This window comes from Streptomyces roseolus (genome assembly GCF_014649855.1).
GTDB lineage: Bacteria > Actinomycetota > Actinomycetes > Streptomycetales > Streptomycetaceae > Streptomyces > Streptomyces roseolus.
In genome coordinates this window covers 1-41,604 of sequence record NZ_BMTV01000048.1, presented here as the reverse complement: position 1 = coordinate 41,604, position 41,604 = coordinate 1, and the positions used below count along the sequence as shown (strand labels likewise).

General features: G+C 72.0%; 37 protein-coding genes. 12 read left to right on the top strand and 25 right to left on the bottom strand.

Annotation, left to right across the window (positions count from 1 at the left end; genetic code table 11):
* Window positions 1–134: 134 nt before the first annotated feature.
* The 13 genes from IE245_RS34795 to IE245_RS34740 all read right to left on the bottom strand — a co-directional run bounded on the left by IE245_RS34795 (window position 135) and on the right by IE245_RS34740 (window position 15,341).
* Entirely contained in the window at window positions 135–731 is a 597-nt protein-coding gene (locus tag IE245_RS34795) for a hypothetical protein (RefSeq protein ID WP_189955125.1), read from the bottom strand.
* 66 nt (window positions 732–797) lie between these two features.
* Complete coding sequence (locus IE245_RS34790) at window positions 798–1,400, bottom strand: hypothetical protein (protein WP_189955122.1); 603 nt, start codon at window positions 1,398–1,400, stop codon at window positions 798–800.
* Between the two features lie 317 nt (window positions 1,401–1,717).
* Entirely contained in the window at window positions 1,718–2,668 is a 951-nt protein-coding gene (locus IE245_RS34785) for a replication-relaxation family protein (protein ID WP_189955121.1), read from the bottom strand.
* On the bottom strand, window positions 2,668–4,935 hold the full coding sequence (locus IE245_RS34780; RefSeq protein WP_229851992.1) for a type IV secretory system conjugative DNA transfer family protein: 2,268 nt from the start codon (window positions 4,933–4,935) through the stop codon (window positions 2,668–2,670). Before IE245_RS34780 ends, IE245_RS34785 begins: the two co-directional genes overlap by 1 nt.
* A complete protein-coding gene (locus IE245_RS37540; protein ID WP_229851989.1) occupies window positions 4,935–5,423 on the bottom strand; it encodes a hypothetical protein in 489 nt (162 codons plus the stop codon). Before IE245_RS37540 ends, IE245_RS34780 begins: the two co-directional genes overlap by 1 nt.
* Before the next feature lie 240 nt (window positions 5,424–5,663).
* Complete coding sequence (locus IE245_RS34775; protein ID WP_189955119.1) at window positions 5,664–6,857, bottom strand: C40 family peptidase; 1,194 nt, start codon at window positions 6,855–6,857, stop codon at window positions 5,664–5,666.
* Entirely contained in the window at window positions 6,854–9,508 is a 2,655-nt protein-coding gene (locus IE245_RS34770; RefSeq protein WP_189955117.1) for a hypothetical protein, read from the bottom strand. Before IE245_RS34770 ends, IE245_RS34775 begins: the two co-directional genes overlap by 4 nt.
* A 74-nt stretch (window positions 9,509–9,582) precedes the next feature.
* On the bottom strand, window positions 9,583–12,150 hold the full coding sequence (locus tag IE245_RS34765) for an ATP-binding protein (protein WP_189955115.1): 2,568 nt from the start codon (window positions 12,148–12,150) through the stop codon (window positions 9,583–9,585).
* A 3-nt stretch (window positions 12,151–12,153) separates the two neighbouring features.
* Window positions 12,154–12,783 (bottom strand): hypothetical protein, encoded by a 630-nt coding sequence (locus IE245_RS34760; RefSeq protein ID WP_189955112.1) that lies wholly within the window; start codon window positions 12,781–12,783, stop codon window positions 12,154–12,156.
* Window positions 12,780–13,124 (bottom strand): hypothetical protein, encoded by a 345-nt coding sequence (locus IE245_RS34755; protein WP_189955110.1) that lies wholly within the window; start codon window positions 13,122–13,124, stop codon window positions 12,780–12,782. Before IE245_RS34755 ends, IE245_RS34760 begins: the two co-directional genes overlap by 4 nt.
* Window positions 13,124–14,176: a conjugal transfer protein gene (locus IE245_RS34750; RefSeq protein ID WP_189955107.1), complete on the bottom strand. Its 1,053-nt coding sequence runs from the start codon at window positions 14,174–14,176 to the stop codon at window positions 13,124–13,126. Before IE245_RS34750 ends, IE245_RS34755 begins: the two co-directional genes overlap by 1 nt.
* 11 nt (window positions 14,177–14,187) lie before the next feature.
* On the bottom strand, window positions 14,188–14,418 hold the full coding sequence (locus tag IE245_RS34745; RefSeq protein WP_189955105.1) for a hypothetical protein: 231 nt from the start codon (window positions 14,416–14,418) through the stop codon (window positions 14,188–14,190).
* Between the two features lie 110 nt (window positions 14,419–14,528).
* Window positions 14,529–15,341, bottom strand: a complete 813-nt coding sequence (locus IE245_RS34740) for a hypothetical protein (RefSeq protein WP_229851987.1) — start codon at window positions 15,339–15,341, stop codon at window positions 14,529–14,531.
* Between the two features lie 495 nt (window positions 15,342–15,836).
* Between IE245_RS34740 and IE245_RS37875 the strand changes: the two genes are divergently transcribed.
* From IE245_RS37875 to IE245_RS34700, 9 genes are all read left to right on the top strand, one after another.
* Entirely contained in the window at window positions 15,837–15,962 is a 126-nt protein-coding gene (locus IE245_RS37875; RefSeq protein ID WP_268256629.1) for a hypothetical protein, read from the top strand.
* Window positions 15,963–16,692: 730 nt separating this feature from the next.
* Window positions 16,693–16,977, top strand: a complete 285-nt coding sequence (locus tag IE245_RS34735) for a DUF6211 family protein (RefSeq protein WP_189955102.1) — start codon at window positions 16,693–16,695, stop codon at window positions 16,975–16,977.
* Window positions 16,974–17,870 carry a hypothetical protein gene (locus tag IE245_RS34730; protein WP_189955100.1) on the top strand — a complete coding sequence of 299 codons (897 nt, stop codon included), beginning with the start codon at window positions 16,974–16,976 and terminating at the stop codon, window positions 17,868–17,870. Before IE245_RS34735 ends, IE245_RS34730 begins: the two co-directional genes overlap by 4 nt.
* A 10-nt stretch (window positions 17,871–17,880) precedes the next feature.
* Window positions 17,881–18,435: a telomere-protecting terminal protein Tpg gene (gene tpg / locus IE245_RS34725; RefSeq protein ID WP_189955133.1), complete on the top strand. Its 555-nt coding sequence runs from the start codon at window positions 17,881–17,883 to the stop codon at window positions 18,433–18,435.
* A 215-nt stretch (window positions 18,436–18,650) separates the two neighbouring features.
* A complete protein-coding gene (locus IE245_RS34720) occupies window positions 18,651–19,718 on the top strand; it encodes a hypothetical protein (RefSeq protein WP_189955098.1) in 1,068 nt (355 codons plus the stop codon).
* A 125-nt stretch (window positions 19,719–19,843) separates the two neighbouring features.
* Complete coding sequence (locus IE245_RS34715) at window positions 19,844–20,227, top strand: hypothetical protein (RefSeq protein WP_189955096.1); 384 nt, start codon at window positions 19,844–19,846, stop codon at window positions 20,225–20,227.
* 5 nt (window positions 20,228–20,232) lie between these two features.
* Window positions 20,233–22,884 (top strand): DEAD/DEAH box helicase, encoded by a 2,652-nt coding sequence (locus IE245_RS34710; protein ID WP_189955131.1) that lies wholly within the window; start codon window positions 20,233–20,235, stop codon window positions 22,882–22,884.
* 370 nt (window positions 22,885–23,254) lie between these two features.
* The gene (locus IE245_RS37870; protein WP_189955137.1) at window positions 23,255–24,634 is read left to right on the top strand and encodes a hypothetical protein; all 1,380 of its coding nucleotides are present in this window, start codon (window positions 23,255–23,257) and stop codon (window positions 24,632–24,634) included.
* A 133-nt stretch (window positions 24,635–24,767) separates the two neighbouring features.
* A complete protein-coding gene (locus tag IE245_RS34700; RefSeq protein ID WP_189955094.1) occupies window positions 24,768–25,223 on the top strand; it encodes a hypothetical protein in 456 nt (151 codons plus the stop codon).
* Between the two features lie 742 nt (window positions 25,224–25,965).
* Here IE245_RS34700 and IE245_RS34695 read toward each other — a convergent pair.
* Both IE245_RS34695 and IE245_RS34690 read right to left on the bottom strand, forming a co-directional pair.
* Entirely contained in the window at window positions 25,966–26,166 is a 201-nt protein-coding gene (locus IE245_RS34695; RefSeq protein WP_189955092.1) for a hypothetical protein, read from the bottom strand.
* A 336-nt stretch (window positions 26,167–26,502) separates the two neighbouring features.
* Window positions 26,503–27,180: a phosphoadenosine phosphosulfate reductase domain-containing protein gene (locus IE245_RS34690; RefSeq protein ID WP_189955091.1), complete on the bottom strand. Its 678-nt coding sequence runs from the start codon at window positions 27,178–27,180 to the stop codon at window positions 26,503–26,505.
* On the opposite strand from IE245_RS34690, the gene IE245_RS34685 reads away from it, so the two are divergent.
* Window positions 27,179–27,556 carry a hypothetical protein gene (locus IE245_RS34685; protein ID WP_189955089.1) on the top strand — a complete coding sequence of 126 codons (378 nt, stop codon included), beginning with the start codon at window positions 27,179–27,181 and terminating at the stop codon, window positions 27,554–27,556. The two genes, IE245_RS34690 and IE245_RS34685, sit on opposite strands and share 2 nt — an antisense overlap.
* A 61-nt stretch (window positions 27,557–27,617) precedes the next feature.
* Here the strand turns inward: IE245_RS34685 and IE245_RS34680 are convergent, their stop codons facing one another.
* The 10 genes from IE245_RS34680 to IE245_RS34635 all read right to left on the bottom strand — a co-directional run bounded on the left by IE245_RS34680 (window position 27,618) and on the right by IE245_RS34635 (window position 38,414).
* On the bottom strand, window positions 27,618–30,059 hold the full coding sequence (locus tag IE245_RS34680) for a tyrosine-type recombinase/integrase (protein ID WP_308436654.1): 2,442 nt from the start codon (window positions 30,057–30,059) through the stop codon (window positions 27,618–27,620).
* Window positions 30,052–31,248 carry a tyrosine-type recombinase/integrase gene (locus IE245_RS34675; protein WP_189955127.1) on the bottom strand — a complete coding sequence of 399 codons (1,197 nt, stop codon included), beginning with the start codon at window positions 31,246–31,248 and terminating at the stop codon, window positions 30,052–30,054. Before IE245_RS34675 ends, IE245_RS34680 begins: the two co-directional genes overlap by 8 nt.
* 35 nt (window positions 31,249–31,283) lie before the next feature.
* Entirely contained in the window at window positions 31,284–31,796 is a 513-nt protein-coding gene (locus IE245_RS34670; RefSeq protein WP_189955087.1) for an adenine nucleotide alpha hydrolase family protein, read from the bottom strand.
* A gap of 221 nt (window positions 31,797–32,017) precedes the next feature.
* Complete coding sequence (locus tag IE245_RS34665; RefSeq protein ID WP_189955085.1) at window positions 32,018–32,782, bottom strand: PP2C family protein-serine/threonine phosphatase; 765 nt, start codon at window positions 32,780–32,782, stop codon at window positions 32,018–32,020.
* A 213-nt stretch (window positions 32,783–32,995) separates the two neighbouring features.
* Window positions 32,996–34,873 (bottom strand): DUF3560 domain-containing protein, encoded by a 1,878-nt coding sequence (locus tag IE245_RS37865; protein ID WP_189955083.1) that lies wholly within the window; start codon window positions 34,871–34,873, stop codon window positions 32,996–32,998.
* A 171-nt stretch (window positions 34,874–35,044) separates the two neighbouring features.
* Entirely contained in the window at window positions 35,045–35,728 is a 684-nt protein-coding gene (locus IE245_RS34655; protein WP_189955081.1) for a hypothetical protein, read from the bottom strand.
* Between the two features lie 163 nt (window positions 35,729–35,891).
* On the bottom strand, window positions 35,892–36,050 hold the full coding sequence (locus IE245_RS34650; RefSeq protein ID WP_189955079.1) for a hypothetical protein: 159 nt from the start codon (window positions 36,048–36,050) through the stop codon (window positions 35,892–35,894).
* A gap of 96 nt (window positions 36,051–36,146) precedes the next feature.
* Complete coding sequence (locus IE245_RS34645) at window positions 36,147–36,590, bottom strand: hypothetical protein (protein WP_189955077.1); 444 nt, start codon at window positions 36,588–36,590, stop codon at window positions 36,147–36,149.
* Window positions 36,591–36,816: 226 nt separating this feature from the next.
* Window positions 36,817–37,644 carry a hypothetical protein gene (locus IE245_RS34640; protein ID WP_189955075.1) on the bottom strand — a complete coding sequence of 276 codons (828 nt, stop codon included), beginning with the start codon at window positions 37,642–37,644 and terminating at the stop codon, window positions 36,817–36,819.
* Between the two features lie 293 nt (window positions 37,645–37,937).
* Complete coding sequence (locus tag IE245_RS34635; RefSeq protein ID WP_189955073.1) at window positions 37,938–38,414, bottom strand: hypothetical protein; 477 nt, start codon at window positions 38,412–38,414, stop codon at window positions 37,938–37,940.
* Between the two features lie 956 nt (window positions 38,415–39,370).
* On the opposite strand from IE245_RS34635, the gene IE245_RS34630 reads away from it, so the two are divergent.
* Together IE245_RS34630 and IE245_RS34625 are read left to right on the top strand one after the other, a co-directional pair.
* Window positions 39,371–40,621 (top strand): DNA polymerase III subunit beta, encoded by a 1,251-nt coding sequence (locus tag IE245_RS34630; RefSeq protein WP_189955071.1) that lies wholly within the window; start codon window positions 39,371–39,373, stop codon window positions 40,619–40,621.
* Window positions 40,622–40,687: 66 nt separating this feature from the next.
* Window positions 40,688–41,227 (top strand): hypothetical protein, encoded by a 540-nt coding sequence (locus IE245_RS34625; RefSeq protein WP_189955069.1) that lies wholly within the window; start codon window positions 40,688–40,690, stop codon window positions 41,225–41,227.
* Window positions 41,228–41,604 lie beyond the last annotated feature (377 nt).

Sequence of the window (41,604 nt, the reverse complement as noted above, 5' to 3'; positions counted from 1 at the left end):
GCCGTTCGTCAGATCCCCACGTCCCACAGGACGTGATCATCAACGAACAAGATCCACTTTCGCAACAGACCCTAGGGCAACTCCCGCAGCGGCTGCAGCAGCGACCGCAGCTGTCCTGGCGGACCGTGTCGAGTTCAACACGTCTGCTCCTGCGGCTCGTCGAGGACGATGCGCCAGCCCTGCGGCCACTTCTCCAGCGTCGTCACGATGACGTACCTGGTCAGACGTTCGCTGGGAAGGTCGATCTTCTTCTTCGTGGCTTTGTTGATCAGGTTCCACCTGGAGATGTCGAGACAGGTCGAAAGAGTGGCGCTGGCCATCTTCTGGTTGAGGTCGAGCTTGGTCACGGTCGTGTCGTTGACTCCCACGGAACCGCTCGTCGTACGACCGGCGGTGCTGTGGGTGGTCACGTTCTTTTCGGCTTCCGCCAGTGCGACAGCCGCCGCGTAGTCCGACAGCCTGGTTTCCTTCGTGCTGCCGAGTTGGTACGCCTTTTCCATCTCGGCCCAGTAGCTGCGGTACAGCCCGGTCAGCTCGGTCTTGGTCTGCTCGGTGGGATCCGGTGCAGGCGTGCTGGGAGCCGCCGTCGTTGGCGAGGAAGCGGGGGACGAGGATGCAGGCGCCTTCGACTCCGGCGTCTCCTCCGTGCTGCATGCGGTGAGCAGGAAGGAGCCGGTGAGGGCGACCGCCACCGCCGAACGAGACAGCGTTGTGGAGGTGAGCTTTTCCATGGGTGAGCGCCTCTCAGAAAGCAGTTAGTTGAGAGCCTGGGGAGCGTCAGGAAGCCTGTGCAGTGGCTAGCACGGCTGGTCCGGGTGCAGCTCGTCCTTGAGAACCTTCCAGGAGCCGTTCCAGCGCTCCAGCAAGCTGGTAATGACGTACTTGCGGGCGGCATTCGTGGGCATAGGGGCCGGCTTCCCGGTCTTCTTGTCGACGATCTTCCACGCGGAGACGTCCAGACAGGACGATACGGAGACGTTGGGGGTCTTCTTCTCCAGCTCGCCCCCGGTCACCGTGGTGTTGCTGACCAGTGGTTTCCCGGCCATGGTCCGCTTGCTGTTGTTCAGGTTGGTGATCGTCTCCTGTGCGTTGGCCAGAGCATCTGCAACGGCGTAACGCTTCAGGTCCGTGCCCTCGAACGCCGGCACCGCGAACGCCTTGGTCATCTCGGCCCAATACGCCTGGTAGGCCGCGACGGCCTGCTTCTTCGCGGCCTCCTCAGGGGAGTCCGGCGACAGGGTCGCCCGGGTCGGGGCCGAGGACGCCGGGGAGGGGGGCGTGGTCGGCTTCGGTGATGCCGGCTCGCCGGACGTACAGCCGCTGACCGATGCGAGGCCGGCGAGGAGGAGCGCAAGAGCGCGTCCCCGGTGTGGAGCGGTACCGGAGCGCACGCGTCGCATGTGCGTATGGGTCGTCACGATGTCTCCCGATGCATATGCGGTCGCCCGGCGCCACCTGCGCTTGTTATCCCGCGAGGGGCCTGCCGCGTACCGCAGGCCCACTTCCGTTGCGCGAAGGTCAAGATTACGCAAGTCCACATCAACCGCACTGGGAGTAACTGTTGTTGAGGCTCCAGGATGCGATGTAATCAGCCATTTTGGGGCCGGGAAAAGACCAGAGTGTGTCAGGTTCTGGGGCGGTTCCTGTGTCAGGTCGCCGGGACGGTCCCCGTATGTCCTGTCCGCCATCGAAGGCCCCTTGCTCGGGGCGTGGATGCTCACGGGGCGGCCGGCGCGGTGAACAGGATGTCGGTGGGGGTGGGGTCGCCGAGCAGCGGGGTGACGATCGGCGCGAACGGGCCGCGGTCGCGGAGGTCGTCGAGGGTGGTGACCCCGGCGGCGAGCTGGGGGGTGCGCCGGATGCGGGGGTCGGCCTCGGCCAAGGCCCGCAGGTCCTCCGTCCGGCGTCGCAGGATCGCGTCGCCGGCGCCGGTCAGGACGATGAGGAGCCGGGGGACGGCCGGGTAGCGGTCGCGCCACGCCTCACGGCCGGTGACCGTCGTGGTGGGCCGGAAGCCGGGCGAGGGTGTGGGCACGTAGGTGGCGTAGCGGGCGTAGGAGGTGAGTTTCCGCCCGAGGCGGCCGACCTGCATGGTGGCCCGGTCGATCTCCAGGAAGTACGTCAGCAGCCGGCGCCCGGTGGGCGTGGTGCGGGTGTAGCGCAGGACGGCGTCAGGGATCAGCAGCGCGTCGTCCCCGATCCGGTTCTCTCCGTCACGGACGCGGTGGACCAGCTCCGGCTCCCAGTCCAGGGGCCCGCACTCGTCACCGAGCGCCTGGGCCCAGGTGGAGAGGGCGAGGCCGGACTCCACGACGGCCAGGGTGTGCTCCTGGAGCTGGGAGGCGGCCGTCTCGGGGTTGATGCGGTACGCCCGGGAGGTGACCTCGCGGCTGGCCTCGACGATCTTCGCGCCCCGCGGGGTGACGTACCAGAGCATCTCCGGTCCGCCGAGCGTGCCCGCGCGCCGGACGGTGCGCTCCACCAGGCCCAGGGCGCGCAGTTGTTGCAGGATGCGCCGCAGGTAGACGGACTGGCGGGTGTGCGGGGTCAGCATCCGGCGGAGTTGCTCGGTGGCGACCAGGCGGTGCTGGTAGAGCACGGGCAGCAGCCGCTGCCCGAGACGGGGCAGACCGGCCGTGGTGAGGGACGGGATAGGGACGGTGGTCATCAGCCGATCTCGCTTCCGCTGGTCGAGGTCAAAACGGTGGGCTGCGGAACCGGTGCCGGTGCCGCGGAGGCGGGGCGCAGGGCGGAGAGTTCGGCGAGGATCCGGTCGTCCAGGCCCAGCAGACGGCCGGTGTCATCGCCGTCGAGGTCGCGCAGGACCGAGCGGACGGTGCGCCGCCGCAGGCTTACGTCCACGGCTTTCTCCAGCTCGGGCAGCAGCTCGGGGTGGTGGTAGTCGGCGAAGACCTGGTGCAGCGGCACACCGGAGACCCGGAAAGGAGTGGTCCGCTCGCCGCGGAGCATCGTGGACATCACGTAGGTCCACTTCGGCAGCGACATCAGCGTCTGCGGGGCCACCGGCTCCATCCGCTTGGTGACGAACGCGGCTTCGTCGCTGTCGGCCGCCGACGCCGACAGCAGCGACTGGTTCTGCATGAGCGCCATCCGCGTCTCGGCGCTCAGCCGCATCGCCATCTGCGTCATGCCCATCAGCCGCAGCTCGTACTTGCGCAGCTGCTCCAGGATCGCGGCGACGTAGCCGCGCGAGGAGCCGTCGATCGCGGTCAGCTCGTCGCAGAACGCGAACATCGCCGCGAGCAGGTCCTGGTCGATCCCTTCGCGTGAGCAGCCGGCCCGGAACAGGTCGAACAGCAGCAGCGAGGTGATGATCTGATCCGCCGAGCCGGTGCCCGAGCACCGCAGCAGCACGATCCGCGAGGTGTCCATCGCGGCCCGCACGTCGTACGTCGACCGCGACTGCCCCAGGAACGCCTTCAACGAGTCCGACGTCTCCAGCTGCTCCAGGGTCTGGGTCACGACCGGCACCGCGCCGCCCTCATAGCGGGGAAACGTCGTCTGCCAGAACCGCCGCAGCCGGGCGGGCAGGTACTCCAAGACCTCCGCGCGCCACTCCTCGTCCGTGAGCAGCCGGGTGATCGAGAACAGGGTGGGCTGGAGGTCGGGGCGGCCGCGCCGGCACATCTCCAGCGCCACATGGGCCAGCACCTGCACAGCGTGCGACAGGATCGCACGCGCACGCGGCGCCCCGTCCCCCCATCCCTGCGCGGACGCCAGCCCGCCGACCACCGCCCCGATCACGTCCTGGACCTCGGCCGCGGTACGCCCCTCCATCGACAACGGGTTCCACGACCCGACCCGCGAATCCGGGTCCTTCGCGCTCAGGTCGATCAGCCACACCCGATCGCGCAACGCCGGGTGCGTCAGGTAGGGCAGTGCCCGCTTCACCGCCGCGCCGTGCGGGTCGAGGAACCAGATCCCGGTCCCGCCGTACGCGAGCGTCACGGCCTGCACCAGCGCCAGCTCGGACTTGCCGAACCCGGACTTTCCGAACGAGGCGCCGAACAGCACATCCTTCTGCGGGACGGCGGCCAGCCGGACACGGCCGTCGGTGCCCAGGACCCGGCCCAGCGGCACGACGCCCGGCTGCCCGGTCCACTCCGGCAGCTGCGACGGCGCCGGCGGCACCACCCCTCCGGTCCGCACCACGTTCGCCGCCACACAGTGCACGGACGCCGGCTTCAGCAGCGCGGCGACCTCCCGCGCCGTCACCCACTGCCGTTTCACCGGGGCGAACTCACCCGTCCGATACCGCCGGTCGAACGAGGCCCGGCGCCACCACACACTGCTGTACGGGCGCCACCCCGTCCGCCGCGGTCCCACCGGCCGCCACCAGTTCTCCCCGCGCCAGGCGTCCATCACGGCCATCACCTGGTGCAGCAGCGTCCGGGCCCGCGCCGGGTGCCGCGCCTCGACCCGGACCAGGACCTGCACCGCGAACACCTGCGTGTCCGCCGACGGCAGGAACTTGCCCACCCCGTCCGCCAGATCCGTCTGCCGTGGCGAGGAAGCCCTCCGCGCCCCGGACGCCTTCGCACCGCCCGCGCCCCCGGTCAGCCCCGCCGCCACCTGCCCGAACCACGCCCCACCCCCACCGCCACTGCCGCCCCCGCCGCCGGCGGGGGCGATCTGCTCCCCGTACGCCGACGGGCCGCGCCGCGCCGCACGCCGCATCAGCCGGCGCCGCCACCTCGCCACCCTCCGTCCCGACACCGGCACCAGATCCACGACCAGGTCGGCCCGCTCCCCCCGCTCGCTGTCCACGTGGGCGCAGGCCGCCGCCATCATCTGCAACGGGTCGGGGGTGAGGCTCGCGGCGGCGAGACGGCGGTGATCCGCCCGCGCCAGCACCAGCTCCGCCCGCGCCACATACGTCCTGCCCGGGGCGTCCTTCGGTTGCTTCTTCGGCATCAGGGCTTCTCCTTGCGGTCCTTCGGGAGCGGGGCGACGCCCGCGAACCGGACCGGCCGCACGGCGCCGCCCGCCCGGCCGGTCTCCAGCACCTCGACGTCGGGGAACGACGGCAGCCGCAGCAGACCCGCCGACTGCGCCGGGCCCTCCAACCGGGTCGCCAGCCGCCCGCCGTCGCTCCAGTGCCGCATTCGCACCCCCGATGCCCGGCGCGGCAGCCACCCGGCCGCCGCCGGCACCCGCGCCAGCCGCGCCGCGTGCCGCCCGATCTCCTCGGCCGACGGATCGAAGTCCCGTGACGGCACCAGGTCGACGACCGTCCGGGACCCGAGCGCGGTCCGAGCCCGGCGCAGCCACCACACCCACCCGGCCACCCACCCCACACCGCCGACCGCCCCCAGCAGGACGAGCCACCCCACATACGGCCGCACGCCCTCCACCACCCCCGCCACCAGGGACGGGAGCGTGCCGTTCAGAGCATCCGCCATCACGCCATCGCCGCCGGCCCGCCGCCCGGCGCTCCCACCGTGGCCTTCCGGCACCCGGCCAGGTTCTCCTCTGTCACAAGCCCCTCCCCGAAGGTCCGAGACGGCCCTTGCGCCGCCGTTCACCCCCGCAAGGAGCGCCAGGAGCCGGAACGTGACAGGTCCGCCCGAAAATTCTTCGGGCGGACCGGATACCTTCGGGTGGACCGCGGCGGAGGTGTCTGCCGCGGGCTTCCACGCCGATCAGGGGCGGGTGGCGCCGTAGTAGTCGCGTTCGGGCATCGCGGTGGCGAGCGGGACGACCTCGACCGTCTTTCCGGTGCGGGGGGCGTGCAGGACGTTGCCGTCGCCAGCATAGAGAGCGACGTGATAGATGCCGCCGGTCCCGCCATGCGACCAGAAGAGCAGGTCTCCGGGCTGGAGGCTGTCGCGTGGGACGGAGCGCTGTGAGGTGGCGCTGTACTGGGCGGACGCGACGCGGGGGAGTTGCAGCGAGGGCCAATAGGCGTTTTGGACAAGGCTGGAGCAGTCGAAACCGACGGTGACCGACGCGGAACAGCGGCCGTTGAGGTAGCCGTTCGTGCCGTCGCAGAACCCGGTCGAGGGCCCGCTGGGGGTGCCGCCGCCCCATGAGTAGGGGACGCCGAGATGCACGGCCGCACGGCGCAGGGCGTCGGGCCCACGACCCGTGCCGGAGATCTGGACGGTGCCGACGCCGGAGCCTGCGGTGCCGAGCCTGTCGTAGGCGTGGACGTGCCCGAGGACCTCGTCGGCGTACGCCCCGGACTGGTTGTAGCGCAGCACGGCCTTGCGTAGCTGAGCGTCGTCGCCGAGGTCGCTGGGGCCGGTGCCGCACAGGTAGACGGCGGTGGCCTGCGCGGCGTCGTAGATGTTGTGGGGGTCCTTGGCGCCGTCGCCGTTGCCGTCCTGCCCGGAGGGCCCCCTCCAGGTGGAGGGGATGAACTGCATGGGTCCGACCGCTCGGTCATAGACGGTGTCGCCGTCCAGGGCGCCGTGGTCGGTGTCGCTGTGGACGCTCGTGTTCCCGCCGGCGCCCGAGCCGTTGAGCCGCACGCCGTAGATCCGGGGGGTCACCGCGCCGTTCGCGGCGACGTCGCGCCCGGCGGCGTGGTTCGATTCGACCCGGCCGATGCCGGCGACGACCGACCAGCGCATCCCCTTGCACTTCGGGCGCAGCGTGGTCATCGCGGCCGCGGCCCGCACGTAGGCGTCGAGGACGACCGGCCCGATCCCGGAGACGCCGGCCGGTGCCGCGGCCGACGGCCCCGGTTCGCCGGCCGCGGCGCGGGTCTCTTCTTCGTGGCCGGCGGCGCCGTTGGCGACGGCCGCGACGAACAGGACCACCAGCCCCAGGACGAGCGCCAGCGGCGAGAGCAGCACCGCACCGGCCAGCGCCGCCTTCGTAGGGGTCTTCACGGCCGCCTCGGGCGCCGCGGCGGCGCCGGGTTGAGCGGCGGCGCCGGGCGGGGGGCGCGCCGCGCCCGCGGCGGAGCGGGCGAGGGCTGCGCGGCGGGAGTCGGCTGCACAGCTGCCGGGGCCGCCTGCGGGGGCTGGGGCGCCGGGGACGGCGGAGCAGCGGCGGCCGGCGTCTGCTGGGCCTGGATGCGGTGCAGCCGCTGCCGGAGACGGGCCTGGTTCGGTCCGGCCGGTGGCTGCGCGATCGGCGGCGCGGGACGCCCTCGCCGAACCGGCGCCGGGACAGGAGCCGGAGCAGGGGCGGCGGCCGGCGGGTGGGCCGGGCGGGGCGGCGGAGCGAAACGGGGCCGCGGCCGGCGCGGCGGGGGCGGCGGGAACGGCCCGGGTCGGTTCGGGGCCTGGTAGACGCCGAGTCCGCCGCGGCCGGTCACGATCCGGCCGAGCGAGCGCATGTTGTGGACGCCCTCGCCGACGAAGTTCGCCGCCGGCGCCACCGTGCTCTGGTGGACCGCCTGGACCGCTCGTCGTGCTCGTGCGCCCGCGGCCGCGCGGGCGGAAGCGAGCCGGCCGGGCAGAGCCGTGGCCGCGGCGCCGACACGACGCGCCGCTCTCGGCCCGTACACCGGCAGTCCGATGGTCGCCTGGAGGCCGAACCGTGTGGTCTTCGCCGCGATCCGGGCACTGCCCACGGCGGTGCGGCCGGCGAGCCGGGCGGTACCGGCGACGGCCCGGCCGGTGCCACGCAGCGCCATCCCGCCGAGGCTGGTGGCGGTACGGGCGGCGCCGGCCCGGCCGAGACCGACGGCCGCACTGCCGCCGCCGGTCAGGGCCATCGCGCCGAGCGCGAGGCCGCCCAGTGCCAGCTTGCGGGCCGCCCCGCCCTGTTTGGGGGACGAGAGCGGGGGCGCGGCGGTGCCGCCCATCACGCTGGAGCCGACCCGGGCACGGGCGCGGACCGCGAGGCCGCGGGTCGCCCGCGCCAGACGCTTGCGGTAGACGAAGGCGCCCAGGACGACGAAGTCGAGCATGACGAACCGGATGGTGATCCCACCGGGCAGATCGCTGTCGGGGGCGTTGAGGACGGCGTTGACCACGACGATGAACACGGCGACCGACGCGACGGAGACGAGCATGAGTGCCAGGGCGCGGGCGATGGCGGTGGCCCGGTCCCACAGCCAGCCGCGTCCGGGGCCGGGCAGGACTCCGGCGGCGAGCGCGACCTTGGCGATCATCGCCTCGATGGCGATCTGGAGCTGGGCGAAGAGGAACCCGGCCGTCAGTGTGATCATGAAGATGCAGGTCAGGAAAGCGGCGATGACCATGAAGAACGCGCCGCCGACCTTTTCCATGCTGGCCTTCTTCGCCGACGCCGCGCCGTCCTTGACGCACGCCTCCTCGAACTTCTTCAAAGGCCCTTCGGCGGCGAGCTTCTCGCGGATGACCCCATCGGTGGGGCCCGTGATGCCCTCCACGAGGTCGCCGACGACGCCGCCGATATACGGGATCTCCGCGGCCAGCTTCTTGTCGGAGGCCAGGATCTCGTCGATCTCCTTGTCGAAGACCGCCTGGGAGATGCGGGACTGGCGGAACAGCGTGCCGCACTTCGGGCCGCTGCCCTGGGCGTCGGAGAAGGTCCGGCCGTAGGAGAGCATCATCGCCGGCCGGGCCACGAAGGCGTCCACCAGGGCGTCGGTGATGGGCCGGGAGATCGAAGAGGGTGAGTTGCGCACCCGCTTTCCTGCGGTGTCTCCTTCTCCCGCCTTCTCCCACGTCCCGCTCGCCGTCGTCCGGTCGGGGCTGTCGGCGTCGATGGCCTCCTTGTCCAGGACGAGCGCCGCGGTCTCCACCGCGAGATCACGCACGGTGGCGACGACGCCCTGGTCCTTGGACAGCAGCATCTGCGGCGGTGAGGCGAGCGCGCCGAGCGCGAGTGCGGAGATGACCAGTGCCGCCGCCATTTCGCCCCACCCGCGCGCCCGGTTGCCGAACAGCAGGTGCCAGGACGCCACCACCATCGCGAACGTGAGGAACAGAGCGGGCAGCCCCAGCTGCACGATCACCCCGCCGTACAGCGACGTCGACACCGTCAGCGCGGGCTTGAGGAGCAGCCCGGCCAGGGAGAACGACAGCGCCCAGGAGATCAGGAAGCACGCGAAGGAGACCAGCCACTTGTTCCCGAGGAACATCATCTCGACGAGGAAGTGCTCGATCTTCAGGTCCCAGTCGTTCCAGTCGCCGGTGTCGGCGTAGACCCGGTAGGCGGAGACGGGGATGCCGTTGCGGTCGGTCACCTCGAACGCGGACAGCACCCCGCCCCGGGACGCCTCGTTGTCGAGGTACTCCTCCACCTTCTTGTCCCATGCCTCCTTCGCCCGGCGCTCCTGCTCCTTCCTCTGCGCGGCCGCCTTGCGTTCGGCCTCCTGCCCGATTTCGTCGAGCGTGGTGCCGTCCGCGGGCGGGTCGAGGGCCGGCGCGGGGGCGAGCGGGTTATCCGGGTCGACCGGCGGGACCAGGAGGTTCGGCACGGTCGGCGACGGGGTCGGGTCGGGGGCGGCGGTCGCGGCCGCGGCCAGCAGCAGCGAGGAGAGGCCGGCGAGCATCAGCAGCACCACCGCGAGCAGCAGCGCCCGGCCGGGCCGCGCCCACCGCACCAGCGCAGTGGCCCGGCCCCTGAATCCGGCCGCCGCGGGGGGCGGAGTGCTGCGCGAGAGGCGCCGGCGGGCCATCAGACGGCCTGCCGGACGGGCTGGGAGTGGATGGCGGCCGCGATCTCCTCGTCGGCGGGGATGATGATCTGCATGGCGCCGATCCGGCCGGTCAGATCACGGTGCAGGCACTCACCGGCCCGCGCGGCCCGCTCCTCGTCGTTCATGTCCGGCCGGTTGGGCGACAGGCCGGTGGTGACCAGCGACAGGAGGTCCTCGTCCTGGTCGCTGCACCCCAGGAACGCCAGGCCGCGGGCGGCGAGGTTGCGGTTCGTGTGCCGGAACAGGCACTTGCGCGGGATGAGACCGCGCAGGATCTGCCCCTTCTCGCTGTCGGCGGGACCGATGTCGTCCTCGTCGTGCCCGCCGAACCACGCCCCGGCGTTGTGCTTGCGGCCGTCCTTGACCAGCTCGATCGCCAGCTCCAGCCCCTCGGGCGAGGACGTCAGCCACCAGCACTCGTCCCAGATCGCCACCGCGAACTCGTCCGGAGCGGCGTAGGCGATCTTCCGGCACAGGGCGGCGATCAGATACATCACCGCCCGCCCGAACGTCTTCTCGAACTGCAGCTTCTCCAGCCGCCCCGCCTCCAGCTCACCCTTCGTCGGCAGCGCCAGAGAATGGACCGCGAAGACGACACTGTCCGCCGTCGAGTTCCGCACGACCGGCAGCGTCTCGTCGAACACCGCGCGCGCGAGGTCCTTGCGGCGGGCGGCGGCCAGTCGGCGCGCGGCCAGCGCCGCGAACTCGTCGCCGCCCGCGCCCCGGTTGGTCAGCTCCTCGACCAGCACCCGCATCGAGGGGTGCGGCTCTTTGAGGACGGCCTCGATCGCCTCCGACAGAGCGATGCCCTCCTCGCTCATCGGCGACAGCCCCAGCAGCAGCGTCAGGTACGACTCGGTGAACCGCTGCGCCTCCGCCGGCTCGGTGAAGATCCGCAGCGGGTCCAGGGAGATCCGTGCCTGGTCGTCGATCGTGATGATCTCCGTCTCGCCGGGGCAGGCCTCGGCGAAGCGGACCCATTCCTGCTGCTCGGTCCGGTCCACCACCACCACCCGGCCCCGGCGGACCCCGTGCCGACGCCGCCCGGCCGCGAGGACCGAGTACATGGCCGACTTCATCCCCACGCTCTTGCCGCTGCCCAGCTCACCGACCCACGCCGCCGCGGCCGAGGTGTTCTCCCGCGGCCCGCGCGACCAGTCGCACAGCACCGGCCGCACCCCGCCATTGGCCAACTGGAGCCCGTACAGCGGGCCCGTCTCGTCTCCCAGCGCGCTGCCGGTGAACGGCGCGGCCATCGCGAAGTCGCGGGCCAGCAGGTACTGGGAGTACTGCGCCATCACCGACGGCGTCCGCGTCCCGGGCAGCATCCCGTACCAGAGCGACTCCTGCTCACCGCGCGGCCGGACGAACGTGTACTCTCCGGCCGCGAAGTGCCCGGCCAGCTCGCCCGCCCGCCGCTCCGCCTCCTCCGGGGTGCCGCCCCACACGCACAGCGCGGTCATCGCCCGCACCTCGACCTCCGTCTTCGACGACGTCAGCCGGTCGCGGAACTCGTCCAGGCCGGACGCCGCCTTGTCGACGCTGGCCGGGACCCCGGCCGTCTCCCCGTCGTACTGCTCGTACTGGTGGGCCAGCTCACGCGCCTGACGCCGGGACTTCGCCTCCGCCGCGGCGCCGCTCTCCACGTGCAGCCGCACCACCCAGTCCACCGGGAACGAGAAGTCGTCCAGCTGCCCCAGGTACTCCGACCCGGGGAACGTGAATGCCTCGGGCATCTCCGCCAGCGCGAGCATCGCCTGGTACGACGAGCCCCATTCGGTCGTCGCCTCGACCCACCGCCGCGCGAACGGATTGCCCCGAACCTGCCGCCTGCGGCCGGCTGCTTCCTGCCCCTCCTGCTCCAGGCCCGTACCGAGGAGCCCGCCCTCGGCGAGCACCACCTGGCCCAGCGAGGCCGCCCCCCGGCCCCGCCCCCGCAGCCGCTGCCCACCCTCAGAGGCGGGCAGTACCGGCTCGGCCAGACCGCGCCGGGCGCTGTGCCCGTAGATCCACAGCACTTCGGCCGTGGACGCCGGCCGCAGCCCGATCCCGGACGGCCACGTCGACGCCAGCCGCTGCGCCTGCACCAGGCGCAGCTCCTCCTCCCGGGCGGAGACCGGGCGGGGCAGCAGGCCCAGCGCCAGGGACACCTCGGCCCGCGCGGCCGCGACGACCTCGCGCACCGCCTCCTTGCGCGGCATCGGCAGCGGGAGCGCGAGCCAGTCCGAGCGGCCGGTCAGCTCCAGCTGCTCCAGCTGGCCGTGCAGCATCTCCACGCTCGCCGCGTACCGGGGCGAGGCGGTCATGTCGATGTCCGCGCACATCCGGGCCACCACGGTCTCCGGGTCGACCGCCGGGCACAGGCTCAGCAGCATCGACTCCCCCCGCAGCTGCTTGACCAGCGCCTCCAGATGCCCCAGCCGCTGCTGCCGGGCTCGCCGCGAGGCGTGCGCGGTCTGCGCGCCCTGCACCCGGAAGACGGCCCACACCGTTCCCTGCGTCGTCCACACCACGTTCCCGGCCACGTGCCGGATCGGAATCCTCACCGCTCACACCCCCCGCTCGTCATCCACGTCCCGCGCCCGCGCCCGCATCTGCTCCTGACGCAGCGCCAACAGCGCCGCGGCCGCCGTCACCCGAGCCCCCGCAGCCGCCGGCCGTCCTGTCGCCGCTACACCCGGCGCGCTCCTTGCTGCCGCGGGAGCCACCTCAGCCACGGCCGGTTCCTCGGCCGCGCCGGCGAAGTTCGGGGCCTCGTCCGCCCACGTCACGCTGCACACCCCCACCAGCGGCCGGTACCGGCCCACCGGCCTCACCGGCCGGCCTCCCAGACGCCCCGCAGAAGGCGCCGCCACCGCTCCGCCCGCGCTCACCGCGACCAGAAGCGGGTTCCGGCCGTCCACGTGGACGTGCCGCACCACCAGCGACAGCCCGTACGGCACCCCGAGAGCGATCACGAAATTCACCAGCCCGAAGTGCGCCCACACCGCCCGGGTCAGCATCAGCACCGCGAAGGTCACCGCGATCACGGCTACCTGCGGCACCGTGTACGGCCCGCCCGGGATCGCCATCTGCCCGCCGGGCCACTTCCCGATCATCAGCGGGTGCCGCCGCGCCTTCGTGTAGCACCGGCCCACCAGCACCCCGTCGTCGGACGACGCCTCCGCGGGCGTGCTCACAGCACCTCACCGCCAAGCCCCGGCCAAGTCCCGGCGACCGGATCCACGACGCGCACAACTGCAGGCCCGCGCCCCTCGGTCACCGGCGGCGCACCGCCCGGCTTGATCGTCTCCCCGACGGAGTCACGGAACGCGGGAGCGTTGACCACCGCGTACCACAGGGCCACCCCGCCCAGCAGCGCTCCGCCCGCGGCCAGGATCGACTTCGACTTCTGCCAGGTGACGATCGTCGCCACAGTCACCATGAGCAGCATCACCGTGGTGGTCAGCAGGTCATTGACCCGGTCACCCAGCACGTTGGCGTCGTTGATGGCGTCCGCCAGCAGCACCATGTCCTGCATCACTTGCTCCTCTTGTCCGTTTCGCCAGAACCGTCGGCCAGGAGCGGGGCCGCCTCGACGGCCTCCACCTCCCACCGCCCGTCGCGCGCCTTCAGCGCGACCGCATAGGTCAAAGGCCGCTCCACACCGGCCCGGTCGGCCGCCGTCACGTCCACCAGGAGCCGGCGCCGCGTCCCCTCCGGGATCGGCGCGCCCTCGGGGAAGGCCGCGCCCGGCGTGTTCGTGCCGTACTCCGCGACCCGCTCCACGCGCGCCGACGCGTACGGAGCCGGCGTGATCGGCGCGAGCCGGCTGCCCGGAGGCATGTACCGGTCGACCTCCCCGCCGCCCGCCAGGTAGGAGGTGAAGAACCCCTGAAGGGTGCGCACCCCCGGGTCCGCCGGGCTGGGCTCCGCCGCCTGCCCGTAGCCGAGTTCAGGGGCCTGCCCGGCCGGCAGCGCACCGACCTCCGCGGGCAGAGCCACCGCGGCGAGTTCTCCCGAGGCCCCGGAGCGCACCGGCACCCGGAAGTACCGCAGCCCCACCGCCGGCCCGGCCTCGGCCTGGTCCCGGTCCTGCTTCGCCGCCGGGACGGCGGGGCCCACCCGGACGGCGACCGTCACTGCCCAGTAGCCGGCCGAGACGGCCCGCACCCGCACCGCCGCGGCCTGCTCCACCACCTGGCCGCCCCCGCGGCCCGAGACCGCGGCCGAACCCGCCCCCGGCATGAACGCCGCGAGGACGTCACCCGCCCGTCCTTCTTCGGCCTCCAGGTACGCCGTCACGAACAGCTCGGCGAACCCGCCCGGCCCGGACGAGTCCACCGCCACCGCCCACGGCCGCTCCTCGGCGGCCTGCGCGCGTACGACCTCGGGGCCTGTGAGCAGCGCCCACGCCCCCAGTACCGGGCCGGCCAGCAGCAGCACCCACGCGGAGCGGCGCAGCACCGTCACCGCGTTCGCCGAGGCCCCCAGGGAGCCGAGCTCCCACCCGCCCGCCTCCGGGGGCAGACCGGCCTCCTCGACCTGTCCGTCTTCACGGGCGGCCCGCTCCTGCTCGGGAACCGAAGTCACAGTGCGGCGCCTCATGACTGGGCCTCGCGCAGCAGGGCGGCCCGCGCCCGGCGGGTCTGCGCGGGGACCTCGCACCAGCGGCTGAACGCCTGCCGGGCCACCAGGGCCTCCTCGCGCAGGTACGTGCGCATCGCCTCCTCCGTCTCGGCGGAGAACGGCGCCACCTCCAGCAGCACGGCCAGTTCCCCGAGCCGGCGACGGGCCCGGATGAGCACCGTTTCGTCCGACGGCTGTTCCGCCACGGCCGACACCTCGCATCCCCACTCCCCGGCGGCCGTTCCGCCGGTCCACCCCCGCAAGGAGCCGGCCGGGCCCGAACGTGACAGCCTCGGCCCGAGAAATTCCGAGAACCTCACGCCGCCCGCACCCACTGCCGCGCGACCGGCCGCAACCGCGCCACGGTCCGGCTGCGCCGCTGACGCCGGGCCGCAGCCGACACCCCGGCCTGCTCCTGCGACTCCGCCCGCACCTCGTCCGCGATCTGCCGCGCCCGCGCCACGCTCAACAGACCGCCCTGCACCCCCCACAGCAGCAGCTCGGCCAGCTCCGCCCGCGCCGGCTCCCACTCCGGCGCCTCCTCGACCAGGCCGCCGGCCACGGCCTGCTCCACCACCCCGGCCCGGCACGCGGCTTCCGCGACGTCCTCGTCGCTCGCCCGCTCCGCCCACTCGGCGTTCCACTCGACCGCCTGCGGGTCGTCGGCCCGCAGCTCCCGGCTCGCCCGGTGCAGCGTCTCCAGCAGCAGGTTCGCCGCGACCTTCCGGGTCCGGTGCAGCGGATAGGCGCGCACCACCCCGTACAGGGCCGCCACCACGACCTGCCCCACCTCGTCGAAATCCCGGCCCGGCCGCAGCAGCGACAGCGTGGTGCGCACCGCCCCGTCCACCATCGCCTGCACCACCACCCGGGCCGCCAGCCGCGCCCCCGCACCCTCACCGGCCGCCACCGCCAGCAGCGCGCCCATCCACCGGTCACTGTGCTCCCGGCCCACCCGCCGGTCCCGCACCCCGAGCCAGCCCAGCAACTCCTCCAGCTCCACCGGCCCCTCGCCCGGCACCAGGACACCGGCCTCCTCCAGCCAGCCACGCACCCGCACCCCGGCGCCCGGCTCGGCGCACACCAGCGCCCACTCGGCGTTCAGTCCCTTGAAGACTCGGATGTCCACGACACGGCCCTTTCTCGATCACGTGTCGTCGACTGTCCTCAGCACCCCTGACCCAGAAACTGACCCAGAACCGCAAACCCGCAGGTCAAACGGTTGCCCAAAGGGCAACCCGCCCCGGCCACCGGCCTGGGTCACTCCGCTCGCCCCCGTGGGTCACCCTTCGGGTCAGCCCCCGGCGACCGAAGAACGACCGTTGCCGTCCCCGCCCGCCGCACCCCACGGACACGGCCCCGGCGGCCGCGGTGAAGCCCCGCCCGCAGAGACGGCCCGCACCTCACGGGCGGGAGGAGGCGCTCCGCAGCCGCAGCCCTCCGGCCCGGCATCACCCGCCGGCTGCCGCAGAGGCGGACTCACCGCTCGACGGGCGGCGGGGTTTTGCCCTCTGCGGCCGGCCGGTCCTGTCCCTCGCCTGTCGAGAGCACGGCAGGGGCCGCGACCGAGAGGACACCCATGCCCGTCGACCCGTAGGCCCTCGACGCCCTTGGCGCCTTCGCTGTGCTGGCGCTCGCGATCCTGGCGGCCGCCGTCGTCAGCGTCGTCATCGTCGTGCGCGTGGACCGGCGCGACGTCGTCGCCGTGACCGGGGCGTTGCCCGAGCTCGTCGCCGCGCTGCTGCGGTGACGCCGGCGCCGATGACGACCGCGGCCTCGACCGAGCCCGGCGCCGGGCCCCGCCGCGGCCCGGCCTTGAGCGGCGGCAACTACCCAGTGGGGCCAGCCGCTGGAGGGCGGGAAGGCCGGCGTGCCCGCGGCGACCCAGATGTACGGCCCCGACAGGGCTGCGCCGTCCCGCAGCACCTGGCCAACAAGGCTGAAAAGCCTGGGTGACCAGCGTGCAGAGGCGCAGAGGCACACGTCGGTGTGAGGTTGCGTCACCGGTTGCACCACCGGTTGCGTCATCAGTTGCATGGAGGGTTGCGTCACTGGTTGCACCACCGGTTGCGGGCCTGCTTCGCCCGACCCTCCATCGCCGCAGGTCAGGCCCGGTGGGTCAGTCCTTCTCGCCGCCGACACCTCTTTCTCCACTTAGTGGAGGAAGAGGCAGTTGTTTCTGTCCCTGGCGGCGGCCCGCGGACCAGGTGCTCGATCCGCCGGAGAACCCTGGCGGGCCGTTAATGTGGTTTAATAGAGCCTCTTGCAGGGGTTGGAAGTCCCTTGCTCGTCGGGCCTGGGTTCCGGGCCCGGAACCGGCGGTGAGGTGCGCGTCACGGCCTCCCGCCGCCCTGCCCTGATGGGCGAAGCACTCGCCGGGCCGCAGCGCGCTGCGGCCCGGAGCGGAAAACGAAAGTGGGCCCGGCGCACAAGGGCAACGGCGCCGGACCCGGTGTTCCCCTTCACGAGGAGACAACCCCATGCTAGACGACCCGCCCGTCCTCGACCCCGAGCTGCCCCAGCCCTACGACACGGTCTATCTGCGCCCCGGAAACCGATTCGGCATCGGCCCCGCCGTCCCGCTGACCGTCGCTGACTTCGGTCCCACCGACGACGTCTGGGAGCTGTACCACCAGGAGCAGCACCCCGGTTTCTGGGACTGGGCCGCCGGCGCGAGCGCCGCCGACATCCTCACGGTCGTCCGCTGTACCCCCGGCAGCGCCCGGTCCTGGGCCCTGCACCACCCCGCCGAGGAGAACCAGTGATCAGCATCGATGGCCGCGACGTGCTGTCGCGCCAGGACATCCACACCCGCTACGGCTACGCCATGAGCGCGCTGGAACGCTGGTGGGCCGCCCGCGAGACCAACGGCCACCCCGACCCGATCCCCACGAAGATCGGCGGTGTCATGTTCTGGGACGCCGAGGAGTGGGAGGAGTGGGACCGGCGCCGGCTCAACCCCGAGGTGCCGGCGCATCTGCGCAGCCGCGACGGCCTCATCCGCGAGCATCACGTCAGCCGGGCGAAGCTCGCCTCCCTGTGGGCCGATCGCGAGACGAACGGACATCCGCCGGCCACCCGGATCGGCCGCACCCTGTACTGGGACGCCCAGGAGTGGGCCGACTGGTACGCCCGGCAGCAGGGTTCGGCCCGCTCGATCCGCACCGAGGTCGACAAGGAGGCCGCGGCCGGCGATCCCGAGGACCTGATCGGCTCCTCGGAGTTCGGCCGGATCCTCGGGCACCGTGACCACAGCTGGGTCGCCAAGGCCGTTGTGGCGCCGCCACCGGGCTTTCCCGAGCCGGCCGACTGGGGCGACCCCGTCGCCCGCAAGCGACCGAAGTGGCGCCGCGGCGACGCCGTCACCTACGCCACCAACCGCAAGGACATCACCGCCGCCCAGCCCGTCCGCCGCCGCCGCACCGGCAGCACCAACAGCCAGCCCTACCTCTACTACGGCGACCCCCGTCTCGCCCTCGCACGGCAGGTCCTCGCCCAGCACCCCGACGCCACTCAGGCCGACCTGATTGAGCGCCTCAGTCGGCAGTCCGACCAGCCCACATCCCGCAGCTCCTGGCGCAACATCATCCTCACCGCCCGCGAACACCCCACTGACACCGACGCCGACACCGGTGCCGGTCCGGACACGGGGGAGTAAACCCATGGTGATCAGGTCGGTCGGCGAAGCGCTGGACCAGATGCTGGAGAAGGCGTTCACCCGTAAGCCCCCCAAGTCCGCGGGCGCCCAGATGCGGTTTTTGGTCAAGCAGCTCAAGGGCACCCAGGCCGTCGCGCAGCTCCTCGGGATCTCCCAGCGCACCGTCGAGCGGTACGTGAAGGACCAGATCAAGAAGCCCCGCCCGGACCTGGCAGGCCGGATGGCCGGGGAGGTCCGCAAGCGCTGGCAGCCCAAGGTGCGAGAGCGGGTGAAGCAGGCGGCCGCGACCAGCCAGGGCGTGATGATCGACGTCCGCGCCCAGCTCGGCTACGCCGCCCCGGCCGGCACCACCGACGAGGCCCGCGAGCGGCATCTCACCCTTGCCCTGCCTCCACATCACGTCGGTCGGATCTTCGACGCCCAGGAACGCGGCGGGGAGCGGCAGATGCGCCAGGCCGTCGCCGACGCGCTCAAGGAGGTCTATTTCCAGCAGCGCGGCACCCGGGCGGCGAGCCTGGAGGAAGTCCGGATGCTGAACGTCGAGCACATCGAGTTCGACCTGTGACCGGCGCACAGCGCGGCGGCGTCGGCTACCACTGGTGAGCCGAAGCGCGATAGTTGTCACCAAAGCAGTGTGTTGTCACCAGCAACGCCGGACGAGGCCTGCTGCGTGATCGGATCAACGTTGTGATCGGCCTCAATCGCCTCGTTCGCATAGTTGCCCGGGGGTGCCGAATGGGCGGGCCTCTGCTGTCGGTAGCTGGTGACAAGATCAGCGGCATGAGTTTCGTACGAACTACTCCGCCACGGCCTGTCGAGGTGACAGCGGTCTTCCCTGAGCTCGCGCCGCTGGCGCGCCCAGCGATACGGCTGCATCCGCGTCCGGGGTCGCCGTCGGTCGGTGACAGTTCGGTCGGCGGGCCGTTGCTGTGGCCGGCCGACGAGCCCTGGCCGCACTGCGAAGACGTCCACCTGCACGTGGACACCGGATTCCGCCGGTCGCCGATCGAAGTGCGGCTCCACCGGATCTTGTCTTCCCGGTGGAGCCCTGACGGCCCGGCTCCTACGCTCACACCCGAGGAGGAGGCGCTCAAGGAGCACAATGCCGCGTGGCTCGCCGAACGGCTCGAAGCCGGCCCTCCCGGCCCGGCGGAATGCCCGGTCCCGATGCTGCCCGTGGCTCAGCTGTTCGTGCGCGACGTACCCCTGTTGCGGCCGCCCGGGCAGGCCGACCTGCTCCAGATCCTCTGGTGCCCGTACGAACACGATCCGGACTACAAGCCAGCGACCGCACTGTTCTGGCGGTCGGCCGCGGAGGTCGGCGACGTCCTCGTCACACCACCGGAACCGTACGAGGCGGACTATCCGGGCTACGTGCCGGAGCCGTGCCTGCTGGCCCCAGAATCGATCACCGAGTACCCCAACAGCCTGGACCTGAGCCCGGAGCTTCAAGCGATGCTGGAGGACTGGAACAGGTGGCAGGCAGGCGGCGCCGACGTGGCCAGCTCCTACGCGGCGCATCCGCGCGACTTCTACTCCACCCATCTGGGCAACGCACCCGGCTGGAAGGTCGGCGGCTGGCCCCCGTGGGGCCGCACCGATCCGATACCCCGGTACTGCGTCGTATGCGAGGCACAGATGGTCCCGCTGCTGACGATCGCTTCCTTCGAGTGGGACGGCGACGAAGGCTGGGTACCGCAGGAAGACCAGGCCAACGCCGCTGGCTCCCACTACGCGGGCCAGGATCCCGCCCAGCCGACGGGGGTAGAGGTAGGCAGCACGGACAACATGCAGATCTACATCTGCCCGACCGCCCCCGAGCATCCGCACACCGACTTGATCCAATGAGCTGTCCCGGCGCGCCGGTGACACCCCACCTGCTTCGCGCGTTGCTGGTGACAAGTAACGCGCTGACCTGGTGACAACCACGGTGCTTTGCATCGCTGGATTCCGCAGGCCAGTGGCGGCCAACGGTGACAGCTATCGTGCTTCGGCTCAACTGGACGGACGCCCGCCAGGGCATGGGAGCCGGCGCGAGCACGCGCCTGTTCTCCGTCCTGGTGGGTGCCGGGATCGACGAGGAGCAGGCCGACGGCCTGATCGCGGCCGTCGAGGCCGGGGCCATCGCCGGCGCCTACCGCTGGACCGACGACGACGGCGCGTCCGACGGGCGCAGCGAGGCGTATGCGCAGGGATGGTCCGACGCCGTCACCGCTGTCTGCGCCGTCCTGGCTTCGGCGGCCGACACCTCCCAGCGCGAGCGCGGCAGGGCGGCCGCCGCCCGCCGCCTCGCCCAGCATCGCGCGGCCCGCCCGCCGGCCGGCACCGACGACGAGGAAGGAGACGAGGGCCCGTGAGCACGATGATTCAGCTGCGGGAGCACCAGAAGGCCGGTCTGGACGCGATCCAGGCGTGGCTCGGCTGGCCCCACATCAGGACCCCCAGGCCCGACGGTGAGCGGGCGACGTATGTGTCGGCGACCGGGTCGGGCAAGACCTACACCGCGGCCGCCGCGGCCCGGGAGTTCTTCCCCCGCGGCCGGGTCCTGGTCATGGTCCCGACCCTCGACCTCCTGGCCCAGACCGCCCAGGCTTGGCGCCGCATCGGCCATACGGGCCCGATGGTTGCGGTCTGCTCCCTGTACGGTGACGAGGTCCTCGACGCGCTGGGTGTGCGGGTCACGACGAACCCGATCCAGCTGGCCTTGTGGGCCGGTGCCGGGCCGGTGGTGGTGTTCGCGACGTACGCCTCCCTCGTCGACCGCGACGACCCATGGGACTTCACCGGCCGTGTGAAGGTCCGGGGTCCGCTGGAGACGGCGTTGGCGGGCGGGGAGCGGATGTACGGGCAGCGGATGGACGGCTTCGATCTGGCGGTCGTCGACGAGGCCCACGGCACCGCCGGCGACGCCGCCCGCCCCTGGGCCGCGATCCACGACAACACCCGCATCCCCGCAGCTTTCCGCCTCTACATGACCGCCACCCCGAGGATCCTCGCCGCACCCCGCCCCGGCACCGACGGCGAACAGCAGCCGATCGTCTCCATGACCGACGACCCCGACGGAACCTACGGCGCCTGGATCCACGAGCTCGGGCTGTCGGAGGCGATCACCCGGGAGATCCTGGCCGGCTTCGAGATCGACGTCCTGGAGATCCGCGACCCCGACCCCCTCCCCGCCCCCGGGCTCTCCGAGGAGGCGCTGCGCGGCCGCCGGCTCGCCCTGCTGCAGACCGCCCTGCTGGAGCACGCCGCCCGCCACAACCTCAAGACCGTCATGACCTTCCACCACCGCGTGGAAGAGGCCGAGGCGTTCGCCGCCCAGCTTCCCCGGACCGCGGCCGAGCTCCACGCCAACGAACCATCCCTCGACGCGCTCGCCGCCGCGGAGAAGATGCCAGCCTCCTCGATCAGCGCCCGCCTCTACGACCTCGACCCCGGCCGCCACGTCCCGCCCGGCCGGGTGTGGTCGGCGTGGCTGTGCGGCGACCACAAGGTCACCGAACGTCGTCAGGCCATCGAGCAGTTCGCCAACGGAATCGACGCCACCGGCCACCGCGTCCACCGCGCCTTCCTCGCGAGCGTCCGCGTCCTCGGGGAGGGCATCGACATCACCGGCGAACGCGGCGTCGAAGCCGTGTGCTTCGCCGACGCCCGCGGCTCCCAGGTCGAACTCGTCCAGAACATCGGCCGCGCCCTGCGCCCGCGTACCGACGGCACGGCGAAGACCGCCCGGATCATCGTCCCCGTCTTCCTCCAGCCCGGCGAAGACCCGAAGGACATGGTCGCCTCCGCCTCCTACGAACCCCTCGTCGCCGTCCTGAACGGCCTGCGCGCCCACTCCGAACACCTCGTCTCCGACATCGCCTCCTCAGCCCGCACCCACGGCACCCGCACGCCCCACGTCCACCGCGACGACGAAGGCAACATCATTCCCGCGCCCGGCCCCGGCCGGGACGCCGACGAAGAGGAAGCCGCGGCGCAGGCCACCGTCGAGTCCGCCCTGCTCCGCTTCGCCGGCCCCCGCGACCCAGCCACCATCGCCGCCTTTCTGCGCACCCGCGTCTACCGCCCCGAGTCCCTGGTCTGGCTGGAGGGCTACCAGGCCCTGCGCCGCTGGCGCGCCGAACACGGCCTCACCGGCCTCGTCGCCGTCCCTTACGACACCGTGACCACCCTTGCCACCGCCGCCGGGACGAAGGAGTTTCCGCTGGGCCGCTGGGTCCACCAGCAGCGCAAGAGCCTGCGCGCCGGCACCCTGGAGCCCCACCGCAAGACCCAGCTCGACGCCGAGGGCATGGTCTGGGAACCCGGCGACGAGGCGTGGGAGACCAAGCTCGCCGCCCTGCGCTCCTACCACCGTGCCCACGGCCACCTCGCCCCCCGCCAGGACGCCGTCTGGGGCGAGACCGATCAGGACACCATCGCGATCGGCCAGCTGATCGCCAACCTCCGCCGCCCCGGCGCCCTCGGAAAGGACCCCGACCGCGCCGCGACCCGCGCGGAGCAGCTCACCGAGATCGACCGCGACTGGAACTGCCCCTGGCCGCTGGACTGGCAGCGCCACCACCGCGTCCTCGCCCGCCTCGCCGCCGACGAGCCGGACGGAAAGCTGCCCGACATCGCTCCCGGCGTCGTCCTCGACGGCGACGACCTCGGCCGCTGGATCACCCGCCAGCGCCGCGCCTGGCCCGACCTCTTCGACGAGCAGCGCGCCCGCCTGACCGCCCTCGGCATCACCCCGCCCGCCGAACCGGTACCCGCCACCCGGGAAATGGCGGGGAAGGGGAAGATGCCAGCCGCCTTCCGCCGCGGCCTGGCCGCACTCGCCCAGTTCACCGCCCGCGAGGGAGCCGGGGCCGTCCCCGCCCGCGGCCATACCGAGACCCTCCTCATCGACGGCGAGCAGCACGAGCACAAGCTCGGCGTCTGGTACGGCAACACCAAGCAGCGCCGCGACAAGCTCAACCCGGCCCAGCGCACCGCGCTCGCCGACCTCGGCGTCACCTGGGCTTGAACAGCCCCGGTCGGCCCCGCCCCGCACACGAACGACTGGCCGCGGCTGCGTGGCCCGCCTCCCGGTCCTCCGCCTCTCCTGGCGGGGGACCGGCTCCGTTTCGGCTGCGGCACTCCGGCCGCTTCATCGGCCGGCCGCGCCAGCACGTGGAAGGTCCCCCACCTGCTTGTGGTGGGGGAACCTTCCACGTGCTGAGGGGCGTCCGCGGTCCCTCTCACGGGTGAAATTTCCCCTCGTGTACGCGTACGCGACTTGTGCGGAGCGGTCCCAACTCCCCCTGAAAACGCACCTGTTGACAACAAACAGGATCTTTCGGCATGTTTCCGGCGCGGCCTGGTGGTCGGGCCGCGATCGAGAACGGAGTGACGTGATGCGTGAGACGTACGACGAGCAGCAGGCGGCAAGCCGGCTGCGGGTGTCGGTGGCTGCGTGGAGGTGGGCGGCCGCCTCCGGGGCGGTCCCGGCTGCCGACGCCGGGCCCGGCCTGTGGTCGCGGGCCGTGGTGGAGAGCACGGACGCGGAGGCGGTCCGCGCGGCACTGCCGGGCCCGGCGGGCGCCTGGTGGGCGGCGGAGCGGCTGACCGAAGCCCTCGGCGCCCCGCTGCCGCGCTGCCGGCCGCGGGTGACCCCGGCCGCGATCGGCCACCTCGTCCGCGCCGGTCTGCTCGTCCACCTCGGCGGCGATCCGGCCTACCCGGACGTCCACCCCGACCAGGTCGCCGCCCTCGCGCGCCGCCGGGACCTGCCCGCCCTCCTCGACCGACACGTCCCCCTCGGCCCCGACCAGGCCGCCGTCCGCCTCGGCGTCCGCCGCATCGACTTCGACCACGTCGTCCGGCTCGGCTGGATCACCCCCACCGGCACGGTCGAGATCGACTACAAGCGCCACGGCGGCGTGACCACCGTCCCCCTGTACTCCGCCGAGGACGTCGCCCTGCTGCCCCTCACCCGCCCCACCGTCGACTGGCACGCCCTGCGCACCGTCCCCGCTGGCCGCCGCTCCCCGCTCGCCGCCCTCACCCCCACCGACCCCGACCACGACACGGTCCTCCTCGTGGAGGTCGCCCGGATCGCCGGCGTCGGCCGCGCCGCGGTGGTGAACTGGCGCCGCCGTCACCCCGACTTCCCCGCCCCCGCCGGCGGCGACGACGTCCACCCCACCTTCGCCCGGTCCGCTGTGGTGGCCTGGCTCCTCGACCACGACAAGATCGCCGTCCCGTCCACCGTCCCGACCGCCACCCTCCACCTGCGCCCCACCGGCGCCCCGACCCGCCGGTTCCAGCTCGAAGACCCCTGGATCGAGCTCAGCGACGACCCGGAGGGAGAGGACCGCCTCACCGGCTGGATGGCCGACGACGACACCGCCGACACCCTCGCTGTCCTCGCCGCCGCCGACGCCTCCGTCAGCCGCCTGACCGCGCCCGGCACGGACCCGCTCGCCCTCCCCGGAGGGGCCCGCGTCATCGACCGATTCCGCCCCGGATCGGGCGGCCTGCGCGTCACCCTCGCCTGGCCCAGCCACCTGCGCGGCCACGCCGCCCGCACCCACACCGGAGGACTCCTCCGCCACGCCCTCCCCTACACCGCCCCCGGCACCGACTGCCGATGCGCACAGCAAGCCTGCGGCGGCATCATCCCCACCCCCTACTGCCCCGACCACGGCCACACCGCCGAACCCGCCCTGGAATGGCACCCCGCAGGCGGCATCCGCTGCACCCACCTCACCCGCCCCGCCGTCACCCCCGCCTGACGCCCCGCGCCCTGGCCGAGCGCGGCCGGCCGGGAGCGCCGAACCGCACCCCGAGCCCTTCTCGACTCACTCGCCAGAGTGGTCTATGCGCCCCGGGCGTCTCCCGGCCCGGGCCTCACTCGGTTCCCTGATCATGAAACGGATCCTGAACACCGCCGCCACCTCCATGCTCGTGCTGCTCCTGGTGACCGCCGGCGCTGCCCCCGCCCCGGCCGCGTCGTACAAGTACGGCCGGGAGAACACGTGCGCCGGCGGTGCCGGCAGGGGGCTGGGGTGCAACCCGGGCATCGTGGTCAAGCACTGGCACAAGGCAGGGGCCAAGGCGCGCGGAGTCGGATGGGTGTACGCCTCCACCAACGAGACCGCCGGCAAGCGGCGGTATCACGCCCGGTGGCTGTACCAGCGGCCCGGAGGCAAGCTCACGGCCGCCACGGGATGGAAGCGCGCCAAGCGCCCCTCGGCGGACGCGACGTTCCTAGACACCCAGTGGGGCAAGGACGGACGGACCGGCCCCCAGTACCCGGCCAACACGAAGATCTGCGTGCAGATCAAGGAGACCAACAAGAAGGCGTGCGTCCGCCTGCGCTGACCGTCTCCGTCCCATTGACAGAAGCGGGCAGGGCCCGGGGCGCGTGCGCCCCGGGCCCTGCCCGCTTCTGTCGTCATCCTGGCGCTCGTCGTGGTGCCCAGATCGGGGCCGGTTCGGAGGTGCGCAGCCCGGTGTCGACACCGGGCTGCGCACCTCAGCCTCCGCCCGGGCGCCGGCGCTCCTCGGCGTCGTCCTGCTGCTCGCCGGCCGCCTCGGCATGCGCGACACCGCCCTCGCCCGCACCCGCCGCCCAGCCGTCGCAAAGACCTCGACACCATCCTGGGGAACTCCGCCATCGACTGGGAGAAAGTGCGCCGCAAGGTCCATCGCTCCCCGCTCGCCGGCCTCCAAGTACGGTGGCCGGCCCGCTTGAAGCGGACCGACCGCGGATACGGCAGAGCCGCGCCGTACCGTCGGCGCACCTGACGAGAAACGTCTGAGTGGGCGGGGACGCCAGAGCTGTCGGACGGTGTTCGACGCTTCTCTCCGAACAGTCCCCTTATTTGGACCGTCCGGGTTCTTTCATCAAGTAGACCGCATCACCCTTCTTCCCTTCCAAGAGAGAGGATGTGTGGCGCTCTTCTTGATTCAACTCCCGCAAGGAGTCGAAAGGACATGAAGTGAGATCCTGCTCTTATTCTCGCTTGAACTCCTCACGCTGTTTAAAGTTGCTTTTCTGGGTAGCGGCGTCTTATGTTGGGGTCTCGGTTAGATTGGCTCTACACGAGACCCCGAGTGTGTTCTAGATGAAGAAGACCATGTACTGAATCAGGGCGTACGAAGAGAGCTGGGGCAGGGTGAAGCCGAAGCCGAGGAAGCCCACGCCCATGAGGAACGCCAGGGCGAGCGTGCGCTTGGGCTTGAGCAGGGAGAACCTCACGGTGCGGCCGCTCTGCCTCCAGAGTTCCGCCCACGCGTTGTTACTGTTGGTATCGTCGCACATACGGTGCGTCCTTTCTGTGAACCCTTTTACTGCATCACTGGCGGCGAGCCCACGCGGAAAGCGTCAGCCCGAACGCCCCGTGCGTGCGGTCGGGCCTCTGTGGCCGTAGGAGTGCATCGGCACCCGCACATGCAGATCTCGGGACATATTCCGATGACGTTATACGGCCATTCTGGAGGCATGCAAGGGAGGGTCCCAATTTCCGAGAAAAGAAATTCCCGGTGTGTTTGAGCGGCGACGAAGAGCAACGGTGAACCGCTTAAACGCGGTAAAACGACCGGGCCCCGAAGCTGTGTCCGGGGCCCGGTCGCATATCTGCCGGCTACGAGGCTTTGATCAGGAAGCCTCGCCGTGGCTCTTGCGCAGCGATGCCAGCCGGTCGAGGTAGAGGGCGGCCGCCGGCTCGCCGACGCGTTCCGCGAGGGCGGTTCCTGCCGGCGGGTGGGTGGCGGGTCCCTGCTCCTGGTCCAGCTCGGCCGCTCGCCGGATGATGTCCTTCATGGACAAGCCGTGCCGGAAGTCGGCCCCGACGGCCGTTTCCTGTTCGGCGTAGGCGGCGGCCAGCTCCGGCATCCGGCGGGCACCGTTGATCAGGTCGCTTGTGCAGCCCAGGACGCAGAATACGCAGCTCAGGCGCCGGTTACCTCCGTCGTACGCCCAGTGGTACGGCAGACCCGACCGGGCGATCTCCTCCCAGACTTCGGTGTCGGTCCACGCGTGGATCGGGCGCCATGTCGTGATGTGCCGGCGCCCGTTGCTCGCCGACCGGTCGATCTCTACAGCGGCCAGCTTCGCCCGCTGGCGGCTCTCGGCGGCGCGCTGTCCGATGCACGCCAGGATGCGCACCGGGCGCCCGAGGTGGGCCAGTTCCCTGGTCAGGCGGGTGTAGAGGGTGTGGATCGGTCCCCGCTTGGCGTCCGGCGTGCTTCTCTGCACTTCACCGGTTCGGGTGACGATCCTGCTGTGCTGAACTCCGTGGACCACGCCGTCGAGGTTGTGATCCACTGCGCCCATGAGTTTGTCGGTGAATGTCTTCGTTGTTGATGTAGATGGCAAGAGGCGGGTGCAGGACGTTCCGGCCGGACGCTCGAACTCCGCGGGCGCCGAGAGCTGGCGCACGCGCGTGTGGGGCGCGGAAGTGGTGCGCTCGTTGGGCGCCAGCTTCTTTCCGGTCCTCGCTGATGCGGACCTGCAGGTAGATCCCGCGCAGGTCCCTGAGTTCCTGCGGGAGTGCCTCCTGCTCCGCGAGAACCTGGAGAGGATCGTTTCGGAAACGGAGCCCGTGCGGACCGTCGAGGAGCACAGGGGCGCGATCTCGGAGCGGCTGGCGATCATCGAAGAGGCCGCCAGCCGCGCGGGTGCGATGGGAGGTGGGGTCCTCATCTGGTGACGGATTCGGCAGGAATCGGACGGGCCTACGGGTATGTCGATCACGGAGATAGTTCCAGTTGCTAGGGGGTCGGGCGGTGCGTGGGGATGCCGAGGTGGACGGGCGGCCGCTGGTCTCGGCGTTGTGTTTCGTCGCGCTTGGCGCGGAGGAAGGAGAGGGTGAGGTCGATGCCTTCGATCTCACCGGCCCAGCCCTCGGCCTCGGCGCGTGCCCGGCGGTTGAGAAGGTCGGCTTCCAGCTCTGCGAGGCGGGGCAGCATCTTGGGGTTGACGTGCAGCATCGGGCAGCGGACGCAGGCGTGCTCGTGCTGGCAGGGGGTGCCGTAGGGCCGGCCGCAGGAGCCGAGCTCGACCTTGCGGCGGTCGAAGTGCTCCTCGAACTCGTCCCACTCGTCAGAGGTGGTGTCCCGGTATTCGTCGGTGGGACGGATCTGGCGCCGGTGTTCCAGGTGCTCCTGGTAGTGGCGGATGACGTCTTCGTCGAACACTGCGACGTAGCCGCGAGTGGTCTGGACATTCAGGTGTCCGAGCAGGGCCGCGCCGATGTGGATGGGCAGGCCGCTGTTGACGAGTTCGGTGATGAAGATCCGGCGGAAGTCGTGCGGGGTGAACTTCAGCCCCTTGAAGCCGGGGTGCACTTCGGCGAGAGCGAGGCAGCGCCGTTCGATCATCTTCTGGATCGTGCTGGGGTTGAAGACCGCGGGAATCGTGCCGTTCTGCCGCTGGAACAGGAACGGCATCGGAGGACTCCAGACCTTGTCATGCGGGTCGTAGCGAGTCACGAGCGGGATCGGGCGGCCGGTGCGAGCGTGCCGGCGGATGATCGAGGCGATCACGTGGAAGAGCTCGGCGGACATCGGGATCACGCGTTCGCGGTCGGTCTTCGAAGGAGCGATCACCAGCAGAGCGATGACCTCGCCACCGGGCCGCTGATACTGGCGGATGCTCAGGTGGGTGAGCTCGCACAGCTCCTCGACGCGGACGCCGGAGTGCCGCAGCGTCTCGACCGCTGCCCAGTCCCAGAAGGTGGTCTCCTCTTCGGCGGCGATGTGGACCATCTCGCCGCTGTCGTTGTTGCGCAGACGCGGTGGGATGGGGGCGGTGTGCCGGCTGAGCTTGCGGTCGGCTTCGCTTAGCACGCGTGTGTAGCTGGTGCCGGCGAAGGTGAACGTCTCTCCCTCGGTCACCTCCTCGGCGAGCTGGAGCAGTTGGCGGAAGTGGTCGTAGCGGGACTCGACATGCTCGACGAGCACCGGCAGCAGGGGCTGACGCTGGCGAGTGCGGTTGGCGCTGCGTTCGTTGATCCGCCGGCGGCGAGCGCCGAGTCCGTGCAGGTCGGAGGGTGGGACGGGGCAGGGAGCGACCCACGTAGCCCACCGCTCGGGTTCCTGGGCGGCCCAGGTGTGCAGGTCGTAGTAGAAGCTACGGACGGAGATGACCAGGCTGTCTGCCCCGGCGCGCGGAGCACCGTTGTCCTTGACGGCGATCATCTGCCGCCAGGCGGTGTAGATCTCCGGAGAGATCCGCAGGTCAGCCTGGTCGGGGTTGAGGCGTTCGATCTTCTCCCAGAAGTGGTGGGCTAGGTGCAGGACCAGGTTCTTCAAGGTGGCGTAGTCGGTGTCCGCGCGGCGCCGCGTGAAGTAGTCGATCAGCAGGCCGCGGACGGCCTGGTTGCGGATCGGGTAGAGGTCGATGAGCTCCTCGATGCTCTTCTGGCCCCGCATGAGAGCGGCGCGCATCGTTGCGGGAACGGTCGGTGGAAGGTGGCCCATGGCGTGGAGCACGTGCCACACACCTTGGCCGCGGAGGCGGTTCCCGGCCTTGTTCCCGGGGGCCACCACCGACCAGGCCCGCCGGTTCTCCTGCGCGAAGTGCAGCAGAGCGGGCGCCGTGACGTCGCTCAGCGCGACCCCCTGGACAGAGAGCAGAACGCACAGGTCGAACAGGGCCTCGGTGCGATGCGCGTAGGTGTGCTGGTGCACCTCGACCTGCTTGGCGAACTCGTTCAGCAACGGGTCGTTTTGGGCGGAGATGAAGTGGGAGGCGAAGCCGGTCATGTGGTGTCGCCGGAAGGCCACCAAGGACGGCTGGATGACACGCAGGCAGATCAGGGCTCGCAGACCGGTGGTGATTTTGACGCTGGGGCTGCGGCGGCACTCCAGGTCGTTGACGTGGGCGAGTCCCCTGCCGACCGGGCTGGCGTCCCACCGCTCCTGCCAGGTCAGCCCGGGGAAACCGGCCAGGTAGTCGAGGAGGAGCCGGGCGGCCTGGCCGCGCTGCTGCCGCGTTGACGTACCTCCGCCCCAGGTGTCAACGGCCAGCCTCGCGATCGACCGCGAACTGCTGCGGGACAGGTCGCCGAACGGACGGGGCGGCGTGGCCGTGGTGGCCGGCTCGGCCGCCATCGGGCCGCCGACGAAGCGGCTGGGATAGTCCAGGCCCTCGGCGATCGGGCCGTGGCGGCGGCTGACGCCAGTGGTGGGGCTCGCAGCGGTCTTAGGCACCGAACACCGCCGCGATGTCGTCGGCGGCGTAGCCGGTCGGGTAGCTCACCTGGGGTCGCGGCTGGTTGTAGTGCTCCAGCAGGGCGTCGAAGATCTCCTCGACCCGCACCGCCAGGTAGCGGCTGGTGGTCTGGATGTTCGCGTGGCGCAGCACCGCCTGGACTTCGGGCAGCGTGAGCTTGCCACTGTTGGCCATCCGGTGGGCCGCGGTGTGGCGCAGGTCGTGGAGCGTCCAGTTCGTGCGCAGGTGCTGCTGGGCCCGCTGCACCACCCGACGCATCGCCCAGTAGGACAGAGGCCGGTCCTGACCGTGCCGCGTGCGCCAGACGGGCTCGCCGACCTCCGGCGTGCCGACGCTGTCCAGGTAGCGTGCCAGTCGGACGCATGCCTCCGGTGAGATCGGGACGAGCTCGCGTTCCCGGGTGCCCTTGGTGATGACGTAGAGGCCCGGCTTGGCCCAGTGGATGTCGTCGATGCCGACGCCGAGCAGTTCCTCCGCCCGGGCGCCGCTGGAGACGTAGCAGTCGAGCAGGGCTCGATCTCGTTCGCAGCTTATGGCGGTGAACAGCTCGTCCCACAGCGGATCGGGGATGGAGCGGGGAGGCCGGCTGGTGACCTTCTGGCGCAGCCTGGACCGGCCCAGTACGGGCTTGGGCGCCAGTGGGCTCAGGTGGCTCAAGGCCCGGCGACGCTGGGGAGAGGAGGGCACCGGGTTCGCTACCGGGCCGCGTCCGTAGTGCGCATGGAACGTGTAGAAGCCGCTGATCACCGACAGGGCGTGGTTGATCGTCGTCGGTGCGTACCCGGGGTGGAGGTAGGGCTTCCCGGTGCGGGGATTGATCGTTCCCGGCGGCGGCGACTGTGGGTTGCGCCGTCGGCGCTGCGGGTTCGGGGCCGTACGCAGCCAGCCGGTCAGGACGGCCGTCTCCGCCTCGGTCGCCCGTTCCCAGGCCACATCGAGCAGCCACAACAGTCGGAACCAGCGCAGCATCCCGAAGGCGTAGCTACGGGCGGTCAGCGGGCTGCTGTCACTCAGCGCCAGGTCGCGCAGGTACGCGGTGATCGGCTCCACCTCGCGGCCAAGGCCGTTGACGACAGCGAAGGGAGGGTGGGCCTCACCGGTTTCCACCACGGCACCAGCGCGGGGCAGCTGAGCCCGACCCTCCATCAGTTCATGACGTAGATCCACTTCGTTCTCCTTGATCGTGGTGACCAGCACCGCGATCAACGAGGAGAAGAGGTGCAGATAACTGTGCACCACCTGGCAGTAGCTGACGGCCAGGCCGGCGCCACCTTCGCCGCGGCCGGATCCTCTCCCCGCTCGCGCGCTTCCTGCTCGGCCTTCGCCTTGAGCTTCAGATAGCGCAGCCCGACCCGGTCGAGGAGGTCGGGGCCGGCGGCCCGGACCACTTCGAACCGGGGGACGCCGGCCAGTCGCGCTTGCTCGGCGGCGAGGTCGAGGGTGCCGGGGTACTCGATCCTGCCCAGGTCGGCGTGGACCACGACCACCTTGTCCAGCATCCCGAGCGCCCGGGTGCGGCGGAGGACGTCCGACAACATCGACTGGGAGTCGGCGCCGCCGCTGCTGGAGACGACCACCCAGTCGGCGTCCCGGATGAGGTCGTCAGGGGCGGTCGTCCTGGGGGTGAGGGGCACCGAGGGGTGCACGGACCGCTTCTTGCGGCGCGGAGGCGGGGCCGCGGGGCCGGTGGCGGGCTGGGTGGCGCAGGTGCGCACGTGGGTCTCCTCGTGGTGAAGGGGCCGGAGGCCGGCTGGCCGACCGGAAGCAACAGAGGGGGTTGCCCTCCCCTCTGTCAGGTTTTTATTAAACCACATTCAAGGGTGGGGTGCCACCGGCTTGCCTGTAAGGGCCTCTCGTGAGGTTCACGCCGGAGCCGGCCGGTGGCGTGCTGCCCTGGTGGCCGGTCTGCGTGACCGGCCACCAGGACGCGCGAGGGTCAGAGGCGGGCGAGCAGCACGGTTGCGTTGTCGGCGTGCGGGCTGCCCCCGGCCTCCTCGCGGGCGAGCAGCGCGCGGCGCACGGAGCCCTCGGTGAAACGGCGCGCGGTCCGGCTGAGTGCGCCGAATCCCTCGCCGCGGAGTTCGCGTGCGATGTCGTCCCCGGCGTCCTCGTACGGCTCATAGGCGCCGTCGGTGGCGAGCAGCAGGTGAGCGGGGCCCGTCGGATCGATGGCGGCCGACTCGACGGCGGGGTGATGGTGCCAGTCGAGAGTGTCCTGGTCGGTGTGCGAGGAGCCGAGGTAGCTCGTGATCCTGTGCCGACTGCCGGCGATCGGGCAGGACTCGGTGGCCGGCCAGACGCGGCGAAGGTTGTGGTCCTGGGTGAGCTGCCGGGCCCGGCCGTTGCCGGTGATCAGGTAGGCGCGGCAGTCGCCCGCCCAGGCGAGGGTGAGCCGTCCGTCGGGCGTGGTCACCGCGACGAGCGCGGCCGCGCCGGGCATGCCGTTGCGACCGTCGGGGCGCTCGGCGGCATAGCGGGCGTAGACGGCGCGGAGCCCCGTCTCGGCGTCGGCGCGGCGGGCGGCCGCAACGGCCACCTGTACGGCGGCGGTGCGGGTCCAGGACCGGACGCTCTCGTGGTCGCCGATGCCGTCGAGGATGACGAAGGCGCGGCTGCCGCGTCCGGGGGCGGAGCGGACCGCGGTGGCGTCGCACTGCACGGTGCGGGTGCCGGTCTGCTGGGCGGTGGCGTAAGGGCGCATGTGCTGTCCTTGCTGTGAAGGGGCGGCGACCATTCGGCCGCCGACGGTAGACCGGGGGGTTGCCCTCCCCCTGTCGTAACTCTATTTAACCACATATCAGGTGGTGGTGTCACTCGCTCTCGGCGAGCCGGTGTCCGGCCCGGCTCCGGGCGGAGGGGCCAGGGGCCGGCGGCCGGGTACCGGGTTTCCGGTGCCCAGCCGCCGTGCCCAGGGTCAGTTTGCGGCGGCGAGGCGGGCGGTCATGTCCGCGGCGCTCATCCGGCCCGTGACGTCGTCGTAAGGGATGCGGTCGTTCCAGGAGTAGGCCCGGGTGTCCTGGTTGATCACGGGCTGAATGTCGGGGCCGCCGGGGACGGTGAGCGAGGCCGCGTTGACCCGGAGCACCTCGTACCACCGGCCGCGCGAGCGGACGTAGTCGCCCTTGGTGAAGTCGGCCCGGGACCAGAGCTTGACCCCGTCGGCCTCCGCCTGCTCGATGACCTTCCACCAGTGGGCGATTTCGTCGGCGGTCTCGGTGTGCCGGCGGGTCAGTTCGGCGATGGTCTCCGGCTTGCTGATGTCCCGGGAGGAGCCGAACGCGGATTCCCCGGCGAGGAGCTTCTCCAGGCCGCGCAGGGTGGCTTCAAGCTCCTTGAGGCGGCGCAGGGTGCGGGCCGGGTCCTGGCGGTGCCGCTCGTAGTTCGCGGCTGCGTCGGCGCGGCCGGCGTAGTACTCGGCGCGGTTCCCCTCGTCGATGCCCTTGCGCTGGTTCGCTTCGATCCGGGCGAGGTCCCGGCGGTGGCGGCGCTCGGAGTGGTGGCCGATGAGGATCGGTTGACCCATGGGGATGCCGGAGCCGATCTGGCGGGCCTTGGCGAACGCGGCGCTTGAGGCGCCGGCCGCCCGGCTCGCGTACTCCTTGAAGCGCTCGGCCCGGTCGGCGGCGCGCTCCTCCCGCTCGGCCTCGGCCTCGGTGAAGCTGCGGGCGATGTCCTCGCGCACGGTGATGTGTACGGCGTGTCCGGCCTCCTGGAGGGCCTTGGAGACCGCGTCGAGGGTGAACCGGTCGGCGGCCTTGTCCCGGGAGTGCGGCAGGTACCAGGAACCGAGGTTCCTCAACCAGCGGAAGCGGTGGCCCTTCAGGATCTCGGCGGAGCCGTCGCCCCGGGAGGTGCCCTCGGCGAGGGTGCCGCCCGCGCGGGTGTGACGCAGCACGATCCCGGAGAACTCCTCGGGGAGGTCGTCCTCTTCGGGGTCCTCGACAGGGGCCGCGGCGGGGGCGGCGGGGAGAGCGGTACCGGCGGGCAGTTCCGGAAGGTCGGCGGTGACCGTGAGGCCGGCGGCGCGCAGGGCTTCAGCGGCGGCGTGGGCGGTGAGCAGCGCGGCGCCGGACTGGTCGCCCCGGCTGTCCTTGACGTACCAGCACGCGCGCTTGCGGCTCCAGTCCAGACCGTGGGCGCGCAGGATGGGGGCGGCGCCGTCCCCGAACGCCGTGCCGGTGACGGTGACACCCTCCTCGGCGGTGCAGGTGACGGTGATCCCGTCGGAAGCTCCGGCGGTGGCGGAGGTCTTGCGGCGGGGCCGGGCCGCCTCGGCGGGGGCCTTGGCGGCGGCGAGGGCGGCCTCCCAGCGCTTGGGGGCCACGACCTCCTGCGCGATGTAGCGGACCTGGTTCGGGGCCCAGGTGTCAGGAACGACCTTCCCGCCCACGACCACCGAGCCGCGCATCCCGCCGTCGTCCGGGTCGGCACCGTCGAACGCGGCCGACCACAGGGCCTTGGCCTCGGCGAGGACGTCCTCCGAGAAGTCCCGGTGGGTGTTGATGCCGTTCACGAGCGGCTCGCCCGTGATCTGCTCACCCTCCACGGTCACCGTCAGCACGTTGCCCGTGGCGACGTACGTCTCGCTGTACCCGTCCCAGTGAGCGCCGTGGAGGGGGGCCTTGACCTTGTCGACGGCCTTGGTGTCGGGGCCGTCGGTCCAGCGGACGGAGATCCAGGCGGAACCGGTGCCGGTGCCGGTGCGCACCGAGAACTTGACCCCGGGGAACTCCTTCTTCAGGCGCCGGCGGAGCTCGGCGGAAACGTGCTTGGTGTCGATGTACCGGGTCATGCGGGCGTTCTCCTGTGTCGTGAAGGGCGGGCGACCGTCCGGCCGCCCCGATCGCTTCGGGGGTTGCCCTCCCCTTGCGTCGTCTTTATTGAACCACGTTCCTGGGGGTGGGGCAACCACCCCCAGGGCGCAGCAGAGGGGCTCGGGCCGGCCGTTCGGCCGGAAGCCGGGTTAGAGCAGGGCGAGAGCCCTGGTGAGGTGTTCGGCCCGGTGCCGGCGGGCGGCCAGCCGTGCCGGGGCCTTGTCGCCGGCAATGTGCGTGCTCCACTGTCCGCACGAGCACCACGCCCGGGTGACCCAGCCGCCCAAGCGGTCGAAACCCCGATGGTCGACGTACTCACCGGACCCGGACAGCGTGGTGACGCAGTGCTCGCGATGAGTCATCGCGATGAGCCCCGCGAGGGAGACGCACACCGGAGCAGGGCCGCCGGGGACGTCGTCCACGGTGAGCCAGCCGCGCGCCAGGAGCCGGGACGCCGCGCCTGCGGGAATCGCGTGAACGCCGGCGCAGACCCGGCCGCGGTCCCATACCGCCGTCCCGCCGCGCTGATCACGGATGATGCACAGGTCCTGGTACTGGCGTGCCGTCAGCCTCGCCGGTGCGTGCACCGGGACCAGGACCGCCGTCATGGTCGCCGTCACGAGCACGGAGCCGGTGGCGCAGGCAGGCCCGGACACCGAACGCTTCACGGTGAGGGTTCCCGACCGGCCGGGGTCGGGGAGCACCTCCGCACCGTCGAGCAGGGCGACGGGCACGAACGCGTCCGCTTCACCCGCCGTCAGCTCACGGGCGGTGGTGTCGCCGTCGTAGTGACGGGTGGACATGCGGTAGGCGGGGGAGGGCGAGACGGTCATGGGTGCTCCGAAGGTGCAGGCCGGGGCGCGCCCGGGGCGTGGTGGGGTGCCCGCATCCGGCGGGCGCAGGGAAGGTCCGGCGCGTGCCCGGCCGAGGGTTCGCGCGGGCGGGGGCAAGTGGTCCCGGTGCGGCTGCCTGCCGGGCAGCCGCACCGGGCGCGGGTCAGTTGTTCTCGCTGCCGCGCTGACGCGGCGGGCGGGCGCCCCGCGCGGTGTCCCAGTTCTCGACCGGATGCGCCTGGCGGGCACGCGGCACGCGCGGGGTCGCGTGCTCGCCGAACGGACGGCGGTCGTCGTTGTGCTCGTCGTGGTGCTGGGGCATGACGTTCTCCTCGGTGTGCTGTGTGAAGGGGGGTTGGGCGGGTTGCCTTCCGCCCGGAGGGCCGGCCCCGCGCTGATCGCGGGGCCGGGGTGCAGGTCAGGCCCGGCGGTACCGGGGGGCGTGCCAGTGCAGCGCGCGGGCCGTCAACTCGGCGCTGCGGCGGCGGGCCGCGGCCAGGGAGTCGGGGTACGTGCCGTAGCGCTCGGTGTCGTACTCCTCGACCGTGATGCACCGGCCGTCCTCGACGTGGTACATCCGGGCGCTGCGCTCGCCCGGCGGGACCTCGGACACCACCGTCAGCCGCGCGATCCCGCTTTTCAGCGCCGCGTCGACCAGCGCGGCGGCACGGTCGTACGCCTCCCGCTGCCCGGGGCCGAAGTGCGCGCCCATGGTGCCGCCGAACCAGAGGAGTTCGGCGTGTGCCTGCTCATGGGCCCAGTCGTGGTTCCGGGCGACGTGCACGATGTGCAGGCCGGGGCCGGCCGCCGCGACTGCCTCGCCGACGGCGAGTTCTCCAGGGGTGGGGGTGACGATGGTCATGACGCTCCTCGGTGTGAAGGTGCCCGGCGGCCGACGGCAGCGCGGGATCGGATTCGGGGGTTGCCATCCCCTCATCAACGAATTTATTGAACCACATTTTTGGGTGGGGTGTCTCCCCCCGGCGCGAGCCGGACGGGTGCCTCCCCGCCCGGCTCGCGCCGCCGGCTTCCGGGGCCTGCCGGAATCCGGCGCCCGGCCCGCCGGACCGGGGCCGGGCGCCTGCGGGTCAGCCGCAGGCCAGAACGGCCAGGGCGCGGCCGCCAGTGATGACCCGCTCGGCGGCGTCCTTGATGGCCGGCGTCATGCGCTCGCCGGTGACCACGCCGCCCAGCGCCGGGACCCTGGCCGGTGAGGGCTCGATCCCGAGGATGAGTGCGGCCAGGTGCGCGGCCGACGCCGCTTCGGCCGCGTTCTGTCCCGCCACCATCTGAGGCCCGGTGAAGTATCCGGCGGCGTGCGCGTCGAGCATCACCCGCAGCGCGAACGCGCCCTCCATGCCGCCGAGGTCGGCAGGCATGGACATGCCGTCGAGGACTACCGGGGCGTTCAGCGCGGCGGACAGCCGGCGCGCGCACGCCAGCGCGTCGGGCACGGGCCGCACCGGCGCGGCGTAGTCGTCTCCGGCGGTCTGGCTCACGTCGTACGTGGGCGCCGCCTTGAACGCGCGGGGGCGCCCGCCTCCCTTGGCCTCCGTGTCCCCGTCCTCGGCCTCGGTGCCCTGGTCCGCCTCGGTGGCGCGGCGGCCGACCACAGGCGCCCACACGCGCAGCGCCTTCGACCCCTTCGCGGGACCGCGGCCCACCTTGCGCCACTCGGTCTTGCCCCGGACGTCGGTGGCCTCGGGGAGCTGCCCGAGGATCGCGACCACGTTCACGGGGCTGCGGTCCTCAAGCCGGGCGGCCAGGGCGAGCAGGGCGTCCCACACGGCGGGGACGTGCAGGACGGCGTAGGTGCGGGCCATGACGCCGTCCAGGGCGGCGCGCTGCTCCGCGTTGTAGGCAGCGCGCTCCTCAGGGGTCATGCTCGGCCGGCGGGTACGGGCGGTGTTCGTCATCTCTGTTCCTCTGCCGTGAAGGGATCCCCGGCGGCCGGGCGGCCGCCGGGGATGGGTCGGGGGTTGCCATCCCCTTCCCGATAGATTTATTCAACCACATTTCAGGGTGGGGGGGCAACCTACCGCGCGGGCCGGCCGGGTGAACCCTTCCTTCCGACCGCGAAGCGGCACGCCCGGCATGGCGCCGACGCCGGCCGCGGCGATGTGCGCGGCCGTCCCGGGGCGTGCCGAGGGGCCTGTGCGGGGGCGGACTGTCATCTGCCCCCGCGCGGCGGGTGAGCCGAACCCCGGAGCTACAGACCCAGCAACGGGGCGAGTACGGAAGCGGCCAGCGCGGGCGTCCCGCCCGCCTCGATCGCCGCCGTCACCTGGCGGACCATCGCCGCGTGGGTGAGAGCGGGGAGCATGTCCAAGGTGGTGGCCAGCGGCTGCACCTCATCGCCCTTGACGGGGAGCAGCGTGGCCCCGACGACCGGCGCGCCCAGGGCCCAGAACCAGACCGCCAGGGTGACCGCGCCGTCCGAGCCGGTCACCGCGTTGAGCACGATGCCGGTGCGGCTCGGCACCACGTCGAAACGGCCCGCACGGGTCCGCACCAGCGTGCCGGGCGCGATCGGGGCGGTCTGGAGGCGGCACGGGCCGGTGTGGCCGTCCGTGGCGATCGTGCAGGTCAGGCAGGTTTCCGAGATGTCGGAGAAGTCGAGCGCGGTGGTGTCGGGGGCGCCGGCCTCGATGCCGGAGCCGATCACGAGAGTGGGGACGTGCTCCATGGATGCTCTCCTTGCCGTGAAGGGCGGGCGACCGTCCGGCCACCCGATCGCCCGGGGGGTTGCCCTCCCCCTTGCGACGCCTTTATGTAACCACAATCATGAGGGAGGGGCAACCCACCTCACGTGAGCCGACCGGATGAACGGCCCACCCCGGCCATGACGAAGAGACGAGCACCGTCCGCCGGGAACACCGGGGCGCACCCCGGGCGCAGCGGGTGGGGGTATGGGTGGGGGCCCGGCGCAGCCCTGGCCGGACAACGCACGCTGTTCCAAAGGGAGTTACCGGCCAGCGCCACACCGGGCCCCCACCCATACCCCCACCCTCCCGCCGCCGGCCGACCGCCCACCCCGCACACCTCAGCTGCGGGCAGGCGCGGCGGGCGCAGCTCAGGGGCGCGCCCGCAAGAGCACGTGCGGGCCGGCAGGGCGCACCGTGGCAACTCCCTCGGGTGGCTGACGCCGGCGGGACGCTGCCCGGGGGGCCGTCCGCTGCGCTCCCGGCCCCCCGGTGCCGGGGCCGGGTGGTTCCGCTGCGCTCCACCACCCTCCTGACGGTGCGCCAGCGACGGGTCTACGCTGCGCTCCGACCCTTGCACGGTCGTCCGGACGGGCCCTCCGCTGCGCTCCCGGGCCCTCTCCGCTGCGCTTCGCCGGACTTGTCGGGTCGGTCGCTTCGCTCTCTCCCCTTGGTCGATCGGACCGGGTCCGTCGCTTCGCTCCGACCCCTCGGCGCTCCGCGCCGCAGATCGACAGGCCCCCGGCGCTGCGCTTCCGGGGCGGCAGCGCCCCGCCGGCGTCAGCCACCCGAGGGCGCGCCCCGCGTCTGACCAGCGTTTACAGGTGACCGAACCTCTCATGATGTGGTTTAATAGAGATGTTGGAGAGGGGAGGGCAACCCCCGAACCGGCACCCCGTGCGGCTGACGGCCGCACGACCCCTTCACGCAGAGGAGAAGCATGTCCATTCCGCAGACGCCCACCAATTCCGCTGAATTCTCCGGGACCCACGCGGACATCATGTCCGCCCTGAAGATCGCGGAATTCGGGATCAACCCGAAGGAGCCGAACCCCGCCCAGCGCGGTGTCCGTATCCAGACCGGAAACGGCACCGTCACCCTCGCTTCCTTCGACTTCGAAACGGCCGTCTCCGTGACGCTGCCGTGCACCACCCCCGAGACCGCCGGCACTTCCCTCCTCGACCACACCGAAATGGTCAAGATCATGGGAGCGTTCGTCGCGGGCGAGACGAAGACCGTCGCCGCCCGAACGCCCGTCGCCCTCACCGGCGACCTCCTCACCGGCAGCGACATGACCGTCCCGATCGCCGCCCCCGACCCCGCCACCTACACCCCTGCGCCGCTCCCCGCCCCCGCCCAGGTCACCCTCGACCCCCAGGTGTTCCTCAACCAGCTGCTGCGCACGCTCCCCGCCCGGGGCACCGACGACACCCTGCCGACCCTGACCGGGGTGGCGTTCACCCTCACCGGCCAGACCCTCACCCTCGCCGCGACCGACCGCTACCGCTTCGCCGTGGCGGACATCCCCGCCGCCCCCACCGGCGCCGAGACGGCCGACGGCCACCCCACCTCCGCCCTCATCCCCGGCGGCATCCTCAAGCGGCTCGTACCGGTCCTGAAGACGCACACCAACCCCCTCACCCTCGGCATCAGCCCCGACGGCGGGTGGGTCACCCTGACGGCCGGACAGACCACCATCACCCAGCGCACCCTCGACGGCCGCCTCCCCCGCCACGACAAGCTGTTCCCCACCAAGGCCGCCGCCTCGGTCAGCATCCCGCGCACCACCCTCGACACCGCCCTGAAGAAGAGCGCCGCCGTCATCAAGGCCAAGGCTGACAAGAACACCCCCGTCAGCCTTCTGTGGGACGGCACCGGCAGCCTCACGCTCGCACCCGTCCTCCCCGACGACCAGGACCGCGCCCGCTTCAAGGGCATCCCCCTGCCCCACACCACCCCGCAGGGCGACCCCGCCGTCCTGCACCGCCAGGCCGTGACCTTCAACCCCGCCTACTTTGCCGACGCCCTGGCCGCGTTCACCGGCGACACCCTCACCCTCCATCTTCCCGAAGGCATCACGCAGCGGACGAAGCGCGCGGTCCTCTTCACCGACGGCCCCGCCATCACCGGCGACAGCTACCGGCACCTCCTCATGTCCATCCGCCTCGAAGACGGCATCTGGAACCTCTGACCGCCCCTCCCGCCGGGGGCGCTCACCGCGCCCCCGGCGGCACCACTTAGCAAGGAGACAGTCCGTATGATTCTGATCCGCTGCTCGGAGTGCGGGGGCACCTACCACCTCACCCCCACCGCCGAGTTCCAGTGCCTCACCTGCGACCACTGCATCACCCCCCGGGACATCTCCCTCGACGGACAGGAAGCGTGGGCAGTCGACCCCGCCGGACGACTGGGGTACGTCACCGACCCCGCCGCCTCCCTCACCGCCATGGATGACGCCGTAGAGGACTACCTCACCGCCGGTGACCGGCAGGACCGCGCACGGGCCCTGAGTGCCTTTCAGGACGCGTTCACGGACTACATGAAGGCCCGAAGCGCCGGCCTCACCCCGCCCCGCCGCTACACCCGCGAGGACGTCCACACCGCCGTCGACGCGGCCGCCGACATGATCAACGAAGAGCTCAACTTCGGCGAAGCGGAATCGGACATCCTCAACCTCGCCGTAAACTCCTCCCTCACCCTCCTGGAAAACCCGGACACCACCTTCGAAGAGGTAGTAGAAAAGTGCTACGGAATCTCCACCAAGGAAATCCGAAGTTGGTGGGACTGGGGGCAGTAGGGCAGTCCTCACCCCCCGGGGATACGGTCCCGTTTCGCCAACTCAACATGCTGCATCAACTATGATGCAGCCACCCCGCCCCCGCCCCCGCCCCCGTAGTCAGCCGCCCGCGAAGCGGGCTCGGACCGGGAGCGCAGCGGACGGGCCGTCAAGGCCCGCAAGGGCCGCCCCTGTCCGCGAAGCGGACAGCTTCACTGGCCCGTGAAGCGCAGCGCAACGGGCCCCGTGCGCAGGCGAAGCCTGCGCACGGGCCTGAACAGCCTGGCGAAGCCAGGCTGTTCAGGCCGGGACCCGCGAAGCGGGTCCCGTTCACCGCCCACGCGAAGCGTGGGCGGTTCACTCCATCGCGCGCAGCGCGATGTGACCCGCTCCGCGGG

Bases quoted from the DNA above. Each gene is read 5' to 3' on its own strand.
- IE245_RS34650 (WP_189955079.1), bottom strand. From the start codon at position 36,050: ATGCCCCAGCACCACGACGAGCACAACGACGACCGCCGTCCGTTCGGC.
- IE245_RS37865 (WP_189955083.1), bottom strand. From the start codon at position 34,873: ATGACCCGGTACATCGACACCAAGCACGTTTCCGCCGAGCTCCGCCGG.
- IE245_RS34710 (WP_189955131.1), top strand. From the start codon at position 20,233: ATGATTCAGCTGCGGGAGCACCAGAAGGCCGGTCTGGACGCGATCCAG.
- IE245_RS34780 (WP_229851992.1), bottom strand. From the start codon at position 4,935: ATGCCGAAGAAGCAACCGAAGGACGCCCCGGGCAGGACGTATGTGGCG.
- IE245_RS37870 (WP_189955137.1), top strand. From the start codon at position 23,255: ATGCGTGAGACGTACGACGAGCAGCAGGCGGCAAGCCGGCTGCGGGTG.
- IE245_RS34785 (WP_189955121.1), bottom strand. From the start codon at position 2,668: ATGACCACCGTCCCTATCCCGTCCCTCACCACGGCCGGTCTGCCCCGT.
- IE245_RS34695 (WP_189955092.1), bottom strand. From the start codon at position 26,166: ATGTGCGACGATACCAACAGTAACAACGCGTGGGCGGAACTCTGGAGG.
- IE245_RS37540 (WP_229851989.1), bottom strand. From the start codon at position 5,423: ATGGCGGATGCTCTGAACGGCACGCTCCCGTCCCTGGTGGCGGGGGTG.
- IE245_RS34645 (WP_189955077.1), bottom strand. From the start codon at position 36,590: ATGACCATCGTCACCCCCACCCCTGGAGAACTCGCCGTCGGCGAGGCA.
- IE245_RS34685 (WP_189955089.1), top strand. From the start codon at position 27,179: ATGAGTTTGTCGGTGAATGTCTTCGTTGTTGATGTAGATGGCAAGAGG.
- IE245_RS34690 (WP_189955091.1), bottom strand. From the start codon at position 27,180: ATGGGCGCAGTGGATCACAACCTCGACGGCGTGGTCCACGGAGTTCAG.
- IE245_RS34720 (WP_189955098.1), top strand. From the start codon at position 18,651: ATGAGTTTCGTACGAACTACTCCGCCACGGCCTGTCGAGGTGACAGCG.
- IE245_RS34665 (WP_189955085.1), bottom strand. From the start codon at position 32,782: ATGCGCCCTTACGCCACCGCCCAGCAGACCGGCACCCGCACCGTGCAG.
- IE245_RS34795 (WP_189955125.1), bottom strand. From the start codon at position 731: ATGGAAAAGCTCACCTCCACAACGCTGTCTCGTTCGGCGGTGGCGGTC.
- IE245_RS34640 (WP_189955075.1), bottom strand. From the start codon at position 37,644: ATGACGAACACCGCCCGTACCCGCCGGCCGAGCATGACCCCTGAGGAG.
- IE245_RS34735 (WP_189955102.1), top strand. From the start codon at position 16,693: ATGCTAGACGACCCGCCCGTCCTCGACCCCGAGCTGCCCCAGCCCTAC.
- IE245_RS34655 (WP_189955081.1), bottom strand. From the start codon at position 35,728: ATGACCGTCTCGCCCTCCCCCGCCTACCGCATGTCCACCCGTCACTAC.
- IE245_RS34635 (WP_189955073.1), bottom strand. From the start codon at position 38,414: ATGGAGCACGTCCCCACTCTCGTGATCGGCTCCGGCATCGAGGCCGGC.
- IE245_RS34755 (WP_189955110.1), bottom strand. From the start codon at position 13,124: ATGCAGGACATGGTGCTGCTGGCGGACGCCATCAACGACGCCAACGTG.
- IE245_RS34700 (WP_189955094.1), top strand. From the start codon at position 24,768: ATGAAACGGATCCTGAACACCGCCGCCACCTCCATGCTCGTGCTGCTC.
- IE245_RS34625 (WP_189955069.1), top strand. From the start codon at position 40,688: ATGATTCTGATCCGCTGCTCGGAGTGCGGGGGCACCTACCACCTCACC.
- IE245_RS34630 (WP_189955071.1), top strand. From the start codon at position 39,371: ATGTCCATTCCGCAGACGCCCACCAATTCCGCTGAATTCTCCGGGACC.
- IE245_RS34790 (WP_189955122.1), bottom strand. From the start codon at position 1,400: ATGCGACGCGTGCGCTCCGGTACCGCTCCACACCGGGGACGCGCTCTT.